The organism is Limosilactobacillus coleohominis 101-4-CHN, assembly GCF_000161935.1.
Lineage (GTDB): Bacteria > Bacillota > Bacilli > Lactobacillales > Lactobacillaceae > Limosilactobacillus > Limosilactobacillus coleohominis_A.
This window is the reverse complement of the sequence record NZ_GG698803.1, coordinates 140,559-198,229: the sequence shown is the minus strand read 5'-3', so window position 1 is coordinate 198,229 and position 57,671 is coordinate 140,559. Positions and strand designations below refer to the sequence as shown.

Here is a 57,671-nt window from a genome sequence, read left to right as displayed (position 1 = left end):
TGACCCTGTTGAACGAAACATCTACAAGATGACCGCTCAAGAACGGAAAGATGCTAACATCACCGAACTACCTGGTTCCCTTAGTGAAGTAATTAAAGATTTGAATGATGATGAGGTTATTAAGAACGCCTTAGGTAGCTACTTCGTTAATAAATTTACAGCCCTCAAGCAACAGGAAATTAACGATTACAGAACCAACGTTACTGATTGGGAACACAAGCAATATTTTGATGACTAATTAACGCATTGTAACTCTTTACTCCTGCAAAATAATCCGTTTTGATTACACAATCATACATTTCTCCTTTAAACCAGCAAGGTTCCAATCTCCGCCTTGCTGGTTTTTTCGTTCTTTATTTAATTAACCCCATTCCCGTGGATAAATTATTATCTTAATTAGGTAGACCGCTTTCACTTTAAGATTTACTTGCTTTCTTCACATCTATTCACAGTCGCAGAATTTCGTATTAGTATTGCACCATACTTTTTGTTAGACCAATTTAAGCATAAGGGAGATTAAACTATGTTAACAGCAAATGATGTAAAAAAGATCGCTAAGGATGAAGATGTACGCTACCTTCGGATGAGCTTTTCCGACGTCAATGGCGCTTTTAAAAATATTGAAATTCCAATTACACTTTTAGATGATGCCTTAAATAACAAAATTAAAATCGATGGTTCATCCATTGACGGTTTCTTACCCATCGAACACGCTGACATGTATCTATATCCAGATCCTTCAACGTTTGTAATTTACCCATGGACAGAAGGTGTTGATAAAACTGCCGCTCTCATTTGTGACGTTTACAATGTTGATGGCACCCCTTATGCTGGTGATCCACGTGGTATCCTGAAAAAGAATCTGGCTGAAGTTAACAAGATGGGCTTTGACACTTTAAACATCGGTGCTGAACCAGAATTCTTCTTATTTAAGCGGGATGAAAACGGTCGTCCAACCATGACCGTTAATGATGACGCATTCTACTTTGACACGGAACCAAAAGACGAAGGCGAAGCATGTCGACGGGACATCACAAACGTTTTAATGGCAATGGGATTTTCTATCGAAGCTTCTCACCACGAAGCTGCTGCTGGACAACACGAAATTGACTTTCGCTTTGATGATGCATTGCATACCGCAGACAAGATTCAATACTTCAAACTAGTAGTTCGCGAAATCGCTAAAAAACATGGTCTGGCTGCTACCTTCATGCCAAAGCCAATTACTGGAATCAATGGTTCTGGAATGCACTTAAACCAATCACTATTCAAGGGCAGCACAAACGCTTTTGATGATCCAAAAGGAACAAAAGGATTATCAGCAACCGCCCTGCATTATCTTGCTGGCCTTTTAAAGCATGCGCCTGCATTTACCGCGGTTGCTAACCCGACCATTAACAGTTATAAACGATTGGTTCCCGGCTATGAAGCACCAACATACATCGCGTGGGCAACTGATAATCGAACTCCACTAGTCCGCATTCCAGCCGGTCGGGGAAAGGTAGCTCGACTAGAACTGCGTTCCGGTGATCCATCTGCTAACCCTTATATCTTCATTGCCGCAATTTTGGCTGCTGGTGCCGATGGTATTGAAAACGAATTAGTGGCTCCCGCACCAGTCGAACGAAACATTTATAAAATGAATTCAACTGAGCGAGATGAAGCACAAATCACTGAATTACCAGGGTCGCTAGACCAGGCCATTGATAATCTAGAAAAGGATGACATCTTAGTAAATGCCTTAGGAAACACTTTTGTTGATTTCTTTGTTAATTCGAAGAAAAACGAATTGTTAGCCTACAAAACAAATGTCACCAATTGGGAACATAACAAATACTTTAATGCTTAAATTTAAAAAAGCCGTAGAGAAGTGAAGTGCCCCACAATCGTTAGACAAGAAATCTAACGATTGTGGGGCACTTATTTAATAGTCCTTCTACTACGGCTTTTTTACATAGAATAATGACGATACTTACCTAATTCCACATCCGATCGTTGAATACTGATAAAGCCCTCTGGATCTAGCGACTTCACCAGCTTTTTGATAAATGCTAATTGACCGCGTGGTGTGACGACTAAGATAATATCCGTCGGCTCACCCGTATAGGTACCAATTCCGTGAAGCAGAGTTGCACCGTGAGCAAATCCTTGCAAGGGCCGAATCAACTTCTCTGCATGTTTAGTATAAATTGTTACACTAACGTCCGTTTGAGAAACATACATGTAATCCATCAAACCATTGGTAACTAGCATTCCAATTAAACTATAAACAATCCGTCCAGGGCCAAAAAAGATTACTGCTCCCAACAAAATAAAACCGTTAATAATATTAGCAAACACTCCAACATTTTGGTGAAACCTTTTTTGACAATAGGTAACGAGAATATCAACACCACCAGTTGTAAATCCATTATTAAAACACCATCCAACGCTCATTCCAATTAGTGATGCCCCCACCAATGTATTGGTTAACGGCTCAGTTACTAGAGATACTTTTGGAATAACCGCTAAAAAGATAATGTTTGCTAAGACTGCTAATCCAGAGAAAAGAATATACCGGATGCCAAATACTCGCCAAGCAAAAATAAACAGCGGAATATTAAAGATTGCCATTAAAAAACTCATGCTCACGTGAATATGGAACAGCATGAAGACCGTTTGCAGCAACTGCGATAATCCCAGCAGACCAGATGAATAAGAATTCGCATGCATTAAAAACATATTGATACCAACTGCTGACATGACCCCATAAACCAAGGCGATCCAAATTCTTTTGATAGTTTCCAAAATTTCTCGACGCTGCTTCACGGCCATAGCAATCCCTCTTTTCACTCGCGTTCCCTTTCATTTTATCATCTTGCGAGCGTTTTAAAAAGACGAGATAATTAATTATGTTAATAAAATGGCGTTAATTATTCGATTGATCGTTGATCACAATTTGAAATAAAATGAGGATGTGATGACGAAGCAATAAAAAACTTCGCTCACATCCCCAAAATTAACTTAACGTTCTGTGGCTTGTGAAAGCACATCTGTGTTTCCATTATAGACGTAGTGATCCACAATACTGTCTACTTGCGGATCTTGATTAGCTCCTTTGATATAAATCTTAAAGACATTGGGCGTATTAGTTGGCGTTACATAAATTTTGTCGCCACCGTTTAAATTAACGTTTTTTAATTGTGCAACTCGTGCTACAACTTGTTCGGTGGTCATTACTTTATTTTTCTGACCCTGTTGACCGGTCTGTTGGCTCGAACTACCTGCCGTTTGATTTTGGTTATTCCGGCTGTTACTACTACTGCTTTGTGCATCTTCACCCTGATGATTAGATGATGATTGTGAACTAGTTGTTGTTTGACTACGGTTATTAGCAGAATTATTTTGATTTCCACAAGCAACTAGCAAGATACTCAGTGCAAGAGTTCCAATCACCGTAACTACTTTTTTCATTTTAATCCTCCCGTTAACAAATCTGGATGCATTTTCCCATGATTACAGCAGTTTGTCAAAGTTCTTCAACATCACGAGCATGTTTTGGCTTTGAAATTGGTTGATGATCATTCAAAGTGGCTGATTGATCTTTTTGCGTCAATGTCCAGATCGTTATTGTACTGTGGATTACATATGCGACCGTAGTCAGCCCCCATAAAAGAACCGCAAATAGCCACCGCTCAATGAGATGATCCGAATAAAAGTTTTCGACATCATCAACATGGCCTACCGCAACTAATTCGCTCATTGCAATTCCTAGCGTAATTATTAGCCAGACAAAAGACAATATTGCCATTACCAGTAATGCCGTATTTAGAATTCGCACGCGAGTTTTCTTGGTGATTTTCATCTAATATTCCTCACTAGTAATTATTTTTTCATTATTTTACATGAAATCACCAGTAAAGAAAATCATTAAACTTTTTCAGTCGCTACATTTTTTAGAGTGTCTAACCATTTTTTTAAATTTGAATCCCGAAATGTATAACTACGTTCATTGCCTAACAACACTTTGCTCTCATCAATTTCCTTAATAATCTTATTAAAGTCAATATTTTCGCGGACCGCCTTTAAAAAGACCAGTAAATCTTTCATTTTTCTGCGTTCTTGACGAATAGAATGAATCTTATCAATTAATTGAACTTTTTGTTGATCGGTGAGTTGACTAAATTCGATAAAATGCATTAAGTCAATCATTTCCGAATGATCAATTATAAAAACCTGTTGGGTTAGCTGTTTAGCATAATTGCTTGCTCTTAATAGAACATCCAATGCATCCATAACTTCCTTTTTGGACACTTCGGGCTTAGAATTTACTGCAGTCGTTAGTTGAATCGTTTCAATTAATTGATCTTGATTAGCATCAAAGATTGCTAATTGGGCTTCTCCAGATTTGTAATAAGCTAGCGCCTTAGCTCGACAGTCTTCAAGATGATTAAAAACGGATTTTTTATTGTTATTAAATCCTGCAAAAGTTCCCTTGGAAGTTAAAAATAACCACGGATCCTTTGCTCCTAATCGTCTCCCGAGACAATAACTAACCGGCAACGTAAGATCTGTCAATGGTGAATAGGAAACTGTCGGATCATCAGCACTTATAATCTTGCAATTATGTAGAGGGTGCGTTCGGAACTTATTAGGATACTTTTTTAAGGCGTTTTTCAATGCCCGCAATGCCACCTTTTTCGATTGGTACTTCATTAATTTTTGCTTTGATTTAGAAAAAGTCTTATCCACTGTCCAAAACCATTCGTTTCCCGCTTGTGACTGATAAACAACGTAGAACAATTCATTCAGCTCCCTATTTTCTCAATAATAGCATTTTAGCGAACACATGTTTATTCTACTCGAACATTTGCAATAATTCAATCAAATAAATTTATTAAACAAAAAAGCTGTTATATCAAGGTTTTACCTCTCTATAACAGCTCTTACTATGTATAAATCGGAAATACAAGATTCGAACTTGCGACCTCTGCGTCCCGAACGCAGCGCTCTACCAAGCTGAGCTAATTTCCGAAACTAAGGTGATGTCTTACAAAATAAGCGCAGCAAATTCTTCTAAGAATTCTGCCACGCATAAGACAATGCACCCAGCAGGAGTCGAACCTGCAACCTTCTGATTCGTAGTCAGACACTCTATCCAATTGCGCTATGGGTGCAAAAAAGCGGAAGACGGGATTCGAACCCGCGACCCCCACCATGGCAAGGTGATGTTCTACCACTGAACTACTTCCGCATAAAGTATTAATCTCTTTCAACAGTTTTTAATGATACTAGTTTTATCGATTGGCGTCAATAACAAAACCAAAAATTTATTATAAAACTGCAATAAAAATAGGAGCTACCCTCAGGTAACTCCCTTCCAATGCGGATAAGAGGATTCGAACCTCCACGCCATAAAGACACAAGAACCTAAATCTTGCGCGTCTGCCAGTTCCGCCATATCCGCATCAATGGAGGATACAGGGCTCGAACCTGTGACCCTCTGCTTGTAAGGCAGATGCTCTCCCAACTGAGCTAATCCTCCAAAACCAAAGTAACTTTAATTAGTTTAAGCTACTTCACTTTACTCGTCAAGCATTATTTAAGATTCAACTCTTCGAGCTTATGGTCAATTAATTGTAAAACCTCAGCTGCTGCTGTTGAATCTTCAACAAAGTCATACTGATCGCCATTAATTACCATCTTCGGACTTAGGTCATACTCGTCATACCACTTTTGGTAACGCGCATTAAGTTCCTTATAGTAATTAAAGAGGCTTGGATCCGTATCGACCTGTTCAAATGAGCGACCACGCTTTTTAATTCGATTAAGCATCGTTTCAAAAGACACTTGAATATGAATCAAAAGATTTGGAGCCTTTTGATGACGCTCATCTGGCAATTCTTCCATCATATTATCAAGCAATGAAGTATAAATATCTGATTCCGTATGCGTGGCCCGGCCCAAATCAGCATTCAACTTAAATAGTAAAGAATCCTCAAAGATCGAACGGTCTAATACATTTAAGTCATTATCAAAGGAACCCTTAATTTCGTCTAAGCGCCGATTTAAAAAGTAAATCTGCAAAAGAAAGCCATACTTTTGGGGATCTTTATAAAACAATGGCAAAATTGGATTATCATCAACCGATTCAAAGAATGGCTGACTATTTAAATGTCGGGAAAGTAGCTTAGTTAAGCTTGTTTTACCTGCACCAATTGTTCCAGCTAAGACGATCATAATGAATAGCTCCTCCATTTAAATTCTATAAAACGACAAGCACCATTGTATCATTAATTTATGTGCTGCGCTGAAAAATATTTACTTATTAATCGGACGATGGTTCATCAAAAAGCTATTCTTGCTCCAGGTTTGCCTACAAAATAAAGAGGTTGAAAATAAAATTTTCAACCTCTTTATTTATCTTCCGTTTCGTAGCTTTCACCCTTTGTCTTCCGTGAAAGATCTACTTCTTCTAACGGAATCAAATGGCTGCCATACTTTAGTTTGTAGTACAAATAGAGAACGATAAACACTGGAATTGTCATGTAAGTAACCGCAATGCTTTGCCAATCAAACTTGACAAAAGCATCCAGATTTTGGCACAGGATTACAATAATACATAATCCAAAAGCAAAAAGTGGACCAAACGGGAATAACGCAGCATGATAAGTTAATTCACTCACGTCATGCCCCTGCTTAATAAACGCCCGTCGGAAACGAAAATGACTAATGGCAATCCCCAGCCAAGCAATAAAACCGGATAACCCAGAAGCACCAATCAGGTAGTTATAAGCTTGCGGACCAATAAATTGAGTAAACCAAATCAGTAAGCCAATCACTGTCGTCCCAACTAAGCCATAAATTGGAATTCCGCGCTTATTGACATAGCCAAACATCCGCCATGCAAAACCTTCACGTGCTTGGGAGAACAACATTCGTGTTGAAGCATACATCCATGAATTGGCGGATGAAAGTACAGCAACTAAAATAACCGTGTTCATAACACTTGCTGCCGCAGCTAATCCCGCCCGCTTAAAGACTAACGTAAATGGACTAGTTACAATATCAGTCACATCAGAGCTGAGCAAATTCTTATCAGTATATGGCAGAATACATGCAATCACAAAAATGGTACAGATATAGAATAATAAAATCCGCCAAAACGTTGATTTAATTGCTTCAGGCACACTCTTTTCTGGGTTTTCCGATTCCCCAGCAGCAATTCCAATCATTTCTGTTCCTTGGAAAGAAAAACCAGCCACCAGGAAAACATTCACAATTCCAGAAATACCATGGACAAACGGCGCCTTTTTATACGTAAAGTTTTGCAAATCTACAGGGCCGCGTCCTCCCATGATTCCAAGGATTACTAATACCCCCACAATTAGGAAAACCACTACCGTGATCACCTTAACTAACGCAAGCCAAAACTCTGTTTCGCCATACGACTTAACTGATAAATAATTAATCAAAAAAATTAATGCAAACGTGATTCCGCTAAAAACCCATGAGGGAATATGAGGAAACCAAAAGTTCATTACTAAGCCAACCGTTGTCGCTTCCACCGGAACAGTAATGGCACAATTCAACCAATAATTCCACCCCAGTGCAAAACCTAATGCCGGACTTACAAACTTACTTGCATAAGCAGCAAATGAACCCGTTAAAGGAATATACGTCGCCATTTCTGCCAAACTAGTCATTAAGAAGTACACCATGATTCCCATAATGGTGTACGCAATTAAAGCTCCACCAGGACCGGCAGAAGTAATCGCCGACCCACTTGCAATAAAAAGTCCGGTCCCAATTGAGCCCCCCAACGCAATCATGGATAGGTGACGCGTCTTTAATGAACGGTGAACTTGACCGGTTGATTGTTGATCTTTTGCCACAATAATCCTCCAAATAAAAAGTCTTCCCTTGAGTACGCTCAAAAGAAGACCATATTTAACTGGAATTCTTGAAGCGCCCCGTAAGTTTTCTTACGACAGTCCGCAAGCTTTCGCATTACGTCCCAACCCTTAACCAGGACAAACTAGTTACGGTTTCGGCAGTCGTCCCTTTCACTCATCGTCACTGTTTGCCCATTATTAACGATGATTACTCATGACGACTGCATCCTCTTCTATATTTAACATTCATATTATACATGAATTTACTTTTCTAGCAACCCTTATGCATTTACCCATCGATACTGAACCGATGTTAATTCAACGTTTTCTTTTTGGAAATGATTATTCTCTAGTACTCGTTGGGAGGCTCGATTATCAATTGTTGTTTGAGCGAAGAGCGTATGGCAAGCTGTTCGTTGTAACACCTTGCTCAACATCCTAGTCATAATATGGTGATTTTGATAAACCGGTTCAATGAAGTAACCCAATTCTCCGTTGTTATCATTACAGAAAATTGCAATGATTCCAATTAATTTTTGATCATCAAAAATACCATAAAGTTCATCATCGGCAAACCAATTGCTTAATGCCCATCGTTGAACGGCAGCATTTCCCATTATCTTTAAACCGGCTTTTTTTGCCGCACCGCTGGTATTAAGGAGCTTCAATACGGCTGTTGTGTCTTGAGCCATTAAACGTTTCGCATGGATGATCAATTTTAAATTCTGCTGTTTTTCCATTATAATTACCTGTAATTATCAAACTGTGAAAGGTCAATTTTTATGAAAGTAACCCAATATCAACTGAATAATCCTAATTATTCCACAAAAGCAACTTTAACTGCTTATCTACAAACACCTACTCCTGGTAGTCCACTTCAAGAGTTTCCTGCTCTTATTATCGTTCCTGGCGGATCCATGACCCATATTCCAGTCGCGGAATCCGAAAAAACTGCTATTGCCTTTGCTACACACGGTTACCAAGTCTTTATCCTCCGCTATACATTTTTGAATGAAGCCGAACCACTTTATCCAAAGCCACTATTAGATCTTGCGACCGCTGTACAGTTAGTCAAGCATCACCGTGTTGAATGGTCCATCGACAAACGGCTTTTTATCCTTGGCTTCTCAGCTGGTGGCCATATTACTGCCCTATACAATGATTACTGGTCAACCCCTTGGTTAAGTCAGCTTAGTGGAATTACCAATGAAGAAATGCGTCCTACTAAGATTGTACTTGGCTATCCGGTCATTGACCTCGATGCTGGCTTTCCTGATGAAAAAGTCATCCCGCAATGGACTGATAATCCCAAAAAATACTCGGCCAGTTACCATGTTAACGCAGCAAATGTCCCAACTTTTCTCTGGCATACATTGGACGATCCATTTGTCCCCGTCCAGAATACGTTCAATTATTCTATGATGCTTCAAAAAAATAATATTTCCCAGGAAATACACATCTTTGCTCATGGTCCCCATGGAATGGATATTGCAAATCAATTGGTGGCCCACCATCCAGATAGTGATCAACCCCATGTTGCCCATTGGGTCACACTAGCCAACGAGTGGCTACTAAATTATTAAAAAAGTCGGGATAATCCCGACTTTTTTAATAATATGAATGATGAACAATCCGCCAATGACTAATTCGTGGTGCAAATGCAACATATAGATATTCAGCGATTTGTAACCAAGTATAGCCTAACAGCATTGCTCCAATCGTATCGAATGGATAATGAGCCAATAAGTACACCCGTGATACAGCCAATAATGCTACAAAAATAATTAATAGCAATTGACAAATTACCCGTAAGGCTGCACTCCGGAATAGCGGAATCACAACTAAGAAAAGGACTGCGGTAACTAAGAAAAATCCTAAAACATGTCCACTAGGAAAACTGTACCCATTGTCTTTAGCCATGTGCTGCGCAGGACGTGCTCGCTTAACGATGTGTTTCACGATAAACCCGAGTACATCACCACCAACAACAGTGCAGATGGCCCATAAAGCCGGAATCTTATACTTAAAGCCCCATAAGAAAAAGGCAATAATAAAAGTCCAAACCAGGTCCATCTTGGGACTCCCTAAGAAGCTAATCAATACCATTAAAGAACGTCCACCACTATGAACGTTTGGATGGGTACTAGCAAACAATGCTTGCAAAACCGTATCAATCGTCCCACTGAGCATTGAATTCTTATAAATCATTGCGGCAACAACGATGAATAAAACGCCACTAACGACCAGGCGTTTCCATCGTCCGGAATCATTTTCAATTAACATAATTATAACTTCGTCTCCTGTTGAGTTTGTCTTGTTGAGTATACCACAAATCCAAGAAAGCTAAGTAGTTCTTAAATAGATCATTACCGATTTTTCCATTTTTTTGGTCGATAATGTAATGCTGCATTAATGACGTCTCCCAATCCAAAGCCAAGTGTGATCGCTCCGGCAATCACAATTACTTGATACAAATATGACATTGCAGCGCCATTATTCCCCAATACAAAATTTCGTACTACTTGATATGATTGTCCGCCGGGCACAAAAGAAACCAAGGCTGGGACATTGAAAATAATCATTGGTAAGCGGAAACGTCGGGCCGCCATTAAACTCAAAATAGAAATAGCAATTGCAGATAGCAGATTGCTCATCGCCAGTCCCAGGTGAAGATGGTAATACATAATAATATAAAAAATCCAAACAGCTCCACCAATGATTCCTCCCGGAAGATAGGCCTTTTTAGGGATGTTCATTAATATTCCAAAACAAATCGTCGCTACATCTGCTAAGAGAAATTCTAAAATCAAATGTAAAATCATCACAGATTCCTCCTATGCATAGCGTAAAACAATCACAATCGCGCAACCAATTGCCATGGCAGTAATAATCGCCTCCAGGGCGCGCGTCGGGCCACTAATTAAATTACCCGACACCAGATCACGAGCCGCGTTAGTTAATGGTACTCCAGGAACCAATGGCATCACACTACCGATAATGATGTCGTTTAAGTTCCCCGTCCAGCCTAATTTGGTAGTTAAAACAGCTAGAAACCCAATCAATAGAGAAGCGACAAATTCACCAATATACTTAATCTTGAATTTACGCAATAGATAAAGGTAGATCCAATAACAGGCACCACCGATTAAAAAGGCCGCCCAACTATCCTTCACATCGCCAGTAAAAACAATCATTAGTGTTAAGCTTAAAACCGCTGCCCCTAAACATTGGGTCGTGATTGATAACTGAGGAGTTCCTTTATCAACCTTCTTCAGTTGAGTATACATTTCACTTAAACTAATTTTTTTGGTGGCAAACAAGCGCGAAATCTCGTTCACCCGGGCCACCTTACTTAAATCATTATGGCGTGCTCGAATATCAACCGTTTGGGCATTTGATTCATGTTCGGCAGAAACTACAATCCCCGTTACAGTCGTAAAAGCTTGAAAAGCGTGTAATCCTGCATTTTCTGCAATTCGATACATTGTATCATTAACCCGCTCCATGTTTGCACCATTTTCAATTAATAATTGACCTGCCAATAGTGAACAGTTAACTGCCAATTGCTTTGGATTATACGCCATCTTACAACCACCTTTCCTTTAACCACCATTCATTATGCCCGTTTTATTTGTAAAATGATAGCTTTATCTAATAAAAAGGAGCGGAATAATGCCGCCCCTTCATAATGTTTTATTGTTTAGCTGCCCACGCTTAGGACCCCATCACTTAACTTCGTTAATAAAAATATTGTGGGAAGCCTTAAATGAAACCATAATTTGGCGTTGATCATGGACTCGTTCCACAACAATTGGCCCTTCGAAAGGCTCATGTTTGATAATTTTCAAATGGTCATGCAAATTCAATCCCAAATCTGCTAAATACGTCAACAATTCATGGTTATCTAAGAAGCGTTCAATCACAACTTCTTCGCCATCTTTGCCATCTGCTAACAAACGGTGACCAACGTCAGAAAAGTCTCCTGCCGCGGACGGAATAACCCCGCCATGCGGACAATTTTCAGGATGCCCTAAGAAGTCATCGAGTGCAGTCGCTAAACGATCACTCGTTTTATGTTCCAAGACCTCCGCTTCAGGATGGACGTCCGCAACATCATACCCCAATTTATCAACCAGGAAGGTTTCCCAAAGGCGATGTTTGCGGACTAATTCTGCAGCTAGTTGAGTGCCCTTTGGAGTCAACGAAATTCCCGCGTAAGGTTCATGCGCTACTAAGCCTTCATCAGACAGCTTAGTAATCATTTCGGTAACGGAACCGGCAGCAATCCCTAAACCGAGTGAAATATCTTTATTGGAGACCTTTTTTTGCCTCCGCCAAGTTCAAAGATAATTTTGAGGTAATCCTCTTTCATTGGCGTCATTTATCGCCATCAGCCTTCTTTCGTTTTAATTTACTTTTTTAGTTGAACACAAAATGATTATATCATATAATTAAGGCAGCAAGTTTGGAGAACCTAACTTTTTTGTTATAAATTTAATTGAAGGAGCAACCATTCATGAATAAACGGGAAATTAATGGTCGCAGATTCTTAGCTGTGACGCTATTAAATGCCACCATTACGGTTGTGGAAATCATTGGGGGAGTCGTTTCCGGTAGTCTTGCATTGTTATCAGATGCTTTTCATAATCTTGGCGACTCGCTATCCATTGTGATGGGCTATGTGGCCCAAACCATTTCAGGACGGTCGGAAAATAGTCGGCGAACTTTCGGATACCGACGGGCTGAAATTCTCTCGGCGTTTCTCAATGCCCTCTTTTTAATTGTAATGTCGATTTTTTTGATCGTCGAAGCGATTCAACGCTTGGAAAAGCCTACTCACATTAATGGTAGAGTAATGTTAATTGTTGCCGTTGTCGGCTTAATCGCCAATTTATTATCGGCAGTTCTGCTGCACGAAGGTAGTCATGATAGTCTCAATATCAAGGCAACTTATCTCCATGTCCTGAGTGATAGTCTTTCCTCAGTCGCCGTGATCATTGGTGCCATTATCCTAATGTACGTTAACGTTCCATGGCTAGACCCACTACTGACGATTGCCGTAGCCCTTTACATTGCATTTGAAGCATGGCCCATTATTAAAAAGACCATTGAAATTTTAATGCAATCAGCACCAAAGCTTGATTATGCAGCCATTGAAAAAGATATTTTGGCCATCGATGGTGTGGAAAACATTCATCATATTCATGCATGGTCAATGGATGAACACCGGATTATCTTTTCAGCTCACATTAATTGCCAAGACATGAAAATCAGTGAATGCGAACAGATCTATCATCAAATTGAAAAATTGCTAACAACTAAATACAACATTAGTCATGTTACCCTGCAAGCGGAATGCAAACGGGGACAAAATGAAGAGCTGTTTGATACCAACGATGATGAAATTCATCTATGTCAATAAAACCAAACACAAAAGGCGGTTATGAGAATTCGTTGAATTATGCTCATAACCGCCTTTTATTATTAGAATAACTTACCGACTCCATAGTGGATTGTAATGGTAATCAAACCAATCACAATATTACGAATAACTGCTAATTTAACCAGTCCGTTACCTAATTTAGAACTGATAAATCCGGTCAGTGCACTAGTTAAAGCCACCGCTAAAATTGTCATTGACCATTTGGCAACTGTTCCTGGAACAAAGGTCATCGCCATTAATGGTAATAATCCCCCAGCTGCAGCCGCAAACAAGGATGCAAAAGCTGCATCCCATGGATTTAAATAATGCCCTAGTTCAATATCATACTTTACCCGCACCATCGTTTCTAATGGTTTTTTATCCAACAAATCTTTGGCAATCGCTGTAGAAGTTTTTTTCGAAACTCCCTTATTCATGTAATGCCGCGTGACTGCGTCCAATTCATCTTGATATGCGGCCTTTAACAGTTGGCTTTCTCGATCCACAGCTGAGGTTTCAGTATCCTTTTGAGTACTAACTGAAGCATACTCACCACACGCCATAGAAAAAGCACAGGCTAATAAATCAGATAAGCCCGCAATAAAAATTGTAAACTTGTCAGTTGTCGCCGCCGCTACCGAAACTAGCACTCCAACAACCGTTAAAATACCATCATTCGACCCTAACACTCCCGCACGCAAAGTATTCAACTTCTCTTGCATGATCTGCTTTTGCTTCTTCGTTTTTTTAATATCCATTGCTCATTATTCCTCCACTAGCGTTTTAAGAGCATTCCAATCAGGAACGTTACTCCCATTGTCAATAATCCTGAAATGGTATTTCGCACCACCGACTTTGTTCGCCGTGGATTATCCCCCAATACCGCCGCTAAATAACCGGTAATAACCAGGGCAATGGTAACCGCGATCACCGTGGCCACAATTCGTTGCTTGGGTGGAAAGAGGGTTACGGCAAGCATCGGTAAAATAGACCCCAGTGGAAATGAAATAAACGATGAAATGGCTGCTGCATAGGGACTAGTAAATTCACGCGGATTAAAACCATACCGCTCCTGAACACCCGTCGCTAATGCATCCTTATCCATTAATTCTTTCGTCGCTTGTTCAGCTAATTTTGGATCAATATCTTGATCCAGGTATTTTTGTTTGACATAGTCATATTCACCAGCAAAATTCAGCTTCAAACGCTCTTTTTCTTCAGCAATGGCCTTTCTTTGCGAATCCTTTTCACTGCTAACCGAAACATACTCACCCATACACATCGAGATTGTCCCCGCAAGGCTTCCTGACAGTCCCGCAATGAGGATTGAATAGCTATTATTAGTAGCGGCTGCCACCCCAATGACAATCGCCGCAACGGAAATAATACCATCATTGGCTCCCATTACCGTCGCCCGCAGAACGTTAATCTTTTGTGACAATGACATTTTCTTTGCCATTTTGCTAACTCCCTTAACATATTTTTTAGAATCATTATAATTTAAACATTTATAAAATAAAGTTTTTTAAATTAAAATTCCAAATCTTTTAGAACAGTTTTAAATTATGATTGCATATAAAAAACGTTGTCTGCACTGCGACAACGTTTTTTAATCACAGATTAATTTAACTATTATTCTTCTGAATCGGTTCTAATCACAAAAACAGAGGTTCCAGAATGCTTAACCATGTAGGAAGCTTGTGAGCCTACTGTGTGGCGGTTACCTGGTTTACCAATTGAACCAACAATTAAGAGATCCGGGTGAAATTCGGGAATAACGTGATTACAAATCCGTTCAGCTGGACGGTCGCCTTCATCAATAATTGCGGTAATCTTCTTTGGGTCAACCCCGTAATCAATGGCGGCTTCAACATATTCATTGATGCGTTGTTTTAATTCTTCACGACTAGAGTGAACATAGTCTTTATCTAAGGCCTGGTAGACATTCACATCATTGGTTTCATAAACTGAAACAATCCCTAATTCGGCACCGTCTCGCTTAGCCTTATCAACGGCATATGAGAATGCTGCCCGCGCATCAGGAGCATCATCAACTCCTACCAGGATTTTTTTAAATGTCTTTGGCTTAATTTCAAACATCGTTGTTTTCCCCTCTCTTCACAAATCAGTCTGACCATTATTGCAATCAACCGATTTCAACATGTTTTCAATAACCATACTACTACTTATTTTCGTTTTGTAAATGATATTTTTTAGCACTACCTAAACCTTTTTTAAAAAGCACAAAATAATTCTAACAAAATTTGCGAATCGTAGTATGATAAATTTGTAATCATCTAAGGAGGAATTTAAATGACACACCAAATTATTGATCAATATTTTTATGATGAACCTGCCTATGACTATCACGATGGTGGCTACGTTCCACTGGAAGAACCTGCAACGCCGCAACAGCCATTAAATATTCCAGAAATTCTGCAGCCTGACCAGGAAACTGCTACCGATATGTACTACACGATTACCGCACAAACTGGGGCCGTTCAACTGTTACCAGGCACTAAAACCAAAACGTGGGGATATAATGCTCCCTTACTAGGTAAAACCGTAATCTTCAAAAAGGGTAAAACCATTCATATGCACCTTGTCAACCATCTACCGGAAGTAACCACTTTCCACTGGCATGGATTAGCCATCCCGGGGCCAATTGAAGACGGTGGTTGTCATGCACCGGTCTACCCAGGTGAAAGCCGCGACATCACTTTTAAGATCAACCAACCGGCCGCGATGGTTTGGCTGCATGCCCACCCATGTCCATCCACTGCGGAACAAGTATGGCATGGTCTCGCCGCTGCCGCGATTGTTCAAGATGATCACGAAGCTGCCTTACCATTACCACGGAATTATGGTGTTGATGATATTCCGGTGATTCTCCAAGATCGCCGTTTCCACGAAGATAATCAATGGGACTACCGTGCAGATTATGATCCCGATGGCGTAATGGGACCAACCCCAATGATCAATGGTACGATTAATCCCTATTTTGACGTTACAACACAGAAAGTCCGTCTCCGTTTTCTTGACGGGGCAAACCGTCGTGAATGGCGGCTCCACTTTTCTGATGACTTACCATTTACCCAAATTGCTGGTGATCTTAGTCTCCTTCCCCGCCCAGTTAAAATGAACAAACTAATGATTACCGCAGCGGAACGGCAAGAAATCGTGGTGGACTTTGGTAACTATCAACCAGGTGATGAAGTTATCTTGTACAGTGATGACACCCCACTTATTCATTTCCGGATCCACCAATTTACACCAGACAATACTAAAATTCCGGATCAGCTTTTCACTACCCCTGATCCTGCAGTAGATCCTGGCCTTGGAATTCACTACGTAACTCTTGATGGCTGTGATGAATCAGTAGCGATGAATGGAAAGAAATTTAAAATGGATCGAATCGATTACGAAATGCCAATGAATAAGGTACAAATCTGGGACATCGAAAATACCAACGACCGTCCAGGAATGATTCACCCATATCACATGCACGGCTGTGCATTTACAGTAATTTCCAGAAATGGTCATGACCCATTACCAAACGAAACAGGGCTTAAAGATACGGTGGTTGTCAATCCGCAAGAACACGTCCGCATTAAAGTTTGGTTCAACGTTCCCGGCGTCTTCATGTATCATTGCCACATCATTGAACACGAAGATGGTGGAATGATGGCACAAATCAAGGTCATCGATCCAAAGAATCCAGATAAACAATATCACCTCATGAACCATATGACCCTAATGAAGGCCTTTGCAGAAGAACGTGGCGTTCCAATGGATCAACTCTGGTTAGGGGGAATGGATTCATACAAGAAAATGGGCGAAACCATGTAATACTCCTTTATAACTAAAAACAACCTTCAGACCTCAAGTCTGAAGGTTGTTTTATTAATTAAACTCAAGTCGAAAACCAAAATGTTGATCTTCGCCGATCAACCGGTCTGCATGACGTTTCATCACATGACGACGCTTTCCAAACATCATCCAAATAGTGATTGCGATAAAAAGAATCATTTGAAGCACTAACGTCAGCCAATCCATCGCTCCAGCATTTCCACTCATCATGGTTGAATTTGAAGCCGTGAAACTGGTCCAATCCAAAAGAAAATGCATCAGCATCGGAATCCACAATTGACCAGTATAAAGATAAACCACTGCATAAAAAAGTCCTAGTGAAAAAGCACTTAGTACCTGAACCGTGGTCATTGAAAAACTCTGCCCAAACAAATTGAAATAGTGAATTAAGGCAAATAACGCGGAGCTCAACACTACCGCATATGGGATCCGGTTGGTAAATTTACGAAATGCATATAATGAACAACCAAGAAAGCCAAATCGACACAGTGTTTCTTCACCAACAGCGGCTTCAAAAGCCTGCATCGTAAAGGTGCCGGTTGGTCGTTTCCATACTAAATGATATGACGTTAGCACTGTTTGCCAACGGTCACCAGTTCCGTAAGCATTCCAGATTGTAAACCATAAGTCAGCAATAATCAAAATTGCTAACACGATCCAGCTGAATCCCCAACCAAATTGAGGCTTAATTCCTGGCCACGAAAGCTTCCATGCCCGCATGACCGTCGTTACCATCACAAAATAGGAAATCGCTCCAACAGCTCCCGTACTGATCAAAACAGCAAAGGCATGAGGGCCAGTAAACTTAAGCGGGAGGGCAATTTCCATCGCCAAAACAGTATTAAACCACCAGAACAGATAAAAGATACGAGCCACTGTCAACTGCAACTGTCCACCAATCTCGCTGGCAAATGGTGCAAACATGACCACATAATAAATCATCCCGAGCGCAACAATGCCCCGAGCAGGTAATTGTAAACGGACAATCAAGATCCGTGTTACCATTCCCCAGACTACCGTTAAAATCAGCGGTTGGCAAAGTGCCTGCACCCAACGATTAATTAATTCTAACCAATGGGGTTGCTGATCTAAAATCGAACTTACAATTGCCAACAGCATTATTACCGCTACCGGGATAATAACAACGACCATGCGAATTCCATGATAAGCTTCCCATGCGCCAATCAATAGTAATAGGAATAAAATTACTGCCGATTGAGCTAAGTACCAAATGTGGAGGTAATCTCTTCCTGACATTTTAGTTCCTCCATTCAAAAATAATTGCTACTTCGATAATAACAAACTACGGAACTAATCAAAAGCCTAATTTAAAATTGCGTATAAAAACACCCCCAAGGTTGGGTCTTCAACCTTGGGGGATTATTTTATATAACTATTCCGTAACCGGCGTCTTTTTTGCGGAGTCTTTAGAATTATCCTTGGAATGACGTTGACCGTCCTTTTGTGGACGATGACTACGATGATTCCGACGGTGGCCATTTCCATGATGTTCACGATGGTTACCGACTTCTTTACGCCGTTCATCATCATTTAAAATCGTAACCATTGGAATAATCACTGGCCGACGTCCGGTGCGTTGGTAAAGCAATTTTTGTAAACGACTAACAATCGTACGGTTAATCGCTCGCCGGTCCGCATGGGCATGGTTCTTAAAGGTATTGAGGAGCGCCCAGAAAACTTCATGATTAGCGGCCTTGATCAACTCTTGCGATTCATGCATATAAACGAACCCACGGGAAACGATATCTGGACCAGCCACAATTTGCTTATCCTTCATATCAATTACCGCAATCGCCGTTACAACCCCTTCTTCTGAAAGCATCCGCCGTTCACGAATTTCAGGGTTCCCAACGGAATCATTGACGTCTCGACCATCAATATATACGTCGCCCATACTATCAATATGATCAGCAATTCGACAGGTATCCTTGGTCAGCGCTAAAACATCACCATTTTGCAAAATAAAACAGTGATCCTTCGGTACTCCCGTCAGTTGCGCTAGCTTGGTATGGATCTTCTGCATCCGGAACTCACCATGAACTGGTGCAAAGAACTTCGGCTTCATTAAGCGCAGCATTAATTCTTCATCAATCTGACCACCGTGACCAGAGGTGTGGATATTATTTACGTATCCATGAATAACTTCCGCACCGTCTTCCTCTAACTTATTAATGAGGGCATTTACGCTAATGGTGTTTCCTGGAATCGGGTTGCTGGAGAAGACAACGGTGTCTCCTGGTTGAATACTGATTTGCCGGTGATTACCATTAGCAATCCGGCTCAACGCAGCCATGGGTTCACCCTGCGAACCAGTACACATAATCATAACCTCTTCTGGTGGATAGGAGTTAATCTCATTTGGATCGATCAATGACTTTTCCGGAATCTTCAAGTATCCAAGCCGTTGACCAGCTTCAATAGCATTTTCCATGCTCCGCCCAAAAACAGCAATCTTCCGTCCTTGTTTTAAGGCTACATCCACTGCTTCCCGGAGACGGTAGACATTAGAAGCGAATGACGCGAAGATAATCCGTCCTTTAATTCGTTCAAATACCCGCCGAATATGAATATCGACCCACCGTTCCGACTTCGTAAACTGTGGTCGTTCAGCGTTTGTGGAGTCTGAAGTCAACAGTAGGACGCCTTCCTCACCCAATTTCGCCATTTGTTGGAAGTTAGGTGCTGGTAAATTACCAACCGGGGTCAGATCAAATTTGAAATCCCCAGTTTGGACAATTGTCCCTTGTGGAGTATGAACTGCTACCCCAAGCGTATCTGGAATGGAGTGCGTAGTTCTGAAGAAGCTAACCCATAATTTCTTGAAATGTACCGTATCAAATTCATCAACTTCGTGTAATTCTGCATCACGGAGTAAATGTTTTTCCTCTAACTTTCCCTTAATTAAGGACATTGCAAACGGCCCCGCATAAATTGGAGCATTGACCTTTTGCAGGAAAAACGGTAGCCCACCAATGTGATCTTCATGACCGTGGGTAATAAAAATCCCCTTAATTTTGTCCTTATTTTCCACTAAGTAATCATAGTTTTGAATAACGTAGTCCACCCCAAGCAACTCGTCTTCGGGGAAAAGAACCCCACAATCAATAATGACGATTTCATCTTGGAATTGCACACAGTACATATTTTTACCGATTTCACCCAGTCCACCGACTGCATAAAAGGCAACTTCATTATTCTTGATTTTTAACTTTTGCATAATACCTTCCCTTTATCTTTATTTTATAACTTGTATGTATTACCCAAAAAGGGTACGGCAAAAGAGCAGCCTTAGATCACTGGCTACTGAATTGATTAATATGTGAAACAAACTCGTTATATTTTTCCGTTCAAAGTAACTAGTGTTAGTTTACCACAAGTGTGATTTCTTGAGAAGAACCTTGTCTTAATGATTGTGGATTGCTTCATTTAATGAACGGTGATAAAGCAGATAAACAACGATAATAATGGGTACTAATAGCATCATTACTGGATAGTACCACCGAACTGGTAAGGCACTATCAATAACGCCACCCATAATGGGTCCTAGTGACATTGCGATATCTAGACCCAGATAAAATGTTGATGATGCTAATCCTTGTTCGTTTAATGGAGCCAATAACAAGGCTGTTGATTGAAGAACAGAATAAATGATTCCGTAACCAACTGCCATGCCAGCAGCTCCCAAAGCCATTTGCCAATTATTGTGCATCATCGCCAACATAATTAAGTAAAAAACCATTGCTGCCGTACTGGCTAACAACCACCAACCAAACTTAACCGTATCAAATAAATTTTTAAGCGCGATACGCAGAACCAATAAAATTACGGCATAAATCAAGAAGTAAGCACCAACTGCCACATCTAACCGGCGTTGAGCCACATACGTCACTATATCAGCTTGGGTTGCAAAATAAGGCAACGCAAAGAGCGTAATCAAGATTGCGACCGGTAAGGCATCCCACTGAATTATTTTAAACGTCTGTTTGTGGTGAGCCGTGCTGATTGGTTGGCCCTTTTGACCAACAAATTGAATCATTATCACCATTAATAATGCCGCCACCGCAGAAAAAAGCATGGCAACCCGGAAGCCCACCTTCTGGTAAATGTTAATCGAAATTGCGGGACCAATGGCCATCGCCAGAGCATTCATTAGTCCATAAAAGCCCATTGCTTCACCAACGTGTTCCCGTGGTACTAAGTACGCCAGCCAAGTCGTCATACAAACGGTATCCAGAACGTACCCGGTACCGTTAATGAGGCGAAAGACCAACAGTAATTGACTATTCGGAGTTATCACATAACCTAAGACACCAACCAGAATCAAGATTCCGCCGATAAATGACAAACCATACTTTGAAAAACGGTCCGTTAGATTTCCCGCGACCGGGCGGAGAAACATCGCAGCAATACTCATAATACCAACGATTACTCCGGCCAGTGTTGGCCCGGCACCTAAGCTCCTAGCATAGCCATTCATTAATGGGGTCACAAACATTGTACTGAACATAAAAAAGAACGAAGCGGCCATCACCAGCACAACATCTCGACTATATACTTTTGTTTTCTCCATTTAACTATTCCTTACCCTTATTAAAAAACAAAAGAGTGGGGCGCCAAATTGCCACACTCTTACATTCACAACTAATCTTCAACCGGTAATTGTTCATGAATTGCTTTTTCCCAAGCCGTCCACGTTTTTGCTGCTTCACCGTTTGGTTGATATTGCATATCGAGTTTTGCTAACACCCGATCAAATGACGAGCCAACCATCCGCGCACTTAGCGGTGCCAATTGGTCAACAGTTTGGTAACTATTTTCACCAAGCAAGTGGTTAATCATTGCCAAATCGCGATCATCAGCCAAATTGGAAATTACCTCTAAATTATCATTTTTAAATTCACGAACGTAATAGTTAATAAAATCTTGGCGGGCCTGCTTTTGGGCATCCGCAGTTAAATCTGTATAATTAACTAATTGCTCACTCACAATTGTCATACCCTTTCAAGTTAATCTTGTTATGTCTAGAATAACACCATGAAAACGATTTCGTTAAATTAATTCTGTTGCTCCCGTAAAACTAGCTGAGTTTCACCATCCTGATCAACGATTGCCACTACTCGTTTGCCCGGGGCGTTAGCCACCACTCCCAAATCAATTTCGACCTGATTACTTTTTTCCTGGACGTCATGAATTCTTTTCATCATAAACGTCTTCACACTTTGATGAAGATCCCGTTGCTGGTTTTGTTTTTGAAATGCGGTTGCCAAAGTAAACCCTTGATCCAAGTAAAATTTAATTCCAGCAACCGTTGCCAGAGTCCTTAACGTGTATTTATGGCTTTGATTTTTCTGATTCTGCCGCGAATGGATATACCCCTTCTTTTCCCAATAACGAATTTGACTTGGTGAAACTTCGCTAGCTTCACATAATTCGCTAAGTGTGATTAATAACCGATCGTCAAAGAAGACCCTGCGCAATTCATTTACCATTGAACTCATAGCTTTCCCTCCGAACTTTTGTGTTGATATAATGAGTATCACTTTTTTTGATCTCTTTGTCAAATAATTTGACAATTAGACCAAATAATCTTATATTGATAAATACTGTGAAAAGAAAGAAGGGGTTTAATTGGCTACTCAAGATCAACCTATCGATATTAATGGCCAACCATATAATCGGCCACTCATGGTGGCAATTTTGCTAATCGGCTCATTTTGTACCTTTTTAAACCAGACCATTTTGGCAACTGCCTTTCCAGCATTAATGAATGCTTTTAACGTGAATACTTCGACAGTTCAATGGCTAACTACAGGCTTTTTAATGGTAAATGGGATTATGATTCCGGTCAGTGCTTATTTAAGCAATCGTTTTAATACCAAGTTACTGTACATGTCGGCAATGATTATTTTTGAACTTGGTACCATTATTGCGTGGCTCGCACCAAATTTTGCCACGCTCCTGATTGCGCGTTTGATTCAAGCGGTGGGCGTTGGCATTACGATGCCACTAATGCAGACTATTATGCTGACAATCTTCCCACCAGAACACCGTGGTGCAGCGATGGGGATTAACGGATTAGTAATTGGTCTTGCCCCTGCGATTGGCCCATCTTTATCTGGATGGGTAATTGACAATTACTCATGGCGATACCTTTTTGCAATGATTATCCCAATCGTCGCGGTAGTCATTATCTTGGCACCATTTCTTGTAAAGAGTGTCATCCAAACTAGCCATCCTAAACTGGACCTACCATCATTAATCGTTTCAACGATTGGCTTCGGTAGTATGCTCTACGGATTTTCTACCGTTGGCGATAAGGGCTGGCTCGATCCTGAAGTAATCATCACCATTATCGTTGGTTTTATACTAGTCGGGGTCCTAATTCTTCGCCAGAATCATCTTGAAAATCGTTTCTTAGATTTCCGTGTCTTCAAGACTTTTGAATTTTCTTTAGCCACCGTTCTAAGTTCGATTACAATGATGGCCATGGTTGCCGTAGAATTAGTTATTCCAATGTATCTCCAAATTGTGCATGGCCTTTCTGCTTTCCATTCGGGATTAACCTTACTGTTTGGTGCCTTATTCATGGGTGCCATGAGCCCGATTACTGGGAACCTCTTTGACCGCTATGGTGCGCGTCGCCTAGCTTCAACTGGAATGTTCATCTTGCTAATCGGGACCCTGCCATTTGCATTCGTTAACCGAGATACACCAACCGTTGACATCGTAATTCTCTACGGGATTCGGATGTTTGGGATTTCCATGGTAATGATGCCCGTCACCACTTCAGGCATGAACGCCCTTCCACTGTCATTAATTGCCCACGGGACCGCTGTCAACAACACAATGCGGCAAGTTGCAACTTCCGTTGGGACGGCTATCCTTATGTCGGTATTGACTAACGTTACTAAGCATGCGCAACCAGCTAAGTCACTCCTAACGAGTGCCCCACTACAATACAAGTCAGCGATGATTAATGCGACGCTCAAAGGGTATCAAGCTTCATTCTGGTTTGCCGTTGCCTTCTCTCTCATTGGTTTTCTAGCAACGTTCTTACTGAAAAATCAGAATGCACACGATTTACTAATCAATAAGGAGGTCAATGATTAATGCTCATCTATCTTTCATTTATCATGGCCGTCGGCCTCTACCTCTCTTCAATGTTCCTAAAAAGGGGCCGACGCGTTGGCGTGATCATTTTTGCGATCCTGTTCGTCCTGACCACGGTGGGCGTCACCGCTAATTACTCCCATCATTGGGGAATGAAAAAGTGACCATCACTAAGTCACAACGCATTTACTCAGCAGCGGGAAAAAATTTGCCGATTAATTTGTACCAACCCGTTGGTACTTCTGGTAAAGATAATGTCTTTATTTACAAAACCACTCCCAATCAGGGCAAGACGATTCATACTCAAGCGAATGAACGGACTTATAGTCAAACCAAAATCAGTACCACTAACACCGCCTATTTAACTACTACGGAAACCCGATGGCGTTACCAAAATGGATTTTACAAATTCTTGTTCATTGGAACTGGTATGCAGAATAAACTGATTCACCGGACAAATACCCTTTATTATCCAAAGGGCTACGTTCGGCTCACTGTTAAACAAGCCAACCAATTAAAAAAGCGCATGAATAATTCAAATCAAACAACATCTGCACTCAAGCAGCAAATGACCACCTATGTACAGCAAAAGGTTGCCGCTGCTAATACTCGTGACCCCCCAGAAAATAAAGCAAATCAGTCAACAAGCGCAGCTTGAATTTCAAGGTCAACTAATTAACAAACTTCTCCAATAACGATTAAAAGGAGCACCGCAAACCGGTGCTCCTTTTTACTTAGTCAACTTTAATTGCTTCAATAATGCTTGTTGTGCTTTTGACATTGGTGCTTGAAATTGTAATTGTTGTTCTGTAAACGGATCTCGAAAACTTAATGTACTAGCATGTAAAACTTGATGATGAGCTATTTCCAATGGTCCGCCATAAAGATGATCACCAACAAGCGGATGACCAATAAAACTCATATGTACCCGAATTTGATGGGTCCGCCCACTATGAAGTTGTAATTGAACCAGACTGTAGTCTTCATTGGTCTGTTGACACCAATATTCCGTCCGAGCTGGTTGACCGGCTGGGTCAATGATGCGGGCTGTCTGGCCGGCCACCCGTTTAATTGGTTGATCAATTACTCCATGCTGCTTCGTAAGCTTACCAGCAACTACTGCGAGATAGCGCTTTTGCATGGTATGCTTTTCTACTTGCTGGCTAATCATACTAGAAGCCACCCGATGTTTTGCAACTAATAATAGCCCACTCGTGTACTTGTCCAAGCGAGTAATTAAATGCGGCCGTTGATTAGGATCTTCGTTTTTTTCTAAATACCCTTTAACCCGGTTTAAAATTGTACCGTTATCTTCTGTTGGTCCCGGAATAGATGCAATCCCCGTTGGTTTATTAATTACTAACCAATTGGCGTCTTCGTAGACGATCGTCAATGGTTGACTACTACTTTGGACCGTTGGATCTGGCGTTTCAGCATCCACCTGAATGGTTAAGGTTTGATTCGGTAGCACCTGGGTCGTCGGCCGGACATGACGATGGTCAACTAAAAACTGACCATCCCCATTTTTAATATCATTAAACAGCCGGTGGCCCATCCCCAATTGACTCAAGTAGCGCTTGATCTTAATCGGACTAGTACCATGATATTGCCATGTATTTTCCATCATTATTTCCTCATTAATGGTATTAAAAAAGCTGGGTAACACCCAGCTTTTTTATAACGGTCCGTACGAGACTCGAACTCGTGATCTCATCCGTGACAGGGATGCGTCCTAAACCAACTAGACCAACGAACCATTTAACAACAATTAGTAGTATACGTGAACTTCACCACCCCGTCAATTGTTTTTTCAAAATTTCATCCGGAAACAATCCGTGATACTGGTATCTACCATTTAATTACTTTATTATAAAGAAGTAAGCTTATTGAAGGAGTCAGTGAAAAATGAAAACCATGATCCAGAAATTAACCAATATCTGGAATAAATACGCTAAAGTTATTAAGACTATTTTTGTGGCCTCCGTAATCATCTTTGTAGTGATCGCCTTAAGTAACTTCTTTAAAGAAGTGGATTGGCATCAAGTCAGTGTCGGTATTCAAAATCAGTCCTTGGCAAACGTCGTAATCATGACCCTGTGTGGCCTCTTAGCAGTGTTGCCAATGCTTGGTTACGATGTTGCAATTACCAAGCTGTTACCTGGTCACTTTAGTAAATTCTACGTCTTCCGTAGTGGGTGGATCACTAACACCCTCACCAACATCGCTGGATTCGGCGGACTCTTAGGTGCTACTCTGCGGGCCTACTTTTATGGTAAAGAGGCCCGTCGAAATGAAATTCTCCTGGCAATTGCTAAGATTGCGGTCTTCTTGCTCGCTGGACTCTCCATTCTTTGCTGGTTAGCCTTAATTGTGATGTACGGCTTTCATGATGGTGGTCATTTTGACCGTTATGCCATCTGGCTCATTGGGGGCGGTTGTTACTTTCCAATCGTCTTTATTTTTACCCGTCGGCATGATTCCAAGCTGTTTCAAGGATTAACTGCTAAACTCAAAACACTGCTCACGGTTAGTTCCACTTTGGAATGGCTGTTAGTTGCCCTCTTTTTTATCCTAATTGGTTACTTAATGGGCGTCAAAATTAACTTAATGGCTGTTTTTCCACTTTACGTAGTGGCACAGGTTCTCGGGGTTGTGTCGATGCTTCCGGGGGCCATCGGATCTTTTGATGTCATGATGATGCTTGAATTAACTATGTTAGGCGTTCCGCGCGCCACCACGGTTGTTTGGCTATTACTTTTTCGGGTCTTCTACTATATTGTTCCAATTATCATTGGTGCCATTTTCTTCATTCACCATGTCTTTACCCAATTTGATAATTTCTTTGATCACATCCCCCTATCCATCGCTCGGCAAACTGCCCATTGGCTCATCACGTGCTTCATGTATGTTTCCGGAATTTTGATGCTTTTGGCAGCCTCCGTTCCTGACCTTACTGATAATAATCGACTGCTTCAGCGCTTCTATCCCTTTACCTTCTTCTTCCTCCATCAACTAACGACAATCCTATTTGCAATCGCCATGCTGGCTTGTGCACGGGGACTTCAATCCAAAGTCAAACGCGCTTACTGGCCAACCGTCATTATCCTCGTTATCGGTATTACCAACACAATTATTAACTTAGGCACCGTCACGCTAACCATCTTTTTGTTTATCATCCTTATTCTCGTATTCCTGATGCGGCACGTTCCTTATCGTGAAAAGTTACAGTATTCCACGGGAAAGTTTTTAGTTGACGGAATTATCTTTGTTGGGAGCTTAATCCTCTATATTATCGTGGGAGTTATCAATACTCCGCACTATGCCGCTAATCATTCTATCCCACAATTTTTACTATTCCCTGGTGAAAAAATATGGTTATCTGGTTTTATCGGCCTGATTCTTGGCTTTGCCATTATGTTCATCATCATCCGTTATTTTATGGCAGGCAACGATCCTTTTGCTGGCGAACAACCACTAGACAAACAACGGATCTTGGCCATTATCGATGAATTCGGTGGTAACGAAACCAGTCACCTCGCTTTGCTCCGGGACAAAAATATTTACTATTATCAAATTGATGATCATGATCAACTCTTTTTCATGTACCGGCGTAAAAATGACAAATTAATTATTATGGGGGACCCGGTCGGTAATCAAGAACTGAAAAATGCCGCCATCAAACAATTTTTACGTGAAGCTGACTGCTATGGCTATCAATTAGTCTTCTATGAAGTAAATAGCAATACAACACTTGACCTGCACGAATTTGGCTTTGACTTTATGAAGACCGGTGAAGACGGATGGGTAAAACTTGCTGACTTTACACTAGCAGGTAAAAAACAACGTTCCCAACGTGCCTTGATGCATAAGTTTGACCGCGAAGGCTATACTTTTAAAATTGTTCAACCGCCCTTTACCGATCAATTAATGAAAGAAATGAAAAACGTTTCAGATGATTGGTTAGGTCATGAAGTCGAAAAAGGATTCTCCTTAGGATTTTTCTCACCCCAATATATTAATGAAGCACCAGTTGCATTAGTCCGCTCCGCTGCTGGTGAATTAGTGGCTTTTGCCACCCTCATGCCAACCGGTGGTAAAAAATTATTAACAATTGACTTAATGCGTCACCGTCGCGATGCACCATCTGGCATCATGGACAAAATTTTTGTATCGATGTTCCAATATGGCCAGCAAGAAGGCTATCAATACTTCGATTTAGGGATGGCGCCACTAGCAAATGTGGGTGCTTCTCAATACAGCTTTATTGAAGAAAAGGTGGCACACTTCATCTACGAATACGGCTACCATTTATACGGATTCCAAGGACTCCGGCGTTACAAAGAAAAATATGCTTCATGTTGGTTTCCAAAATACACTGTCTTTCGTAAAAAGACGTCGTTAATCGATTCGATGCTCGCCCTGTTAAGCGTCGTTAACCAGCGAATGGACCAACAAGAACGCCGTCACCCTTGGTTTATTTGGTGGAAGAATTAAGGATGCCACCAAGGAGGCAAATAATGAAAACAGCGGCTGATGTATTAAACAAACCATTTCATTCTAATTTTCTCAAACTAATTTTTGCGGGGTCATTAGTTGGTATTTTGACCGGCCTAGTAGTCAGTCTCTTTCGCTGGATTATTGATCAAACATTATCGGGCCTGCAAATTATTTATCCAGCCATGGCACAGCACCATTGGTGGATTCTTGCTTATGCTGGTCTAACAATCATCATTTGTTTAGTGCTTGGCTATGTTATTCACCCATTTCAAACCGACCTAGTTGGCTCAGGGGTGCCCCAGATTGAAGCAATTTTGGCTGGACAACACACCATGAATTGGGCCCAAGTGCTGTGGCGTAAGTTTATTGGCGGGCTACTGGCAATCTGTCCGGGGCTTTTTCTGGGACGAGAAGGCCCCTGTATTCAAATGGGCGCGGCAATCGGTCAAGGCTTTAGTGAGCATTTCTTTCACAACAATCGTGACATTACTAGAACTTTGCTTTCTTGTGGCATTGCTGCCGGTTTATCAGCGGCCTTCAGCGCACCACTGGCGGGAACAATGTTTTTACTGGAAGAAATTGTCTTTCATTTCCAGCCGCAAATTTGGCTAACTGCGCTGGCGGCAGCCATTTGTTCCGATGCGGTCACCGTTTGCTTTTTTGGCACCAAGCCCTGTTTGTTTCTCCCCATTACCAACAATCTACCCGTCCATTCCTACCCCATCATGATCATTTTGGGGCTCATTCTGGGAATTTGTGCCTATGGTTATCAATACTGTCTCTTAAATCTTCGCTGGTGGTTTAGTAAAATTCACCAAATTCCAGCACAGTACCACAGTATTTTCCCCCTGCTATTAATAATTCCCGTTGGCCTTTGGCAACCGAGAATTCTTGGTGGTAGTCACTTATTGATTAATTACCTTGTTGCTAAAGTCACGCACGTAGGGATGCATAATTACCCCCAGCTAATAATGTATCTTTTAATCTTTTTAGTGATTCGTTTCGTTTGGTCCATGTTAAGCTATGGCGCCACAGTTCCGGGAGGAATTTTTATGCCCATTCTGGTATTAGGAGCACTGCTTGGGTGTATTAGTGCTCCACTCATGATCCAAACTAACGTTATCCCCGCAACCGATTTTATTAATATTATTGCTTTTTCAATGGCTGCTTATTTTGGTGCCATTGAACACGCGCCGTTCACTGCGATCCTCTTAATTACAGAAATGGTCGGATCGATTGAGCAAATTCTGCCAATGACAATCATGACCTTCGTCGCTTATCTCGTCAATGATTTACTAGGAGGGCGACCAATTTATACCGCGCTTCGGGAAGAAATTTTCGCATAAAAAAATAGAGACAGTTAACAAATTTCATTTCTGAAATCTGTTAACTGTCTCTTTCACTTTAGATATTATCCTTCAAATAGTCATACAGCATCTGATGCTTAATTTCTTTAGTATCTAAACCTAAGACTTCCGCAATCTGAAAAGCGTAAGCCAACGCAGTTGCTGGGCCACGACTAGTAACAATGTGACCATTATGATCGACCACCGTAATGGATTCTTTAAAATGACCAGTTGGTGCAACCCGCTTAGTCTCCTCATCAATTCCTGGGAAACACGTGTAATCATGGTTATCGAGGAGGCCATACCGCGCAAAAGCAATTGGTGCGGCACACATGGCCGCATTCCATTGACCATTGGCCTGCCGTTTTTGCATTAAGTCCATTAACTGATCATTATCCCGGAAAGCATGTGCGCCACCCATTCCGCCGGGGAAGATAACACAATCATAGTCTAAGAGTTGATCATCGACAACGCGATCACAGTGGAGGGCAATTTGATGGGCCCCCATAATGTCTTGACTGCCTAATCCAACCATATCGGCTTGAACTCCCATCCGCCGAAAAACATCGATTGGTGTTAAGGCTTCAACTTCTTCACAGCCATTAGCTAATACTACTGCAACTTTCATTACTATCACCTCATTGATTAATCAAAACAAAACTGTTGGATTTGGTGGATTGCTACCGTTGATTCTGGAATCGGCGTCAGTGGAAACTCATGGTACAACTGTCGACCAATCTGTGATTCTACAAGCACATTCCGCGAACGCAGCATTTTCACAAATTTCATAATATCTGGAAACATAATTTCATCGGTTCCCACAAAAACTAGAACATTTTTCAACACTTCCACCGGACCATTAATTGGAGAAAGACGATAATCATCTAATGATGTCACTCCAGCCCAGATTTGGCCAACCCGTCGTAAGCCATCAGCATCTAGCACCACGTCACGCTGCTGATATTTAGCAATTAGCGGGTTCGTTAGTTTTAAATCCAGCCACGGAGAGATTAAGACTAGGTGTCCAGGTTGGGGCATTTGATGCTGACCTAACCATTCACAAAAACCAGCTGCCAAGCCCGCCCCGGCTGAATCACCAATTAGTGTAATTTTCGAAACCGGAGTATCTTGATAAAGCGCCGTGTATAGTCGATGCAACTGAGCATACGCCGCCGTAAATTGATGAGTTGGCGCAAGTGCATATTGTGGAACAAGCACCCGAGTGTTTGTTTGCTGGGCAAGTCGTTGGGCAAAGCGCCAGTGGTCCTTAGTCGGTTGCAAGAAATAGGCACCACCAAATAAGAAAACAAAGATTTGATCATTCTCTGCACTGGCATTGAGTACCACCACAGGGACCCCGCCAATCGTCTGCCGTATCACGTCGCCTTGATTTTTAATTTCTTGCGGTACAACAAACGGCGCAGCACTTGCTTGTGCAGCTTCAGTCAACGCTTTCTCCAATCGTTCCGGTTGATGAAGCATTTGTTTAAAACCAGACAGCTGCAAACTTAACGCAACTAGTGATGCCTTTGCTGAACGACTATGCCCGCAATCAAACTGTTCCTGCAGACTGTCCTTTAAATTCTTAGCAACGGATTTAGCAACCTGGCGGTTTAATCGATGTTCATGTTTCATGCTAACTCCTTAATCCAATCAAACGTCCTACTTGTATGGTAAAACAAATGTCTGTAAAAAGCACTCCGTTACACTGTTAATTCCGCTGCAACCAGTTACCAAATTCCTGCCAATCTTTACGAACAGTTGGCTCCAAGCGTCGCGCATATAGATATGCCGCGGGATGATACATCGGGTATACCCAGTACTGGTGCTGCCCTTTTTCATAACCACTATCATCTGGCAACGACTCTAGAATAGTTGTCTTTTGGGGGAGACCATGAAGGCTTCCTACCTTTGCAGTGGGTCCCAGAAGCCGTTGTAAACTAGTATTCCCTAACGGCACAATAATTTGTGGCTGGACCGTTTTGATTTCCCAATCAAATAATGGCGCATAAGCTAACACTTCTTTTTTTGTTGGCGTTCGATTGGGGTGTTTCTCTACCATTGCACCGGTTTTTCGATCCTGAACCTGACGAATTGAAAACGGCCGGCTACGCACTACACTAGTGATATAAACATCATCGCGGGTTAAACCAGCTAACGCTAGCATTTTCATTAATTCTTTCCCCGAGCTACCGACAAATGGTATGCCAGTTTTTGCTTCTTGCCGTCCTGGCGCTTCACCGAGAAGCATGACCCGCGGATGCATTGGCCCCATTCCAGCAACAAAGCCAGTTAAATTGTGCCCAGCGACCCGCTTTTTGACTTGGGAAACTAGCTGAGGTGGATATTGAATCTGCAATTTTGTCATCTCCAATTAACCATTGTGACGCCACTTATTATCAGTCAAGATCCGGGCTGCAATTAAACCAAGCGGTAAAAAGACAACAATTAAGAGCGCCCGCGTCATCCATAGAGCCCCAGTACTAATGGAAGTTAAACCAATGTTATAGACTGCCCGATACATATATAATCCTGGCACCATAATCACGATTGATGGAATTGTAATGGAAATCCTTGGATAACCAACCTTTTTCCGGACAATTGACGCCAACAACCCTGCAGTCAAAGCACCCAAGAAAGCAGCGGCCCCAGCAGGCATATGTCCCAAATCAACTAATTCCAAACGAAGTGTATTTGCGATCGCACCAATCAATCCGGCAGTGGTGGCCATCTTTAACTTACTATTAAACATAATTGAGAAACCAAACACGCCACAAAAACTGGCCGGTAACCGAAGCAGTAAGTACATCAATGGTGATAAAGATAAGGGCATAAAATCTTCTGGTCGCAAATGGACTAGCATAGCGACTAACCAGCCGACTAGTGTTGCTACCGTGATGATAATAACGGCATAGGCGCCCCGTTCCAACCCAGATCGCATATCTAGCTTGGACAAGTCCAGACCACTAGTAATGAATGGAAATCCTGGAATAATAAACAACATTGCCCCAATATAACCAGCTTCATGACGGGGACTCACATTAAAGAGGGCTCGAACTGACATAAAGGAAACCAAATAAGCGATACAAGCGGTCGCTACAGCCACCGCAATACAAGCAAAAAGGGTCATGTGATGATCAATCATTTTCCGCCGCACATAATTCCCAAAGCCAGCGCCAATAAAGCAGCACAGCATTTCAACCAAACCCCCACCGAGCAAGAAAACGAAGGCGCTACATGCTAGTGCCGCTGCCAGGCCAACCATCCACGGTTGATAATTGCCTTTTGATTTTTGAATTTCGTTTAGACGAGCATGGATCTCTCCGATCGTCCAACTGACGCCTTCCGCTTCCATATCCTTCATAAACCGTTCCAAAGCGTTTAGGCGAGTAGTGTTCACCCCCGTGCTAGGCAATGATAAGGCCTGCGTGTAGCTTCGGTGATTGTCCATACAGGTATACTCAATCGAAACTAAACCAATATCGGCCGAACAAGTCATGCCAAGCGTTTGCGCCACAATATTCATTGAATTGCGAACCCGCCATGATCCTGTTCCACAAGCCAGCATCATAATGCCGACTCGGCCAACAATCACTGCTCTTTCAACTAAGTTGGCTTCGGTGGCTGGTGTAATATTATCGCTCGTAACAAAGTCCATCCAATCAATCTGCATATGATGATGATACTGATTGGCTGGTATTTCCTGACTACTCATTTCTTCTCTCCCATTATTCATCTTCATTCATGAAAAAAGACCCTCGTGATCATCGGTTCACGAGAATCTTAAATTTAACATTTCTATTATACGAGTTTCGAATCCCTTTGTGTACCGAATTTTGCTTTTTGCGCATCGGTAGCGGGCAACTGGTGCAACTTGAACCGTAATTGTCCACGATCGGCCACTAGTAATATTAACAAGTAGAAAACAACCGCGTAGCCCACCAAAATCCAAAGGTTACTTTGGAGATACGTTGTACCAAAGCCGCCGGTAATTGCCTGACGGAGTCCATTAATACCGTAAGTCATTGGTAACAGCGGGTGAATGAGGTTAAAGAATCGGTTCGTAACTTCCATTGGGAACATCCCACCAGCACCACCAAGTTGGGCCACAAATAGCAATAAACCTAAAATCGTTCCAAAACGCCCAAGGACCAGTGTAAAGAACTGCATAATTGCCATTTGAGCAACTGTATAAATAATGCTAATCATAAAGAGTTGTTCAATATTTTGTACTTGTAAGCCCACCAACATTAAGACTACGTTTTGAACAGCCGCCATTAACACACTAATTAACAGCGCAATCTTGAACTCATGCGCTAACAATTGACGTTTCGTTGCCGTTCGTTCAAGGTACTTGTTCGATGGAAATTCTAGAGTAAAAATTAACACCCCGATGAAGAGCCCCGTTGCCATAATAAATGGCGCTAAGGCGTGTCCATAGTTTGGAACATGACTGTAACTCCGGTGCGTAAGTTTCGTTGGTGCCCCAAACATTGTCGCAGTTCGCTCATTTGGGTGCAAATGGTTCAGTTGGTTAGCACCACTACCGAGCCGGTCGGCTAACGTGGTTGCTCCTACGTTTAGCTGAGCAATTCCAGTTGATAGCTTAGGTGAATTCATCGCTAATTGATTCGTCCCCAGCGCTAACTGGTTAACACCACTAATTAACGCGGGCACCTTACCCCCTAATTGGCCCAGACCAGCCGCTAACTGACTAGCACCCAAGTTAAGGGTTCCGGCATTGGCGTTCAATAGTTGGGCACCTTGATTAGCCTGTTGCACACCGGTTGAATATTGTTGCCAGCCACTTTGTAGTTTTTGTCCACCAGCAGTTAATTGATCACTAGCCGCCAGTAACCGTTGACTACCAACGTTTGCCTGATCAACTGCCCCTGTGTACTGGTTAACGCCATCTGTAAACTGATTAATCAAGCCACTGCTTTGGGCCAATTGCGCCGTTCCATTACTCAATTGGTTGGTTGCAACTGTTAATTGTTGCACTTTGCCTGGCATTGCAGTAATCAGTGCTTGATTATTTTTTAACTGCCCTAAAACTTGACTGGTTTGAGTCAGTAATTGCTGCGCATTACCTAATGTTTGGGATAACTGTGGTAAGCCCTGCTGCAAGGCCTGCAGCTTTTGCATAGTTGGTGCTAAAGCGCTCTGGGCCGTTGACAGACCCCGCATTGTGGTTTGAATCTGGTTAATTTGGTTGCCATTATCGCTGGCTGCTGCAGCGATTGTTTGGGCACCATCAGCAACGATCTTCTTTGTCGCTGCACTCGCTTGCGGATCACTGGCCACTGCCTGAGCCATTTGAGCAGCGGTTGTGGCACTTTGCCGTGAGTTAGTTCCAATTTTAGTTAAGTTGCCCGTTAGCGTTGGCGTTAACGAGTTCATTGCCTGAACAACCGTAGTCAACTGGTTAGGATCGAGTCCCTTCAATGAAGCTAACAATTGATTAATTCCAGCCAGCTGCGTTTGTAGATTAGCAGCAGCGGTTCCCAACTGTTGGGCTGAGCCAAGGGTTTCCATTAAATGGCTTGTCTGCAAAACATTATTAAATTCTGCAACGTTATCAGCAATTTGACGACTACCATTATTAAGTTTGCCAAACTGACCGGCCGCTTGGTTTAGTTGGCTGGCCCCCGCACGGAGTTGGTCTGACTGATTACTAATCTGTTGGATTCCATTTCCCAATTGTTTAGTGCCAGCAGTGTAATCATTTAATCCGGTTTGCAGTTGGCCAATTCCTTGATCAAATTCTGGAATCTTTGCCGCTAGCAATTGTAATCCAACCCCCAGCGTGTTTGTCCCAGCCGTAAATTGACTAACTCCACGACGTAATTGTTCGCCACCATTAACTAACTGCTGAGCACCAGCACCAAGGGGTGCCACACCCATCTGTAACTCTTGAACACCACGATTAACCTTGGAAACTCCCGCAAAATATTGGTTTGCACCATCCTGTAACACCATTGTGCCATCACTAATTTGATGGGCGCCACTAGCGGCCTGGTTCATCCCTTTGCCCAACACATGCAACTGATCAAACATGGCCGTTGCGTACGCTTTAGTGACTGAAGCCCGAATCTGTTGATTCAGCTGTTTCATACCAATATCACTAATACTCCGGGCTAAATAGTTTTTTGAGTCATTCGTTTGGTAATGGAGTTCCATCTTCTGTGGATGTTTAGACATGACCGTCGCGGCATTGGCTGAAAAATTCCGTGGGATCGTCACTACCGTGTAGTAACGATGATTCCGCATCCCGCGCTGCGCAGCTTGCGCACTCACAAACTGCCATTTGAGATCATGATTATGACGAAGCTGTTTAACAGTTTGTGCACCAACGTTAAGGATTTTTCCCTGATATTTAGTTGGTTCATCCCGATTCACCACCGCAATGGGTAAATTTTTAGCCCCACCATACGGATCCCAAACTGACTGAATAAAAAACAAACTATACATTAATGGGGCAAGGATTGCCACAAGCATTAACAAAGCGGTTATTGAACGTTGATTTTGTTTCATATTTTCACCTTAACTGATTATTTAGCCTTCCCTTTAGCGGTTAACCAATCAATAAACATGTTGGCGTGTTTGATAATGGTCTGTTTAGACGTTGCATAATCTTGGTTCCGCCACCAATAAAATGCCCCGACAATGCTCGAACTGAGCATATACGCAGTGGTTTCTGGATTATCAAACGTCCCAATACTTTTGACTAAGCGATCATCAATCCCCGCTTCATAACGGTTCAACATGATATCAGCCAAAATGTTCACCATTGTCGGATACAGCGAGCTATTAGCATTACTCGTTGCTAAATTACGCATCACCGTTTTATGGGTACATAGATAATCCACCACATTAACCAGCTCATCCTCAGAAGAATCGCTCTCGTCAATTAAATTGGTAATTTTAGTATTAACCGTGTGCTTCAATAAATCATATTTATCATTAAAGTAGCGGTCAAAACTGCAAAGTAGCGGTCAAAACTGCTGCGGTGCATCATCGTTTCCTGACAAATCTGTTCAACAGACAACGACAGGAAGGAATGGTCTTCTAGCAGGTGTAATAGTGCTCGCTGAAAATCCCGCTCTGTTCTCGTGAGTTCAGCCATGTTCATCCTCCTTTTGAAACAAATTTTAAATATGTCTTATTTCAAAACTAACAAGGAGAATAGTAGCACAATCTAACATTTTTGAAAAGTGTTGAATTAAAAAAGGCGACGAGAAACCTCGCCGCCCTAATAACTTTAAATTAAACAAATTGCAGAATTGCCATCAAAATTGGAACAACTACCACAAAGAGAACCGTACTCATAACCACGACATCTGTAGCGTACTTAACATCACCATGGGCTTCTTTAGCCAAAATTGGCAATACCGCAAGCATTGGCGTTGCTGATTGAACAACTAATGTCTGCCGCATTAAGCTTGGCAAGTGAACACCCATTCCCATACCGAGCTTAATCAAAATAATCAAAGCCAGTGGTGAAATGATAAACCGACCAATTAGTGCCAATACAGAATCCCGTTCGAAACGGAAATTATTCAATCCCGCATCATACAAGACAATCCCAATGTAAATCAAGGATAGTGGAGTAACTAAACTACCCACGTATGATAACGTCTGACCAATAAAGTTTGGCACTGGAATCCCAATTAAGAGAAAGATGATGGAAAAGATAAACCCAACTAGTGGCATTGGTAATAGTTTGGACCAGTTAATATGATCACGTTGCTTCTTTTGACCATCAGCCGTTGGGTCGTCATTTTGGATTAAGTAAACCCCAAATGCCCACGTCGAAACTGTGTTAACGATGTAGTAAATCAAGAAGTAAGACATAGCCTTATTTCCAAATAAAGCGGTGTTCAACGGCATCCCAATAAAAATCGTGTTGGCATTCGCCACAGCATTAATAAAAATCCCGCGGCGACCTGGTCGAATCTTGAACAACTTCACAGCTGCAAAAGCCACTAGGTAGCTGACAATCACTGCCAATGCTGGGAAAATAATCCCAATCCCTAAACCAAGGAGTTTATCCTTAGTTAGATACTTCATGACACTCATGAAAATGGATGCTGGTAAGGAAATTTTCGTAATTAACGATGCAATATTGCCACCAAAAGAATCCGTAAACCAATTATTCCGTCGCAAAATATATCCCAACGCCATAATCAGGACAATTTCAACGACACTTGAAACGGACGTTAAAAATACAGACATTGCTCAATCTCCCTTATAATATGAATTAATATTTAGCTTCCCACTTAAGGTCCGCAACGGCCTTCTTAGCATCAGTAATACCATCGCCAGCTAATCCTTGGTCAATTGCTGACTGGGCCACAACTTCAGATACCCGGGTAGTAAAGTCTTCCAATTTAGCAACTGGTGGTAACACTGCCGCACCAGATTCACTTGGGTCAACAATTCCTCCCAGTGCATGTGCAGCCGCCGCCAGCATCGTTTCATTGACTTGACTAGCCTTGGCAGCAATTGCCCCAAAACCAACTCCCGGGTAAACAAGGGCATTGTTGGCTTGACCAATGGTGTAGGTAACCCCCTTGTATTCAACGGGATCGACTGGAATCCCTGTGGCCGTCAAAACCCGACCATCAGTCCACTTAATCAAGTCGGCTGGCATGGCCTCAATCAATTTTGTTGGGTTGGAAATTGGGAAGATGATTGGCCGTTCAGTGTGCGCCGCCATTTCCTTCACTACTTCTTCAGTAAAGGCTCCTGGCTGCTTGGAAGTCCCAATCATCACCGTTGGATGAACTGCTTTAACCACTGATAAGAGGTCGGTTAATTCATCCGCATTGCTAAATTCACTCCGGTCCCGAGTAAATTCCTTTTGTTCCGGTGTCAAATCCGGAGTGTCATTGAAAAGCAGACCTTGGACGTCAACTAGGTAGAAGTGCTTCTTCGCCTCTGCTGGATCGGCTCCTTGACGCACCATTTCATCATAAAGCATCTTCGCAATTCCCATACCAGCAGTCCCAGCACCGAACGTTAAGAACTTTTGATCCACTAGTTTTTCCTTTGAGATGTTCAATGCACCAAGTACACCGGCTAAAGCGATAATCCCCGTTCCTTGAATGTCATCATTAAAGACTGGCATTGCATCTTTGTACTTGTTCAAAATAACGGCCGCATTGGAACGTCCAAAGTCTTCAAAGTGCAGTAATGCTTCTGGGAACAGCTTACGTGAGGATTGAACAAATTTATCCACTAATGCGTAGTATTCATCACCATAAACCCGCTTGTGACGGTTACCAAGGTACATCGGATCATCCAACAATGCTTGATTGTTGGTCCCAGCGTCCAGGGAAACGGCCAACACTTGAGATGGATCAATCCCAGCAGCCGCGGTATATACCATCAACTTACCAACAGCGATGTCAACACCGTTGACACCCCAGTCACCAATACCAAGGATTCCTTCAGCATCGGTAACAACAATTAAACGAATGTCCCGACCATCAGCAGCATTTTTCAAGCTCTCTTCGACGTTGTCTTGATCATCGACCGACAAAAAGGCCGCTTGTTGCGGTTGAATGAAAATATTACTGTAGTTTTCAATTGATTCCGCGATGACTGGATCATAAACAATCGGCATAAATTCCACAATGTGTTGCCCCATTAAGTAGAAAAACAATGTCCGATTGGTGTTAAAAATTTCCATCAAGAATTGCCGTTGTGGTAACCCTGCTGGTTTAGTTTGGAAGTGAGCGTAAGTTTCATCAGCTTGTTCCTGCAAGGTTTGCACCTTAGCTGGCAATGCCCCCAATAAACCTAACTTCTTCCGTTCATCCATCGTAAACGCAGTCCCCTTATTTAAATAAGGGTTATTCAAGATTTCCATTGCTTTCATTGATCTCATTTCCTTTCTCACAAATTATGATCATCACTAATTTACGCAATCATTCTAAAAAACGGCCAAGGCTATAGTCAAATCATTGTAGTATAATAAAAAATAATTATATGAGCGAATCAATTTGTTGATATAGAGGCAATCTAAAATGAATATTAATGATCTAGAATATTATCACGAACTAGCCAAAGTAAAAAACTTTTCTAAAGTGGCCGCTAAATTTAACGTTACCCAACCCACCATTACCAACGCGATTAAACGTTTAGAAACCGAATTGCAGACTTCTTTCTTCATCCGTGACCAGTCCCACCATGAAATTGTCATCACCAAGAACGGCCAGCAATTTGACCATCACGTCGCCATTATCCTGAGTGAACTAGAAATCGCCCGTAAGGATATTGAAAATAATCAGCAGCAGCAGATTCGTTTCGGTTTACCGCCAATTATTGGTAACTACTTTTTCCCACCACTGACACCGTTATTAATGCATCACCAGTTAATGACCCAACTCGAGGTTTTTGAACATGGTTCGACCGAGTTATTAGCCATGCTCAGGCGTGGTGATATTGACTTAGCACTTTTGGGATCGCTCGTTCCATTAAACTATCCCCGCCTTACCAGTACGACAATTTTGCGGGAGCCCATTAATATCATCGTTTCGCGTCACCATCCACTAGCTGCCAAGGCCAAGTCCGGAATTTATTTCCGAGAGCTAGCGAAAGAAAAGTTTATTAGTTTGGACGAAGGGTTTGTCCATAATCAGGCATTTCGAATGATGGCCAGAATTAACCATATTCGACCGCGCACAATCTATAAAACCACCGACGTTCATGTTATTAAATCAATGGTGGCTGAAAATATCGGCATTTCATACCTAACCAGTCTAGCCATTCTGCCCTCTAATGACTTGGTTCAAATTCCCCTTTTAGACAGTGAAAAACCAGAATTTTTGATCTCATGTGTCCGTCGTAATACCGCCGCATTTAACGATGCTAAACAAACACTTTGGAATTTACTTACCAATGATTCACCACAATAAAAAAACAAGCCTGTCAAACGAGATTTGTCTCGTAATGACAGGCTTGTTTTTTTATTCTAAAGGAGTGTTTGGCGTTATTAATTTAGTTCATTTGGTGACCATAACTATAGGTGGTTTGCAGATTTAAGTCTTGATCCAAAACATTCAAATCGGCATCCTTCCCAACAGTTAAACCACCCTTAGAAGGTAAGTTAAACTCGCGGGCCTGATTAACTGATGACATTTTGACCGCGTTAGCAATCCCACAATCCGTGAAATCAACAATATTCTTAAACGCTAGGTTATATTGCAAAATTGAACCCGCTAGGTGACCATTCTCAAGCCGGGCTTGATGGTCTTTAACGATGACCTTTTGACCACCTAACTCTGAAATTCCTTCTGGCATTCCTTTTGCCCGTAAGGAATCGGTAATCAATTCCATCCGATCTGGACCTTTAATCTGGTAGGCCAGTCGAATCATATCTGGAACAACATGGAAACCATCCGCAATGATTTCAGTGTAGAGATTATCTTCCATCAAAGCGTCCCCCGTCAGACCGGGTTCACGATGCCGCATTCCCCGTTGGGCGTTATACAAGTGGGTAATGTGACTAGCCAGCGAATGCTTCATTTCTTCCCGCGTAGCGTTCGAGTGGCCGGCAGACGGCACAATGTTATGGCTCAGGCAGTATTCTTCCAATTCACGAGCGCCTGGTTTTTCGGGAGCATAAGTAATCATCTTGACGAGCCCACCGGATAATTCATTCCAGTGTTCAAGCAGTCGGTAATCAGGATCTTGAATGTACTGTTCAGGCTGGGCACCCTTATATTCAACGCAGACAAAAGGTCCTTCCAAATGAGTCCCCTTAATTACCGGATTCATTTTGGCCGCTTCACGAATTCCTTCCATTGCCCGGTTAATGTTTTCTACCGATTGAGTGACCGTGGTGGGAAAGAAAGTGGTAACCCCTTCATTTTTCGTGACTTGGGTAACCATTTCGTTAATTTTTTCTGGATCGGCATCCATCGTATCAATCCCATAACCACCATGGCTATGCACATCAATGAACCCGGGAACAATAATCCGCTCGTGACCGTCAATGATCTTTTCGTCAGCCGCTTCAGGCTGATACTCAATCATTGGCCCAACAGAAAGCACCCGTTGGTTAAAACGAATATAACCATCTTTAATGACTTCTTCCCCAGTATATATATCAGCATGTTTAATGACAGTTTGCATTTTACGACTCCTTAGTATTGTCCATGCAGCTTTTGTGCAGCTGCTTCATCAATAATGATGGTGACATTCGGATGCCGTTGTAAAATACTTGCCGGTACATCTTCAGTGACGGGTCCCTCAATTGCCTTAGCAATCGCATCCGCCTTTGCATCACCATATGCTTCCAAAAGAATTTGGTGGGCTTGCATAATCGAAGCCATTCCCATGGACAATGCGGACCGGGGAACGTCAGCTTCGTTAGCAAAGAACCGTGAATTCGCATCAATCGTCGATTGTGTGAGCTGCACCTCGTGGGTGGTACTATCAAACGGAGTTCCAGGTTCATTAAACCCAATATGGCCATTACGCCCAATTCCTAAAATCTGTAAATCCACTGGATGATCCGCAATAATTTGATCGTAGTGGGCCACTTCTTTTGCTAAATCAGGTGCCAGGCCATTGGGAATGTACGAGTGAGCAAACGGTTTTTGGTTAAACAGATGTTTTTGCATAAAGTAGGCATAACTTTGCTCGTCATCCGGCCCTAAACCAACATACTCATCAAGGTTAACCGACGTACACTTTCGAAAATCAATTGCACTGCTGCAAAGCTCGGCATAGGTCGTCAACGGGGTACTTCCTGTGGCAAGGCCATAGACTTTCGCCCCATTTTGCCACGCGGTCATAAAAATTTCTGCCCCTTTTTTTCCGCCTTCCGCAGCGTTTTTGACCACAATTACATTCATCACAAAAATTTCCTTTCCGTTTTATTCATCATGATTCTGACGACGATTGCTATGTCCAGTAGTTTGTTCCTTCGTTACTAAGATGGCTTCCACCGTCTTATTCATCGTTGCACGGAAATCCGTAAATTGAAGCAGCATTTGTGTCAGCATATCAATCACATAGGTCACCGCAAATTGCGAATTAATAAAGTCATAGTCACCCACTAATTCCGTACTCTTAATTTGAAATAGTAAGTCACTCATTTTACCAAGCAAACTATTTTTAAAAGCGGTCACCGCAATAATTGTTGCCCCATTTTTACGGCTATCACGAACAGCAGAGCATACTTCTGGGGTACTCCCAGAGACTGACAAGGCAATTACAATATCGTTGTCTTGCATCGTGGCACTGGCAATCGTCATCATATTGCTTTCCGTCATCGCAAATGCGGGCTTCCCCATCCGCATTAAACGTTGGGCGAACTCTTGAGCATTATATCCGGAACTACCAATTCCAAAAACATACACCCGCTTCGCTCCATGGATTAGATTAGCGGCTTGGCGGAGTTGCTTAGTGGAAACCATCGCCATCGTTTCCGCCAGAATTTTTTGATAATAATTATGGATGTCATTCGGAGTAGAAACATTCTGCTCCGATTCTCGCTGCATCGTATCTGGTGTGACTAATGCAAGTTTAAAATCCGCAAAATTTTTGCAGCCCACCCGTTTGGTAAAACGGCTCACAGTGGCAACGCCGACGCCTGCTTGATTAGCGAGTTCGGTAATGTTCATGCGCCGTACCAACTCCGGTTTTTGCAGCGTTACGCGGGCCACCTTTTTTTCCTGCCGCGGCAGGTTAATAAAAAGGTTTTGAACTTGTTCCATAAAACGTGCAGACATCCATCATCATTCCTTATTAGTTATTTAAGAGCATTGACAAACCCCGTGGCAATTTGTAGTGGACGCGTAATGGCTCCACCAACCACGACAGCATGGCAGCCAAGTTCAATGCATCGCTTGGCTTTTTCTGGACGGTCAATTTTGCCTTCCGCAATTACTGGATGTTCGGCAGTTTGGACAACTTCCTTGAGGTAGGCAAAGTCATCGTCCGCCACGTTCATCCCTTCAGTTGCTGGCGTGTAACCATGCATTGTGGTGCCAATAATATCAAAGCCGAGATCATTAGCAATTTTAACACTGTCAATGCAGTCTGTGTCTGCCATGAGTAAAGTGTTTGGAAATTCTTTCCGCATTTGGTCAACAATCTCCGCTAATTTTTCACCATGGGGCCGTGGACGACCAGTAACGTCATAAGCAACTACTTCACAGCCAGTACTTGCGACCGCCCGCATTTCTTTCATTGTTGGCGTAATGTAAACTGGTGAATCGTCATAGTCCACTTTAGCAAGTCCAATCATGGGCAAATGTGCTTCGTCTTGGATAGCTTGAATATCAACAACGGAATTAGCCCGAATTGCGGAAGCCCCTGCTTCCTTGGCAGCCCTCGCCATTCGCGCCATAATAAATGAACTGTGCAGTGGTTCACCAGGCAGTGCCTGACAGGATACGACTAAATTCCCTTTAGTAGCCTTCAAAAAAGTATTTTTCATTATTTAAGTGCCTTCTTTAAATTAGTTCTTTAAAAACTTCGCATAAATTTCACTTGCCGTGGTCTTCATTTCTGGAGTTGGCTTATGCATTGGTTCCTTAGTGTAGCCGGCTTCAACTCCCATGTCTTGAAGCAATAACTTAATTGTTTGATAAAGGCCGTTCCCCAGAATTGCGGAAATCAGGTCATTCGTTTCATGTTGAATATCAAGTGCCTTTTGCATATTACCGGCTTCGAAGGCTTCAATTTCCGCCTTTGCCCGAGCTGCATTGACGTTATAAGTAGAGCCAATTGCACCATCAACCCCTAGTGAAAGGGCTGGTAAGAGCATTTCATCCGTTCCAAAGAGAATCTTCTTATCTGGGAAACGGTTGCGAAGTCGTTCGAGGAGGAAGAAATCGGCATTAGTGTACTTAACCCCGATAATCTTTGGATTTTCAAATAACTTAGCAAAATTATCCAAGGAGAGAGAAACCCCCGTTAATGCTGGAATAGAGTAAACAATTAAGTTAGCATTGACATCCTTAACAATTTCATCGTAGTAGTATTTAATTTCTGGGAAACTAAAGTTGTAATAGAACGGTGTAACTGCAGAAATTGTTTTATAACCCAGGTCATTAACAACGTAGTTAGCTAATTCCTTCGCTTCTTGTAAGTCAATCGAACCAACTTGGGCGATTAAGTCAACATCATCACCGGCTTCGTCTTTCACAATTTCAAAGATCCGCTTCTTAGTTGCGGTTTGCAACATAAAGTTTTCACCGGTGCTTCCACCTACATACAAGCCATCAACGTGGTTAACATCAATATTGTGCCGCACAATTTCACGGGTTCCCTTTTCGTTTACGGTCCCGTCAGCGTTGAAAGAAGTTAATAGTGCGGAATATAATTTTTTAGTCATTTTTACCATCCTTTGTTTAAAATACTGGTTACTAAATCCATGTAATAGTTCTTCTTCAACCGCACCCTAAGGATACGTTGTGAAAACTATTTTGCAATTAGTTTTTATGATAATATTTTTCATTATCCGTTTATATCCCTGTTTTAATAACGTTTCTTGCCTGAAAAATAAATTTAAAGAAAGGCTTAAGCATGATATAATGTAATCGTTTTAACCAAGAGTTTCAGAAAGGATTGAACCTAATGTGTAAAAATTATCTTGCTTTTGACGTTGGTGGAACGTCAATTAAATACGCTGTTATTGACTCAAATTTAAAAATGCTTGATTCCGGTAAAACAGCTACCAATCATAATCAAGATCAAGCCATTGTTAAAGCCTTAACAACCATTAGCCACCAAATAATGGGACAATTTAAGATTAGTGGCATTGGGGTCAGCACCGCGGGACGTGTTGGTCATCATGGTGAAATTATCTATGCCGGCCCAACTATTCAAAATTATCAAGGCACCCCACTAAAACAAATATTAGAGAAGGCTACGCAGTTACCGGTTCAGGTGATGAATGATGTTGATGCGGCCCTAATGGGGGAAATCCTATGCGGTCACGTTCACGCAGATCAATCCGTGTACTGCGTTGCTTTAGGAACTGGCATTGGTGGTGCCTTCTATCACAACGGACATTTATCCAGGGGTGCACACGGCCTTGCGAATTCCGTTGGCTACCTTAACTATGATCCAGAATCAAAAGAGTGTTTCGAAAGTCAGGCTTCTACCCTGGCCTTGCAACACCGTCTTGAATCGATCAACGTTTCAGTTCCGGAAGCCTTTCAACGGGCTCGCAATGGTCAACCACAATTTGTCAAAATTATTCAACATTGGTGTCGCCAGCTGGGTAAGCAGCTAGCTCAAATCTGTTTAATCCTTGATCCAGCTCAAATTTTAATCGGCGGTGCCGTTAGTCAACAGGGTGATTTTTTCATTCATCAAATTAAATCTGCCGTTCATTACTTTCTTCCGGAAGGGTTAGCAAACGTTGATATCAAGGCAACGACCCTCCAAGACCAAGCACAGGTCTTTGGAGCTCTTTCTCCATTCTTTTTATGAAAGCGTATACATTTTAATTTAAACGTGTTATGGTTATCACCGTAATAGTTTTAAAGTTTAATTCAACCGCACAAAAAAGCGCCGTCGATGAACGGCTGCTTTCTTTGTGTGTTTTTTTATTTCCGTATTTTCTTTCAAAGAGGTGTATTTCATGAAGGTATCAATTAATACCGCAGTTTTCCTTGATCAAATGAATGCGGGCCACTCTCAATACGATGTCCTTCAGGAATTGATCGGTAAACCAATTGATAATGTTGAAGTTCGTGGTGAATTTTTCCAACCAGCAAGTCAAGAAGCGGAACTGGATAAGATTAGCGAGCTCGCTCACCAAAATAATTGGGGACTTTATTATTCCATTCCCGAGGCCCTCTTCAATGATGGTGAATTAAATCCTCACCTCACTGACTACATCGCACTGGCCAAAAAGACTGGAATTCAAAACTTGAAGATCAGTTTAGGCGATTATGGTGCCCTAACTGAAGATACCAAGCAATTATTAATGCAAATCCCAACCAATGATGTTGCCATCAGCGTTGAAAACGAACCGAATGAGCACGGTGAAGTACCAAAAATCTTTAATTTCTTAGATACTACCAATGGTCATTTTGGCTACACTTTTGATTCTGGAAATTGGTATTGGATCGATCAAGATCCCCAAGCAGCGATGGACCAACTAAGTTCTAAAATCACCGTCTTCCATTTAAAAAATATTAAAGACCGGGATACGACCATGCTCGATGATGGTGATACTGATTGGCAACGTTTAACCAAGAAGGTGCCCGCTGGTGTACCAGTATTTTTGGAATACAATATTCCATCTGCTAAGTTGTTAGATCAGGAAATTACTAAAGTCAATGAATTGCTTTAATTCCAAAAGGATTGACCAATGAACTATCTATTACAAATTGTTCTTATTTTATTGGTCGGTAAGGTTTGTTCTGAACTCTCCTCACGAATCGGACTGCCTCCAGTCATGGGTGAATTGATTACCGGGATCTTAATTGGGCCGGCCGTCTTTCATCTGTTGACCCCCACCACTTTCATCCACTATTTCTCTAACATCGGGGTCATTATGCTGATGTTTATTGCTGGGTTAGAAGGGGATCTCCGTCAGCTGCTCCACTACTGGGCACCATCACTGACCGTGGCCACCTTGGGCGTGATTTTCCCAACGGGCACCGCCTACTTGCTGTGCCACGATGTATTCAACTTTGATGTCCAAACGGCAGCTTTCATGGGGCTCGTGCTTAGTGCCACCTCCGTCAGTATCACCGTCCAAGTATTACGTGAAATGGGTTATTCCAACACTCGCGAAAGCCAAATTATTCTTGGCGCGGCCGTTGCTGATGATATCATCTGTATCATTCTGCTGGGTATCAGCGTTCAACTAGTTGGTCAACACTCGGCCTCGTCGCTCAGCGGTAAAGTCCTTTCAATGGTCGTTCCACAAATTCTTTTCTTCATTATCGTTCTGTTGATTGGTCACTACATCGTACCAAGATTCTTACAGATTTTTGACAAAATGGGGATTAGTGAAAGCCTACCAACGGCAGCTTTGATTATCTGCTTTGGTTTTGCGTGGATCGCAGTGAAATGTGGCATGAGTGATGTTCTGGGTGCCTACTGTGCCGGACTCGCAATTTCACAAACTAAATACGAAGAAGCGTTAGCACCAAAAATTGAACCAATTGGTTACGCAATTTTTACTCCCGTCTTCTTCATTAGCATCGGTCTAGAAGTTACTTTCCATGGCATTGGTAATGATGTGCTCTTTATTATCTGCTTGATTATCATCGCCGTTCTTGGAAAGCAACTGGGCTGTGGAATTGGTGCTAAACTCTTCCATCTCAATTGGAAGGAAGCCAACATTGTTGGTGCTGGGATGGTATCGCGTGGTGAAATGGCATTAGTGGTCATCAAAGTGGCCCTTTCGGCAGGATTGATTGATCAAAGCTATTTTACTGCTTTGATCCTGGTAACCGTCATTACAACCTTACTTGCACCACTCCTCTTAAAGATTTTTATTCAACGTAACGTTAATAGTCAAAATAATGAAAGGCGATTAGATTAACTATGCAAAAAACTGGATTTGGGACGTTTAATTGGATCGTCCTCCTTGTTTACCTCCTTGCGATGTTGCTAATTGGGGCCTACTTTACCAAACGCGCTAGCAAGGATACCGATGCCTTCTTTAAGGCCAATAGTTCTGTTCCCGCGTGGGCCACTGGTTTCAGTGTTTACGCAACCACGTTAAGCGCGATTACGTTTATGTCGACACCAGAGCAAGCATTCCTCACAGACTGGTCGTACTCAGTTGGGAACTTGACCATCATTTTGATTATCCCAATTTTGATTAAGTACTACGTACCGTTTTTCCGTAAATTACAAGTTACGACTGCTTATGAATACCTTGAAGATCGGTTTAGCCCTATTATGCGGGTTCTCGGTAGTTTACTCTTTATGCTCTACCACTTAGGAAGAATTGCCATTGTTATTTACCTACCGATTTTAGCCATTACTTCCGTTTCCTCAATTAACCCAATCTTGATTGCCCTCTTCGTCGGTGGCCTTTGTATCATCTACGCGTTCCTTGGTGGGATCGAAGGGGTTATTTGGACCGACGTTATCCAAGGGTTCCTCCTCCTTGGCGGAGCACTCCTGATCATCTTCATTGGTGCTTACTACATCAAGGGTGGTTTTGGTACGATCGCGCATGACGTTGCCGTTCACCATAAGCTTTACTCAAAAGCTAATTGGGACCCCCACAACCTGAAATTATTCATTCCATTAATTTTTGCCGGTTCCGTTTTCAACTCCCTTTACCAATACACGGGTAGTCAAGATGTGGTTCAGCGTTACCAAACCACTTCCACGATGAAGGAAACCGCCAAGTCACTTTGGACGAACGGCCTCTTAGCGTTCATTACGATTCCAATCTTTTACGGGATGGGAACCATTCTATACAGTTTCTACTTGCACTCAGCAAGTCTGCCAAAGGGCTTCAACACAAGTGCCGTCGTCCCATACTTTGTCATCAAAGAAGTTCCCGCTGGTTTGGCCGGACTAATCATTGCCGGAATCTTTGCGGCTGCGCAATCCACTATTGCTTCAAGTCTCAACGCGATTTCTGCTTGTGCGATTACCGACTTCAAACAACGTTTCTTCGACAAAAAGTTCAAGCGGGTTAGCGACGTCCAATTAGCCCGGATCGTCATTCTCATTGCCGGAATTCTTGGTTTGCTGATGGCGATTTACCTCTTAGTTGGTAACCAGTCCCAAACTTGGAATCTCTTCTTAGCCTTTACTGGTTTATTTGGGGTCCCAATTGCCGGAATCTTCGCCGCGGGAATCTTTACCCAACGTGCCAACACTATTGGGGCCGTCACTGGTTTGATTGTCAGCGCTGCTCTTACCTACTATGTTCAATCCAAGGGCATGTCACCATTTATGGTTTCATGTGTTTCCTTCTTATCATCTATGTTCATCGCATGGTTCGTTGGTTTATTCACCCCACAAAAGAAGAACATTGTTGGGTTAACTGCCAAGACCGTTGACCAAGAATACACTCGTCATTAATACTTTTACTCCTCATTAAAACAGGGGGGCAGAGTCCGGATTAACCGAACTTTGCCCCCCCTGTTGTTTATTGATTACAGTTTAAATCACGCTGAATTGTTAATGCTGCTTGACGACCAAACACCACGGTTTCTGCAATCGAATTGCCACCAATTCGGTTATTGCCATGCAGCCCACCGGTAACTTCTCCAGCAGCATATAATCCATTAATTACCTGTCCGTTGGCATCCAAGACCCGGGTCTCCGGATCGACATGAATACCACCCATTGTGTAATGAATTGCTGGAGCCACATGAATGGCATAAAACGGTGCTTTACTCAGCGGCAAATTCATTCCAGTTGTCCGACCAAATTGTCGATCATCTTGAACCCGGACCGCCTCATTCCACTGGTGAATGGTCGTTGGCAGATCTGGTAAAGATAATTGCTTAGCCAGTTGTTCAATTGTCGCTCCTGTTCGGACTAAGCCAATTTGATCATAAAATTCAATTGCCTTGACCCGTGAACGAACTTCCTGATCAAAAATTAAGTACGCACTATGATTGGCTAATGCAGTAATGGCATTCGAAACCACTCGTCGCGTAGCCAGTTCGTTGACAAACCGTTGCCCATTTTCATTCACTAAAATGGCGCCTTCGCCCCGAACTGCTTCGCCAATCAAAAAAGCATGATCTTGATCCTGTTGGACGGTTGGGTGAACCTGTACTAGATCCAACTGCATTAATTGCGCACCAACCTGTTGGGCTAATTTTAAGCCATCCCCTGTCGCGCCAGGTTGGTTAGTTGTATGGTAATTAGCCAAATCTGGTCGATACCGGCGCATTAGTTCTTTGGAGGCCCCAAAACCTCCCGTTGCCAATACTACCGCGCGTGAGCGGAATTGATGAACTGCTTTTTTAGCGTCAACATACTCTACCCCACACACGGCGTCGGTAGCGGTCAATAGTTGACTAACGTTTGCTTCCGTAATTATCTTTACACCAGCTTCAACCGCTAATTTCTGTAATCCTTTGACCAAATAAGCACCCACGGGAGCTGTCGAAGCTGGACGGTGAGTTCGTTTGACTGACATTCCCCCAGTAATGGTCAAATCATCTAGTGGCAAGCCATGCTGGGTTAACCATTCAATCGCCAATGGTGCATGGGTAACAAACTGCTTCAGCATTGCCGGATCATTCAGCTTACCACCACCCCGGTAAGTTTCCTGATAAAAATCTTGCATACGGTCCGCAATCTGCTTACGAGCTTGGACTGTTGTTTCCGCTGCGTTCATCCCGGAAGACGCCCGTTTAGTATTGCCACCAACTTGGGGATTCTTTTCTAAAACAGCAACCGTCAGTCCTAGTTCACGTGCCTGAACAGCTGTGGTCAATCCGGCACCACCACTGCCAATTACAATTAAATCATAATCAATTTCTGTCATACCAGCACCCTTAATCAACACTAATTGACTTAATGACAACGTCATCCTTTGGACGATCACTCAGATCACGGTCAACGCGGCTAATCTCTTTCGCCACTTTCATTCCATCAACGACTTGACCAAAGACAGTGTGATGGTGATCGAGCCACGGTGTTCCACCATTAGCCACATAATGGTCAATGACTGCTTGCGGATAACCAGCCGCCTTCATTTGATCAGCCAAGTTAGTAGTAAGGTTTTCGTTCGTCACGATGAAAAATTGGCTCCCGTTGGTATTAGGACCAGCGTTGGCCATTGATAACGCCCCGTTAAAATTAAACAGCTGGTCACTAAATTCGTCTTCGAAGGCTTGACCATAAATGCTTTCACCACCAGCACCGGTCCCTGTTGGGTCACCGCCTTGGATCATAAAGTCTGGAATAACTCGGTGGAAAAGGACCCCATCGTAGTATCCCTTTTTAGCCAATTCAACAAAATTTTTCACCGTCTTAGGAGCAAGTTGATCAAATAATTGAACCTCCAGATCCCCGTGATTAGTGTGAATTATTGCCTTAGTACCCGTTTGTGATGCTAAGTTTAATTGTGGAAAATCACTCATTAGTTCCGCCTCCTATTTATTCTGGAGTTGATTATATCATGATTAGCATGGCTTAAAGCAAAAAAGAGGCTGGAGTTTTTCCAGCCATCCTTACGGGGTTCGAATGCAGAGTTCTCGAATCGGACTTGCCAGCCGATTTGAGGACTTTTGTCTCACTCCCAATTATTATTTACTGACAACATCAATCAAGTCATCACCATGGCTAATTTCACCGTCGGCAACGCGCTTGACTTGCGTGTAATTAGTCGTGTTTGTGACTACGACCATCACGGTGGTATCATAACCAGCTGCCTTAACCGCAGCTAGGTCAATGGTGCCAAGGCGATCACCCTTCTTAACCTTTTGACCTTGTTCAACAAAGCTTTCAAAGTGTTCTCCCTTGAGGTTCACCGTATCCAAACCAACGTGAATCAAGACCTCGGCACCATCATCTGAAGTTAAACCATACGCATGCTTTGTAGCGTAAGCAACTGTAATTGTACCGTCAACGGGTGCATAAATCGTACCATCATTAGGGACAACTGCTGCACCATCCCCCATCATCTTCTGGGAGAAGACTTCATCATTTACTGCAGTAATGTCTTCGGCAGTTCCAGAAACCGGGCTGGCAATTACTTCGTTCTTAGCATTTTCGTCAGCTGGGGCTGAAGCATGTTGAACTGGTGCAGATGCTTCCGCTGCTTGAGATGCGCCATCCGCTGCATCTGCGCCCGCCGTTGCAGGGTTAACTAGCTCGTCGTGTGCTTTACCATAGAAGAAGGTTACTAAGAAAGCAATTACGAATGAGATAACTTCACATAATAGGTAACCAGGAATTGATTTAGCGTATACGGATAAGAAACCAATGAAACCGGCTGAACCCATTGAAGCGGCAACCACATGCATTAATCCAGCAATCGTAGAAGCCACACATGAACCAACTAACGCACAGAAGAATGGGAACCGTAATTTCAGATTCACCCCAAAGATTGCTGGTTCAGTAATTCCAAGCAAAGCAGAAATCGCGGAAGAACTGGAGAGGGCCTTCATCTTTTCATTCCGTGTTAAGAAGTAAACCGCGGTGGTTGCGGCCCCTTGGGCAACGTTGGCCATTGAAGCCACGATGAAAATAAAATCACCCGCACCCTTACCAGCTTTAAAGGCGGTCACTAATTGCGTTTCGATTGCCGGGAAACTTTGGTGTAGACCAGTTAAAACAATTGGTGAGTACAAAGCCCCAAAGATACCTGTTCCGACAAATCCTAACGTGTCATATAACCAAACAATTCCGTTAGTCAGTAAATCGGAAAGATCCTTCATTACCGGTCCGACCACGATAAATGTTAGGAAACCAGTTAAGAGGACAGAAATCAGTGGAGTAAATGTAAAGTCAACAGCAGCTGGCAGGCGTTTATGCAACCACTTTTCGAAAATGGAAAGCATCCAAACTGCGGCTAATGCTGGAATAACCTGACTCGTGTAAGACTGAATATGAACAGTTAAGCCGAAGATATTCCAAGAACCGCCATCCGCTAAAGCCGGCGCGGTCATCATCATTCCGACAAATGCCCCTAAGAATTGGTTAGCACCAAACCGCTTCGCACCAGAAATCCCAACCAGAATCGGCAAGAATACGTATGGTGCTGCCGACATGACATTGACCATTCCTTCAATGCCCTTCAAAGCGGGCCACATTTGAATAACGGATTGGGGACCAAATAATCCTTTGGCTGTCAGCACATTATCAAGGGCCATCAGCAAACCACCAGCAACCAATGCTGGAATAATTGGTACAAAGATATCAGATAAGAGCTTAATGAACGCCATGACTGGATTGAACTTTTGATTTTTCGCAGCAATTTGCTTCAAATCATCAGTGGAAACTTCCTTCAATCCAGTTTGCTTGATTAATTCATCATAAACGTTGTTCACGTCTCCAGGGCCAATGATAATTTGGTACTGACCATTGGTCTTAAACGTTCCCTTAACGTCACCATTGTTATCCAATGCTTTTTGGTCAACTTTGGCATCGTCTTTTAAAACTAACCGTAACCGCGTTGCACAGTGCGCAGCAGCAACTAAATTGTCTTTGCCGACGGCGTTAACGACGTCGGTCGCAACTTGTTTGTGATCCATGAGTATTACTCCCTATCTCATCTAGATATTTGCACTTGAATTGTAAGCGCTTTTTACACATTTGATAATACTAGATTTAGATTAAATGTCAAGCGTTTATCAATTTTTCTTTTAGCCTTACTGATCTTCACTAATTTTCAGGACACAGGCCCCATCGATATTTCCCTTGGCAACTCGTCTCAGTGCTTCGTCAGCCTTGTCAAACGGGTATTCAGTCACCGTTGGCTGAATGTGCAAACGGTGGGCTAACTTTAAAAATTCTTCCCCATCGCGGCGCGTATTGCTTTCCACACTTGTTAAGTTCTTTTCATGGAAAAGATGCTGCTGGTAATTTAGTTCTGGAACATCGCTCAAGTGAATGCCGGCTAACGCAAGTGTCCCTCCAGGAACGAGGTTAGCTAATGCATTGGGAACCATCTCTCCAGCAGGTGAAAACATAATGGCGGAATCAAGTTGCACTGGTGAATTATCATAGGCACCTTGCGCAGACGCACAACCTAATCGCAACGCAAACTTTTGAGCATCATGACCACGTGTGAAAACATGAACTTCAATCCCCTGCTTAAGTGCTAACTGGGCAGTTAAATGTGCGGAACCGACAAAACCATAGAGGCCCAGTGTGCCTCCAGCTGGTACGTTGGCGCGTAGATAAGAACGATAACCAATAATTCCCGCACAAAGTAATGGTGCAGATTTGACTGGATCAGTATCCTCTGGAAGGTGGTAGGCAAAGCCCTCCGGAACCGTCACATACTCTGCATAACCGCCATCATGATCCCATCCTGTGTAAATGGAATGGGGACACAAATTCTCCCGACCGGAACGACAAAATCGACAAACTCCGCACGCTTTTCTAAACCACGGAATTCCAATCTTGTCACCAATCTTAAATCGCTGAGTTTGTTGCCCCTGCTTAACGACCCGGCCAATAATTTCATGGCCGGGAGTAACATGCTGCCGATGAACTGGTAAGTCGCCTTCGGTAACGTGTAAATCTGTGTGACAAACTCCACACGCTAAAATTTTAACCAGAACTTCCCCAGCTTGTGGTTCAGGAACTGGTTTCTCAACCAATTGCAGTGGGCAAGGATCCTGTTCAATTGATCCCGGTGTTGTGACTTCCCAAGCCCGCATTGTTTTTGGAATCATCATTCTTAAACCTCTCCTTTATCCAATTTATCTTCATTGTAGTCCTTTTGTGAAAAGATGATCAATTTCTTTTTGCTAGACGTTTGACAGTCAGCAGTCGTCACTTTAAAATGGAACCATCTTAGAGCGCTTACATAAAGGAGATTTTATTATGGAATGGACACGGGAAGAACGCTACCGACCTTACCAACAATATTCCGCCCTTGAATTACTGCACCTACAAGCAGCGGCTGATAATTCACCTGAACAACTTCGGTATCACATCCGGCCAAGTTCTGGATTACTCAATGATCCAAACGGGTTTTCATATTTTAATCATGCCTGGCACGTTTTTTACCAATCATTTCCTTTTGGTGCCACCCATGGGCTTAAATCGTGGATGCACATGCAATCAACCGATCTAGTGCATTGGCACTCTCGTGGCTTAGCTCTCACTCCTGATAATGAGTACGATAGCCACGGTGCCTACTCTGGATCTGCAAAGCAAATTGGCGATCGGCTATTTTTGATGTACACCGGTAACCACCGTGATCAGGATTGGAATCGAACACCTTTCCAACTGGGTGCTTGGATGAACCAAAATAATCAGGTTACTAAACTAAAACAGCCCCTGTTCCGGAATCCGGACTACATTAGTGAACACTTCCGTGACCCCCAACTACTGGAATATGATGGTAAGTACTATGCCCTCTTAGGAGCACAGGATGCTAAAACAGAAACTGGCCACTTGGCACTATGGGCCAGCGACGACTTGCAAGATGGCTGGCATGATGTTGGTTTGACTAATTTCACACCGTACCCAATGGGCTACATGATTGAATGTCCAAACTTAGTGATGATTGATGATCATGCTGTCCTGATTTTCTGTCCGCAGGGATTAGAGCAAAAGATCACCCATTACGATAATATTTACCCCAACACCTACATCATCGGGGATGAATTTGATTTTGAAAACGCTACGTTAAAGGGTAGTTCTCAAGTCCCAGTAAATCTGGATGAAGGTTTTGATGTCTACGCCACTCAGGCATTTAACGCTCCGGATGGCACAGCTTATGCTATTAGTTGGGTTGGCCTCCCTGACATCAATTATCCAACTGATGAACAAACTTGGGCTAACTGTTTGAGTCAAGTTAAGGAATTGCACATCCGTAACGGTCAACTTTACCAACAACCGGTCGCAGCAATGACCAACCTCCGTGATCCAAAGGGCACGAAAGTGTTCTCCAATCGTACGAGCATCATTGATGATCACGCTGGTCAACAATGTGAATTAAATCTGACAATTAGTGCCGATCAAACAGGTGTCTTACACCTTGCCGCCAATGAAGATTTGAGTGCTAGTTTACAAATCCAATTTGATACGAATACTGGTGCACTAACTGTAGATCGATCAAGAGTCGGGGCTACAGTTGCCAAAAAGTATGGTACGACCCGTTCCATTAAGTTACCAGCGCACCAAGATCTCAAATTACAAATTTTCTTGGACCATTCACTTGCTGAAATATTTGTGAATGATGGTGAGCAAGTACTGACTCTTCGTTACTTTGCTGATCAACAACATCAAAAGATCGCGTTTGCCCAACCAATTAATGCGACTGGAAGTCTATATCAGCTTAAAAATATCTAAACAAAATCCCCGTTCACGTGACTTGTGAACGGGGATTATTTAGAATATAGCTAAATTCACGGGGAGGACTAATAATGAAGAACAGTGTTGACAAGGCTAATTGGCAATCAGCCATCCACTACCTTATTGACCAAGCGTTACCCAATGCTGACTATCAAGTGGTCTGCTTTCATCAATCAAAATCTAGTGAAAGTTTATACGTTGACATTCTCTTTGAAAATCTCCTGTATCAACTGCGCTTTGCGTTTCACGACCGACAGGAAAATAATCCCGATCTTTACTCATTCAATCTCCGATCCTATCCTCATGATACGGTCCTCATTCAGAAGCTCCGTCAGCTTCTGCGATATCGTCGACAAGGAATCCCATTAACGTACCAACACTTTGCTGCCCTCTCACTGATTGAAAAACTTGGTCAGTTTAATGATTGCCCACTCAAATATCGTAATGAACAATTTTGGAACAGCCAACACCCCATTACTTCACCAACGCTCATCATCACATTAGACTTCTTGCTAACCCATCAATTACTTGTGATTCAGCATTCCACCAAACGTGTCTTTCTCTCAGAAAGCGGGCAACAGC

At 42.4% G+C, this 57,671-nt stretch carries 54 protein-coding genes, 6 tRNA genes, 1 pseudogene and 1 riboswitch (2 of these 62 cut by a window edge); of the genes and pseudogenes, 17 read left to right on the top strand and 44 right to left on the bottom strand.

Annotated elements, in window-relative coordinates:
- Both glnA (HMPREF0501_RS04140) and glnA (HMPREF0501_RS04135) read left to right on the top strand, forming a co-directional pair.
- On the top strand, positions 1-238 hold the 3' portion of the coding sequence (gene glnA, locus HMPREF0501_RS04140; RefSeq protein WP_006916598.1) for a type I glutamate--ammonia ligase. 1,088 nt of this gene lie to the left of the window's left edge; only the last 238 of its 1,326 coding nucleotides appear in the window; its start codon lies off the left edge, out of view; it ends in the stop codon at positions 236-238.
- A gap of 285 nt (positions 239-523) precedes the next feature.
- Entirely contained in the window at positions 524-1,849 is a 1,326-nt protein-coding gene (gene glnA / locus HMPREF0501_RS04135) for a type I glutamate--ammonia ligase (protein WP_006916597.1), read from the top strand.
- Between the two features lie 101 nt (positions 1,850-1,950).
- Here the strand turns inward: glnA (HMPREF0501_RS04135) and HMPREF0501_RS04130 are convergent, their stop codons facing one another.
- From HMPREF0501_RS04130 to HMPREF0501_RS04075, 12 genes are all read right to left on the bottom strand, one after another.
- Positions 1,951-2,814, bottom strand: coding sequence for a YitT family protein (locus HMPREF0501_RS04130; protein ID WP_050755749.1), 864 nt, complete (start codon positions 2,812-2,814; stop codon positions 1,951-1,953).
- Between the two features lie 189 nt (positions 2,815-3,003).
- Positions 3,004-3,453, bottom strand: coding sequence for a hypothetical protein (locus HMPREF0501_RS04125; protein ID WP_006916595.1), 450 nt, complete (start codon positions 3,451-3,453; stop codon positions 3,004-3,006).
- Between the two features lie 55 nt (positions 3,454-3,508).
- The gene (locus HMPREF0501_RS04120) at positions 3,509-3,844 is read right to left on the bottom strand and encodes a hypothetical protein (RefSeq protein WP_006916594.1); all 336 of its coding nucleotides are present in this window, start codon (positions 3,842-3,844) and stop codon (positions 3,509-3,511) included.
- Between the two features lie 65 nt (positions 3,845-3,909).
- On the bottom strand, positions 3,910-4,782 hold the full coding sequence (locus tag HMPREF0501_RS04115) for a hypothetical protein (RefSeq protein ID WP_006916593.1): 873 nt from the start codon (positions 4,780-4,782) through the stop codon (positions 3,910-3,912).
- Between the two features lie 157 nt (positions 4,783-4,939).
- Positions 4,940-5,013 (bottom strand) — tRNA-Pro (locus tag HMPREF0501_RS04110).
- Between the two features lie 69 nt (positions 5,014-5,082).
- A tRNA-Arg gene (locus HMPREF0501_RS04105) sits at positions 5,083-5,156 on the bottom strand.
- Between the two features lie 5 nt (positions 5,157-5,161).
- Positions 5,162-5,233: transfer RNA gene (locus tag HMPREF0501_RS04100), tRNA-Gly, on the bottom strand.
- A 130-nt stretch (positions 5,234-5,363) separates the two neighbouring features.
- A tRNA-Leu gene (locus HMPREF0501_RS04095) sits at positions 5,364-5,446 on the bottom strand.
- Between the two features lie 5 nt (positions 5,447-5,451).
- Positions 5,452-5,524: transfer RNA gene (locus HMPREF0501_RS04090), tRNA-Val, on the bottom strand.
- Positions 5,525-5,577: 53 nt separating this feature from the next.
- Positions 5,578-6,219 carry a deoxynucleoside kinase gene (locus tag HMPREF0501_RS04085; RefSeq protein WP_006916592.1) on the bottom strand — a complete coding sequence of 214 codons (642 nt, stop codon included), beginning with the start codon at positions 6,217-6,219 and terminating at the stop codon, positions 5,578-5,580.
- Positions 6,220-6,395: 176 nt separating this feature from the next.
- Positions 6,396-7,811 carry an amino acid permease gene (locus HMPREF0501_RS04080; protein ID WP_220093439.1) on the bottom strand — a complete coding sequence of 472 codons (1,416 nt, stop codon included), beginning with the start codon at positions 7,809-7,811 and terminating at the stop codon, positions 6,396-6,398.
- Between the two features lie 126 nt (positions 7,812-7,937).
- Positions 7,938-8,115: riboswitch (Lysine riboswitch) on the bottom strand.
- A gap of 40 nt (positions 8,116-8,155) precedes the next feature.
- Positions 8,156-8,614, bottom strand: coding sequence for a GNAT family N-acetyltransferase (locus tag HMPREF0501_RS04075; protein WP_006916590.1), 459 nt, complete (start codon positions 8,612-8,614; stop codon positions 8,156-8,158).
- Between the two features lie 42 nt (positions 8,615-8,656).
- Between HMPREF0501_RS04075 and HMPREF0501_RS04070 the strand changes: the two genes are divergently transcribed.
- Positions 8,657-9,457 (top strand): alpha/beta hydrolase, encoded by an 801-nt coding sequence (locus tag HMPREF0501_RS04070; RefSeq protein ID WP_006916589.1) that lies wholly within the window; start codon positions 8,657-8,659, stop codon positions 9,455-9,457.
- A 25-nt stretch (positions 9,458-9,482) separates the two neighbouring features.
- Here the strand turns inward: HMPREF0501_RS04070 and HMPREF0501_RS04065 are convergent, their stop codons facing one another.
- From HMPREF0501_RS04065 to HMPREF0501_RS04050, 4 genes and pseudogenes are all read right to left on the bottom strand, one after another.
- Positions 9,483-10,157 carry a phosphatase PAP2 family protein gene (locus HMPREF0501_RS04065; RefSeq protein WP_006916588.1) on the bottom strand — a complete coding sequence of 225 codons (675 nt, stop codon included), beginning with the start codon at positions 10,155-10,157 and terminating at the stop codon, positions 9,483-9,485.
- 83 nt (positions 10,158-10,240) lie between these two features.
- A complete protein-coding gene (locus HMPREF0501_RS04060) occupies positions 10,241-10,696 on the bottom strand; it encodes a threonine/serine exporter family protein (protein ID WP_006916586.1) in 456 nt (151 codons plus the stop codon).
- A 12-nt stretch (positions 10,697-10,708) separates the two neighbouring features.
- Positions 10,709-11,458 (bottom strand): threonine/serine exporter family protein, encoded by a 750-nt coding sequence (locus tag HMPREF0501_RS04055; RefSeq protein ID WP_006916585.1) that lies wholly within the window; start codon positions 11,456-11,458, stop codon positions 10,709-10,711.
- 141 nt (positions 11,459-11,599) lie between these two features.
- Positions 11,600-12,255 (bottom strand): annotated as a pseudogene (locus tag HMPREF0501_RS04050) (metal-dependent transcriptional regulator).
- 135 nt (positions 12,256-12,390) lie between these two features.
- Between HMPREF0501_RS04050 and HMPREF0501_RS04045 the strand changes: the two are divergent.
- Positions 12,391-13,296 (top strand): cation diffusion facilitator family transporter, encoded by a 906-nt coding sequence (locus tag HMPREF0501_RS04045; RefSeq protein ID WP_040455846.1) that lies wholly within the window; start codon positions 12,391-12,393, stop codon positions 13,294-13,296.
- 62 nt (positions 13,297-13,358) lie between these two features.
- On the opposite strand, the gene HMPREF0501_RS04040 is transcribed toward HMPREF0501_RS04045, so the two are convergent.
- The 3 genes from HMPREF0501_RS04040 to HMPREF0501_RS04030 form a co-directional block, all read right to left on the bottom strand.
- Positions 13,359-14,054, bottom strand: coding sequence for a VIT family protein (locus HMPREF0501_RS04040; RefSeq protein WP_006916582.1), 696 nt, complete (start codon positions 14,052-14,054; stop codon positions 13,359-13,361).
- 17 nt (positions 14,055-14,071) lie between these two features.
- Positions 14,072-14,755 (bottom strand): VIT family protein, encoded by a 684-nt coding sequence (locus tag HMPREF0501_RS04035; protein ID WP_006916581.1) that lies wholly within the window; start codon positions 14,753-14,755, stop codon positions 14,072-14,074.
- Positions 14,756-14,928: 173 nt separating this feature from the next.
- On the bottom strand, positions 14,929-15,396 hold the full coding sequence (locus HMPREF0501_RS04030) for a universal stress protein (RefSeq protein ID WP_006916580.1): 468 nt from the start codon (positions 15,394-15,396) through the stop codon (positions 14,929-14,931).
- Positions 15,397-15,609: 213 nt separating this feature from the next.
- Between HMPREF0501_RS04030 and HMPREF0501_RS04025 the strand changes: the two genes are divergently transcribed.
- Positions 15,610-17,145 (top strand): multicopper oxidase family protein, encoded by a 1,536-nt coding sequence (locus HMPREF0501_RS04025; RefSeq protein ID WP_006916579.1) that lies wholly within the window; start codon positions 15,610-15,612, stop codon positions 17,143-17,145.
- Between the two features lie 54 nt (positions 17,146-17,199).
- Here the strand turns inward: HMPREF0501_RS04025 and HMPREF0501_RS04020 are convergent, their stop codons facing one another.
- The 5 genes from HMPREF0501_RS04020 to HMPREF0501_RS04000 all read right to left on the bottom strand — a co-directional run bounded on the left by HMPREF0501_RS04020 (position 17,200) and on the right by HMPREF0501_RS04000 (position 22,685).
- A complete protein-coding gene (locus HMPREF0501_RS04020; protein WP_006916578.1) occupies positions 17,200-18,423 on the bottom strand; it encodes a CPBP family intramembrane glutamic endopeptidase in 1,224 nt (407 codons plus the stop codon).
- A gap of 136 nt (positions 18,424-18,559) precedes the next feature.
- Positions 18,560-20,404 carry a ribonuclease J1 gene (gene rnjA / locus HMPREF0501_RS04015; protein ID WP_006916577.1) on the bottom strand — a complete coding sequence of 615 codons (1,845 nt, stop codon included), beginning with the start codon at positions 20,402-20,404 and terminating at the stop codon, positions 18,560-18,562.
- A 186-nt stretch (positions 20,405-20,590) separates the two neighbouring features.
- Positions 20,591-21,757: an MFS transporter gene (locus HMPREF0501_RS04010; RefSeq protein WP_006916576.1), complete on the bottom strand. Its 1,167-nt coding sequence runs from the start codon at positions 21,755-21,757 to the stop codon at positions 20,591-20,593.
- 71 nt (positions 21,758-21,828) lie between these two features.
- The gene (locus HMPREF0501_RS08520) at positions 21,829-22,173 is read right to left on the bottom strand and encodes a hypothetical protein (RefSeq protein ID WP_155801154.1); all 345 of its coding nucleotides are present in this window, start codon (positions 22,171-22,173) and stop codon (positions 21,829-21,831) included.
- A 68-nt stretch (positions 22,174-22,241) separates the two neighbouring features.
- The gene (locus tag HMPREF0501_RS04000) at positions 22,242-22,685 is read right to left on the bottom strand and encodes a MerR family transcriptional regulator (RefSeq protein WP_040455844.1); all 444 of its coding nucleotides are present in this window, start codon (positions 22,683-22,685) and stop codon (positions 22,242-22,244) included.
- A gap of 130 nt (positions 22,686-22,815) precedes the next feature.
- On the opposite strand from HMPREF0501_RS04000, the gene HMPREF0501_RS03995 reads away from it, so the two are divergent.
- From HMPREF0501_RS03995 to HMPREF0501_RS03990, 3 genes are read left to right on the top strand one after another with little or no spacing between them, the layout of a single operon-like run.
- Positions 22,816-24,297 carry an MDR family MFS transporter gene (locus HMPREF0501_RS03995; protein WP_006916571.1) on the top strand — a complete coding sequence of 494 codons (1,482 nt, stop codon included), beginning with the start codon at positions 22,816-22,818 and terminating at the stop codon, positions 24,295-24,297.
- Positions 24,297-24,461, top strand: a complete 165-nt coding sequence (locus tag HMPREF0501_RS08920) for a hypothetical protein (RefSeq protein WP_155801153.1) — start codon at positions 24,297-24,299, stop codon at positions 24,459-24,461. The genes HMPREF0501_RS03995 and HMPREF0501_RS08920 overlap by 1 nt, the downstream gene beginning before the upstream one ends.
- Entirely contained in the window at positions 24,458-24,955 is a 498-nt protein-coding gene (locus HMPREF0501_RS03990) for a DUF4811 domain-containing protein (protein ID WP_191975859.1), read from the top strand. Before HMPREF0501_RS08920 ends, HMPREF0501_RS03990 begins: the two co-directional genes overlap by 4 nt.
- 72 nt (positions 24,956-25,027) lie before the next feature.
- On the opposite strand, the gene HMPREF0501_RS03985 is transcribed toward HMPREF0501_RS03990, so the two are convergent.
- Positions 25,028-25,921 carry an RluA family pseudouridine synthase gene (locus HMPREF0501_RS03985; protein ID WP_006916569.1) on the bottom strand — a complete coding sequence of 298 codons (894 nt, stop codon included), beginning with the start codon at positions 25,919-25,921 and terminating at the stop codon, positions 25,028-25,030.
- A 57-nt stretch (positions 25,922-25,978) separates the two neighbouring features.
- A tRNA-Asp gene (locus HMPREF0501_RS03980) sits at positions 25,979-26,053 on the bottom strand.
- Between the two features lie 149 nt (positions 26,054-26,202).
- Here HMPREF0501_RS03980 and mprF point away from each other — a divergent pair.
- Together mprF and HMPREF0501_RS03970 are read left to right on the top strand one after the other, a co-directional pair.
- On the top strand, positions 26,203-28,791 hold the full coding sequence (gene mprF, locus HMPREF0501_RS03975) for a bifunctional lysylphosphatidylglycerol flippase/synthetase MprF (protein ID WP_006916568.1): 2,589 nt from the start codon (positions 26,203-26,205) through the stop codon (positions 28,789-28,791).
- Between the two features lie 20 nt (positions 28,792-28,811).
- A complete protein-coding gene (locus HMPREF0501_RS03970) occupies positions 28,812-30,140 on the top strand; it encodes a ClC family H(+)/Cl(-) exchange transporter (protein ID WP_040455900.1) in 1,329 nt (442 codons plus the stop codon).
- 58 nt (positions 30,141-30,198) lie between these two features.
- Here the strand turns inward: HMPREF0501_RS03970 and HMPREF0501_RS03965 are convergent, their stop codons facing one another.
- The 9 genes from HMPREF0501_RS03965 to HMPREF0501_RS03930 all read right to left on the bottom strand — a co-directional run bounded on the left by HMPREF0501_RS03965 (position 30,199) and on the right by HMPREF0501_RS03930 (position 40,032).
- The gene (locus HMPREF0501_RS03965; protein WP_040455842.1) at positions 30,199-30,768 is read right to left on the bottom strand and encodes a DJ-1 family glyoxalase III; all 570 of its coding nucleotides are present in this window, start codon (positions 30,766-30,768) and stop codon (positions 30,199-30,201) included.
- Positions 30,769-30,785: 17 nt separating this feature from the next.
- Positions 30,786-31,775, bottom strand: a complete 990-nt coding sequence (locus HMPREF0501_RS03960; RefSeq protein ID WP_006916565.1) for an alpha/beta hydrolase fold domain-containing protein — start codon at positions 31,773-31,775, stop codon at positions 30,786-30,788.
- A 76-nt stretch (positions 31,776-31,851) separates the two neighbouring features.
- Positions 31,852-32,508 carry a uracil-DNA glycosylase gene (locus HMPREF0501_RS03955; RefSeq protein ID WP_006916564.1) on the bottom strand — a complete coding sequence of 219 codons (657 nt, stop codon included), beginning with the start codon at positions 32,506-32,508 and terminating at the stop codon, positions 31,852-31,854.
- A gap of 6 nt (positions 32,509-32,514) precedes the next feature.
- Positions 32,515-33,882: a threonine/serine ThrE exporter family protein gene (locus HMPREF0501_RS03950; protein ID WP_006916563.1), complete on the bottom strand. Its 1,368-nt coding sequence runs from the start codon at positions 33,880-33,882 to the stop codon at positions 32,515-32,517.
- A gap of 59 nt (positions 33,883-33,941) precedes the next feature.
- Entirely contained in the window at positions 33,942-36,674 is a 2,733-nt protein-coding gene (locus HMPREF0501_RS03945; RefSeq protein ID WP_006916562.1) for a YhgE/Pip domain-containing protein, read from the bottom strand.
- Between the two features lie 17 nt (positions 36,675-36,691).
- Positions 36,692-37,087 (bottom strand): TetR/AcrR family transcriptional regulator C-terminal domain-containing protein, encoded by a 396-nt coding sequence (locus tag HMPREF0501_RS03940; RefSeq protein ID WP_050755748.1) that lies wholly within the window; start codon positions 37,085-37,087, stop codon positions 36,692-36,694.
- Entirely contained in the window at positions 37,084-37,266 is a 183-nt protein-coding gene (locus tag HMPREF0501_RS08515) for a hypothetical protein (protein ID WP_050755747.1), read from the bottom strand. Before HMPREF0501_RS08515 ends, HMPREF0501_RS03940 begins: the two co-directional genes overlap by 4 nt.
- Before the next feature lie 140 nt (positions 37,267-37,406).
- Positions 37,407-38,375, bottom strand: a complete 969-nt coding sequence (locus HMPREF0501_RS03935; protein WP_006916560.1) for an AEC family transporter — start codon at positions 38,373-38,375, stop codon at positions 37,407-37,409.
- 25 nt (positions 38,376-38,400) lie between these two features.
- Positions 38,401-40,032 carry a malolactic enzyme gene (locus tag HMPREF0501_RS03930; RefSeq protein WP_006916559.1) on the bottom strand — a complete coding sequence of 544 codons (1,632 nt, stop codon included), beginning with the start codon at positions 40,030-40,032 and terminating at the stop codon, positions 38,401-38,403.
- Positions 40,033-40,171: 139 nt separating this feature from the next.
- Between HMPREF0501_RS03930 and HMPREF0501_RS03925 the strand changes: the two genes are divergently transcribed.
- On the top strand, positions 40,172-41,062 hold the full coding sequence (locus tag HMPREF0501_RS03925) for a LysR substrate-binding domain-containing protein (RefSeq protein ID WP_006916558.1): 891 nt from the start codon (positions 40,172-40,174) through the stop codon (positions 41,060-41,062).
- A gap of 82 nt (positions 41,063-41,144) precedes the next feature.
- On the opposite strand, the gene nagA is transcribed toward HMPREF0501_RS03925, so the two are convergent.
- The 5 genes from nagA to HMPREF0501_RS03900 are packed head-to-tail and all read right to left on the bottom strand — an operon-like array spanning position 41,145 to position 45,495.
- The gene (nagA, locus tag HMPREF0501_RS03920; RefSeq protein WP_006916557.1) at positions 41,145-42,281 is read right to left on the bottom strand and encodes an N-acetylglucosamine-6-phosphate deacetylase; all 1,137 of its coding nucleotides are present in this window, start codon (positions 42,279-42,281) and stop codon (positions 41,145-41,147) included.
- Positions 42,282-42,292: 11 nt separating this feature from the next.
- Entirely contained in the window at positions 42,293-43,006 is a 714-nt protein-coding gene (locus HMPREF0501_RS03915) for a glucosamine-6-phosphate deaminase (protein WP_006916556.1), read from the bottom strand.
- A 21-nt stretch (positions 43,007-43,027) separates the two neighbouring features.
- Positions 43,028-43,885, bottom strand: a complete 858-nt coding sequence (locus HMPREF0501_RS03910) for a MurR/RpiR family transcriptional regulator (RefSeq protein WP_040455838.1) — start codon at positions 43,883-43,885, stop codon at positions 43,028-43,030.
- Between the two features lie 20 nt (positions 43,886-43,905).
- Complete coding sequence (locus HMPREF0501_RS03905) at positions 43,906-44,595, bottom strand: N-acetylmannosamine-6-phosphate 2-epimerase (protein ID WP_006916554.1); 690 nt, start codon at positions 44,593-44,595, stop codon at positions 43,906-43,908.
- 21 nt (positions 44,596-44,616) lie between these two features.
- Positions 44,617-45,495, bottom strand: coding sequence for an N-acetylneuraminate lyase (locus tag HMPREF0501_RS03900; protein ID WP_006916553.1), 879 nt, complete (start codon positions 45,493-45,495; stop codon positions 44,617-44,619).
- 242 nt (positions 45,496-45,737) lie between these two features.
- On the opposite strand from HMPREF0501_RS03900, the gene HMPREF0501_RS03895 reads away from it, so the two are divergent.
- From HMPREF0501_RS03895 to HMPREF0501_RS03880, 4 genes are all read left to right on the top strand, one after another.
- Positions 45,738-46,598, top strand: coding sequence for an ROK family protein (locus HMPREF0501_RS03895; RefSeq protein ID WP_040455836.1), 861 nt, complete (start codon positions 45,738-45,740; stop codon positions 46,596-46,598).
- 151 nt (positions 46,599-46,749) lie between these two features.
- Positions 46,750-47,466, top strand: coding sequence for a sugar phosphate isomerase/epimerase family protein (locus tag HMPREF0501_RS03890; protein WP_040455835.1), 717 nt, complete (start codon positions 46,750-46,752; stop codon positions 47,464-47,466).
- Positions 47,467-47,484: 18 nt separating this feature from the next.
- Positions 47,485-48,669, top strand: a complete 1,185-nt coding sequence (locus HMPREF0501_RS03885) for a cation:proton antiporter (RefSeq protein WP_006916550.1) — start codon at positions 47,485-47,487, stop codon at positions 48,667-48,669.
- Positions 48,670-48,671: 2 nt separating this feature from the next.
- A complete protein-coding gene (locus HMPREF0501_RS03880; protein ID WP_006916549.1) occupies positions 48,672-50,174 on the top strand; it encodes a sodium:solute symporter in 1,503 nt (500 codons plus the stop codon).
- Between the two features lie 67 nt (positions 50,175-50,241).
- On the opposite strand, the gene HMPREF0501_RS03875 is transcribed toward HMPREF0501_RS03880, so the two are convergent.
- From HMPREF0501_RS03875 to HMPREF0501_RS03860, 4 genes are all read right to left on the bottom strand, one after another.
- Positions 50,242-51,597, bottom strand: a complete 1,356-nt coding sequence (locus tag HMPREF0501_RS03875) for a flavocytochrome c (protein WP_155801151.1) — start codon at positions 51,595-51,597, stop codon at positions 50,242-50,244.
- 10 nt (positions 51,598-51,607) lie between these two features.
- Entirely contained in the window at positions 51,608-52,195 is a 588-nt protein-coding gene (locus HMPREF0501_RS03870; protein WP_006916547.1) for a peptidylprolyl isomerase, read from the bottom strand.
- 165 nt (positions 52,196-52,360) lie between these two features.
- Positions 52,361-54,310, bottom strand: a complete 1,950-nt coding sequence (locus HMPREF0501_RS03865; protein ID WP_006916546.1) for a sucrose-specific PTS transporter subunit IIBC — start codon at positions 54,308-54,310, stop codon at positions 52,361-52,363.
- A 117-nt stretch (positions 54,311-54,427) separates the two neighbouring features.
- Positions 54,428-55,462: a zinc-dependent alcohol dehydrogenase family protein gene (locus tag HMPREF0501_RS03860; RefSeq protein WP_006916545.1), complete on the bottom strand. Its 1,035-nt coding sequence runs from the start codon at positions 55,460-55,462 to the stop codon at positions 54,428-54,430.
- A gap of 148 nt (positions 55,463-55,610) precedes the next feature.
- Here HMPREF0501_RS03860 and HMPREF0501_RS03855 point away from each other — a divergent pair, with 148 nt between their 5' ends.
- Complete coding sequence (locus HMPREF0501_RS03855) at positions 55,611-57,086, top strand: sucrose-6-phosphate hydrolase (protein WP_006916544.1); 1,476 nt, start codon at positions 55,611-55,613, stop codon at positions 57,084-57,086.
- A 74-nt stretch (positions 57,087-57,160) separates the two neighbouring features.
- A protein-coding gene (locus HMPREF0501_RS03850) for a hypothetical protein (RefSeq protein WP_006916543.1) crosses the window boundary here: on the top strand, positions 57,161-57,671 show its 5' portion. Its footprint extends 110 nt past the window's final position; the window shows 511 of its 621 coding nt (coding positions 1-511); the start codon lies at positions 57,161-57,163; the stop codon falls past the right edge of the window.

Coding starts and splice junctions, on each gene's coding strand:
- HMPREF0501_RS04060 (WP_006916586.1), bottom strand. CDS start 10,696: ATGATTTTACATTTGATTTTAGAATTTCTCTTAGCAGATGTAGCGACG.
- HMPREF0501_RS03905 (WP_006916554.1), bottom strand. CDS start 44,595: ATGAAAAATACTTTTTTGAAGGCTACTAAAGGGAATTTAGTCGTATCC.
- HMPREF0501_RS03855 (WP_006916544.1), top strand. CDS start 55,611: ATGGAATGGACACGGGAAGAACGCTACCGACCTTACCAACAATATTCC.
- HMPREF0501_RS03865 (WP_006916546.1), bottom strand. CDS start 54,310: ATGGATCACAAACAAGTTGCGACCGACGTCGTTAACGCCGTCGGCAAA.
- HMPREF0501_RS04070 (WP_006916589.1), top strand. CDS start 8,657: ATGAAAGTAACCCAATATCAACTGAATAATCCTAATTATTCCACAAAA.
- HMPREF0501_RS08920 (WP_155801153.1), top strand. CDS start 24,297: ATGCTCATCTATCTTTCATTTATCATGGCCGTCGGCCTCTACCTCTCT.
- HMPREF0501_RS04080 (WP_220093439.1), bottom strand. CDS start 7,811: ATGATTGCGTTGGGGGGCTCAATTGGGACCGGACTTTTTATTGCAAGT.
- HMPREF0501_RS03860 (WP_006916545.1), bottom strand. CDS start 55,462: ATGATGATTCCAAAAACAATGCGGGCTTGGGAAGTCACAACACCGGGA.
- mprF (WP_006916568.1), top strand. CDS start 26,203: ATGAAAACCATGATCCAGAAATTAACCAATATCTGGAATAAATACGCT.
- HMPREF0501_RS04040 (WP_006916582.1), bottom strand. CDS start 14,054: ATGGATATTAAAAAAACGAAGAAGCAAAAGCAGATCATGCAAGAGAAG.
- HMPREF0501_RS04025 (WP_006916579.1), top strand. CDS start 15,610: ATGACACACCAAATTATTGATCAATATTTTTATGATGAACCTGCCTAT.
- nagA (WP_006916557.1), bottom strand. CDS start 42,281: ATGCAAACTGTCATTAAACATGCTGATATATATACTGGGGAAGAAGTC.
- HMPREF0501_RS04000 (WP_040455844.1), bottom strand. CDS start 22,685: ATGAGTTCAATGGTAAATGAATTGCGCAGGGTCTTCTTTGACGATCGG.
- HMPREF0501_RS04075 (WP_006916590.1), bottom strand. CDS start 8,614: ATGGAAAAACAGCAGAATTTAAAATTGATCATCCATGCGAAACGTTTA.
- HMPREF0501_RS03875 (WP_155801151.1), bottom strand. CDS start 51,597: ATGACAGAAATTGATTATGATTTAATTGTAATTGGCAGTGGTGGTGCC.
- HMPREF0501_RS03945 (WP_006916562.1), bottom strand. CDS start 36,674: ATGAAACAAAATCAACGTTCAATAACCGCTTTGTTAATGCTTGTGGCA.
- HMPREF0501_RS03880 (WP_006916549.1), top strand. CDS start 48,672: ATGCAAAAAACTGGATTTGGGACGTTTAATTGGATCGTCCTCCTTGTT.
- HMPREF0501_RS03885 (WP_006916550.1), top strand. CDS start 47,485: ATGAACTATCTATTACAAATTGTTCTTATTTTATTGGTCGGTAAGGTT.
- HMPREF0501_RS03935 (WP_006916560.1), bottom strand. CDS start 38,375: ATGTCTGTATTTTTAACGTCCGTTTCAAGTGTCGTTGAAATTGTCCTG.
- HMPREF0501_RS03895 (WP_040455836.1), top strand. CDS start 45,738: ATGTGTAAAAATTATCTTGCTTTTGACGTTGGTGGAACGTCAATTAAA.
- HMPREF0501_RS03960 (WP_006916565.1), bottom strand. CDS start 31,775: ATGAAACATGAACATCGATTAAACCGCCAGGTTGCTAAATCCGTTGCT.
- HMPREF0501_RS03910 (WP_040455838.1), bottom strand. CDS start 43,885: ATGTCTGCACGTTTTATGGAACAAGTTCAAAACCTTTTTATTAACCTG.
- HMPREF0501_RS03955 (WP_006916564.1), bottom strand. CDS start 32,508: ATGACAAAATTGCAGATTCAATATCCACCTCAGCTAGTTTCCCAAGTC.
- HMPREF0501_RS04035 (WP_006916581.1), bottom strand. CDS start 14,755: ATGGCAAAGAAAATGTCATTGTCACAAAAGATTAACGTTCTGCGGGCG.
- HMPREF0501_RS04085 (WP_006916592.1), bottom strand. CDS start 6,219: ATGATCGTCTTAGCTGGAACAATTGGTGCAGGTAAAACAAGCTTAACT.
- glnA (WP_006916597.1), top strand. CDS start 524: ATGTTAACAGCAAATGATGTAAAAAAGATCGCTAAGGATGAAGATGTA.
- HMPREF0501_RS04055 (WP_006916585.1), bottom strand. CDS start 11,458: ATGGCGTATAATCCAAAGCAATTGGCAGTTAACTGTTCACTATTGGCA.
- HMPREF0501_RS03965 (WP_040455842.1), bottom strand. CDS start 30,768: ATGAAAGTTGCAGTAGTATTAGCTAATGGCTGTGAAGAAGTTGAAGCC.
- HMPREF0501_RS03890 (WP_040455835.1), top strand. CDS start 46,750: ATGAAGGTATCAATTAATACCGCAGTTTTCCTTGATCAAATGAATGCG.
- HMPREF0501_RS04065 (WP_006916588.1), bottom strand. CDS start 10,157: ATGTTAATTGAAAATGATTCCGGACGATGGAAACGCCTGGTCGTTAGT.
- HMPREF0501_RS08515 (WP_050755747.1), bottom strand. CDS start 37,266: ATGGCTGAACTCACGAGAACAGAGCGGGATTTTCAGCGAGCACTATTA.
- HMPREF0501_RS03900 (WP_006916553.1), bottom strand. CDS start 45,495: ATGACTAAAAAATTATATTCCGCACTATTAACTTCTTTCAACGCTGAC.
- HMPREF0501_RS04130 (WP_050755749.1), bottom strand. CDS start 2,814: ATGGCCGTGAAGCAGCGTCGAGAAATTTTGGAAACTATCAAAAGAATT.
- HMPREF0501_RS04120 (WP_006916594.1), bottom strand. CDS start 3,844: ATGAAAATCACCAAGAAAACTCGCGTGCGAATTCTAAATACGGCATTA.
- HMPREF0501_RS03950 (WP_006916563.1), bottom strand. CDS start 33,882: ATGAAGATGAATAATGGGAGAGAAGAAATGAGTAGTCAGGAAATACCA.
- HMPREF0501_RS03985 (WP_006916569.1), bottom strand. CDS start 25,921: ATGGAAAATACATGGCAATATCATGGTACTAGTCCGATTAAGATCAAG.
- HMPREF0501_RS04010 (WP_006916576.1), bottom strand. CDS start 21,757: ATGGAGAAAACAAAAGTATATAGTCGAGATGTTGTGCTGGTGATGGCC.
- HMPREF0501_RS04030 (WP_006916580.1), bottom strand. CDS start 15,396: ATGTTTGAAATTAAGCCAAAGACATTTAAAAAAATCCTGGTAGGAGTT.
- HMPREF0501_RS03870 (WP_006916547.1), bottom strand. CDS start 52,195: ATGAGTGATTTTCCACAATTAAACTTAGCATCACAAACGGGTACTAAG.
- rnjA (WP_006916577.1), bottom strand. CDS start 20,404: ATGCAAAAGTTAAAAATCAAGAATAATGAAGTTGCCTTTTATGCAGTC.
- HMPREF0501_RS03930 (WP_006916559.1), bottom strand. CDS start 40,032: ATGAGATCAATGAAAGCAATGGAAATCTTGAATAACCCTTATTTAAAT.
- HMPREF0501_RS03925 (WP_006916558.1), top strand. CDS start 40,172: ATGAATATTAATGATCTAGAATATTATCACGAACTAGCCAAAGTAAAA.
- HMPREF0501_RS04020 (WP_006916578.1), bottom strand. CDS start 18,423: ATGTCAGGAAGAGATTACCTCCACATTTGGTACTTAGCTCAATCGGCA.
- HMPREF0501_RS04125 (WP_006916595.1), bottom strand. CDS start 3,453: ATGAAAAAAGTAGTTACGGTGATTGGAACTCTTGCACTGAGTATCTTG.
- HMPREF0501_RS03915 (WP_006916556.1), bottom strand. CDS start 43,006: ATGAATGTAATTGTGGTCAAAAACGCTGCGGAAGGCGGAAAAAAAGGG.
- HMPREF0501_RS04045 (WP_040455846.1), top strand. CDS start 12,391: ATGAATAAACGGGAAATTAATGGTCGCAGATTCTTAGCTGTGACGCTA.